At 35.9% G+C, this 57,671-nt stretch carries 42 protein-coding genes and 1 pseudogene (1 of these 43 running past the window's edge); 12 read left to right on the top strand and 31 right to left on the bottom strand.

Going from position 1 to position 57,671, the window contains the following annotated elements:
* On the top strand, window positions 1-332 hold the final stretch of the coding sequence (locus tag H514_RS0107110) for a fructose bisphosphate aldolase (RefSeq protein WP_027446340.1). The gene continues 559 nt to the left of window position 1, outside the view; the window shows 332 of its 891 coding nt (coding positions 560-891); the start codon falls outside the window, past its left edge; it ends in the stop codon at window positions 330-332.
* A 62-nt stretch (window positions 333-394) separates the two neighbouring features.
* Here the strand turns inward: H514_RS0107110 and H514_RS0107105 are convergent, their stop codons facing one another.
* Entirely contained in the window at window positions 395-1,489 is a 1,095-nt protein-coding gene (locus tag H514_RS0107105; protein WP_027446339.1) for a hypothetical protein, read from the bottom strand.
* Window positions 1,490-1,842: 353 nt separating this feature from the next.
* Complete coding sequence (locus H514_RS25290; protein WP_267879770.1) at window positions 1,843-1,974, bottom strand: hypothetical protein; 132 nt, start codon at window positions 1,972-1,974, stop codon at window positions 1,843-1,845.
* A gap of 515 nt (window positions 1,975-2,489) precedes the next feature.
* Here H514_RS25290 and H514_RS25175 point away from each other — a divergent pair.
* A pseudogene (locus tag H514_RS25175) lies at window positions 2,490-2,645 on the top strand (fructose bisphosphate aldolase); the annotation flags it as partial.
* A 715-nt stretch (window positions 2,646-3,360) separates the two neighbouring features.
* Here the strand turns inward: H514_RS25175 and H514_RS22680 are convergent.
* Window positions 3,361-3,639, bottom strand: a complete 279-nt coding sequence (locus H514_RS22680; RefSeq protein WP_154657347.1) for an NUDIX domain-containing protein — start codon at window positions 3,637-3,639, stop codon at window positions 3,361-3,363.
* Between the two features lie 332 nt (window positions 3,640-3,971).
* Here H514_RS22680 and H514_RS22675 point away from each other — a divergent pair, with 332 nt between their 5' ends.
* Entirely contained in the window at window positions 3,972-4,691 is a 720-nt protein-coding gene (locus tag H514_RS22675; protein WP_051255064.1) for a general stress protein, read from the top strand.
* 92 nt (window positions 4,692-4,783) lie between these two features.
* Here the strand turns inward: H514_RS22675 and H514_RS0107075 are convergent, their stop codons facing one another.
* From H514_RS0107075 to H514_RS0107060, 4 genes are all read right to left on the bottom strand, one after another.
* Window positions 4,784-6,919, bottom strand: a complete 2,136-nt coding sequence (locus H514_RS0107075) for a type IA DNA topoisomerase (protein WP_027446336.1) — start codon at window positions 6,917-6,919, stop codon at window positions 4,784-4,786.
* Window positions 6,920-7,159: 240 nt separating this feature from the next.
* Window positions 7,160-8,347: a serine-tRNA(Ala) deacylase AlaX gene (locus tag H514_RS0107070; RefSeq protein WP_027446335.1), complete on the bottom strand. Its 1,188-nt coding sequence runs from the start codon at window positions 8,345-8,347 to the stop codon at window positions 7,160-7,162.
* 152 nt (window positions 8,348-8,499) lie between these two features.
* Window positions 8,500-9,987, bottom strand: a complete 1,488-nt coding sequence (gene rlmD, locus H514_RS0107065; RefSeq protein WP_027446334.1) for a 23S rRNA (uracil(1939)-C(5))-methyltransferase RlmD — start codon at window positions 9,985-9,987, stop codon at window positions 8,500-8,502.
* A 97-nt stretch (window positions 9,988-10,084) separates the two neighbouring features.
* Window positions 10,085-10,858, bottom strand: coding sequence for an SDR family NAD(P)-dependent oxidoreductase (locus tag H514_RS0107060; protein ID WP_027446333.1), 774 nt, complete (start codon window positions 10,856-10,858; stop codon window positions 10,085-10,087).
* A gap of 145 nt (window positions 10,859-11,003) precedes the next feature.
* Here H514_RS0107060 and H514_RS0107050 point away from each other — a divergent pair, with 145 nt between their 5' ends.
* The gene (locus tag H514_RS0107050) at window positions 11,004-12,419 is read left to right on the top strand and encodes a hypothetical protein (RefSeq protein WP_027446332.1); all 1,416 of its coding nucleotides are present in this window, start codon (window positions 11,004-11,006) and stop codon (window positions 12,417-12,419) included.
* 66 nt (window positions 12,420-12,485) lie between these two features.
* On the opposite strand, the gene betA is transcribed toward H514_RS0107050, so the two are convergent.
* Window positions 12,486-14,168, bottom strand: a complete 1,683-nt coding sequence (gene betA, locus H514_RS0107045) for a choline dehydrogenase (RefSeq protein WP_027446331.1) — start codon at window positions 14,166-14,168, stop codon at window positions 12,486-12,488.
* 171 nt (window positions 14,169-14,339) lie between these two features.
* A complete protein-coding gene (betB, locus tag H514_RS0107040; RefSeq protein WP_027446330.1) occupies window positions 14,340-15,812 on the bottom strand; it encodes a betaine-aldehyde dehydrogenase in 1,473 nt (490 codons plus the stop codon).
* A gap of 284 nt (window positions 15,813-16,096) precedes the next feature.
* Between betB and cudC the strand changes: the two genes are divergently transcribed.
* Both cudC and H514_RS0107030 read left to right on the top strand, forming a co-directional pair.
* Window positions 16,097-16,648: a choline uptake/conversion transcriptional regulator CudC gene (cudC, locus tag H514_RS0107035; RefSeq protein ID WP_027446329.1), complete on the top strand. Its 552-nt coding sequence runs from the start codon at window positions 16,097-16,099 to the stop codon at window positions 16,646-16,648.
* 179 nt (window positions 16,649-16,827) lie between these two features.
* Window positions 16,828-17,700 (top strand): glycine betaine ABC transporter substrate-binding protein, encoded by an 873-nt coding sequence (locus tag H514_RS0107030; protein WP_027446328.1) that lies wholly within the window; start codon window positions 16,828-16,830, stop codon window positions 17,698-17,700.
* 541 nt (window positions 17,701-18,241) lie between these two features.
* Here H514_RS0107030 and H514_RS0107025 read toward each other — a convergent pair.
* Both H514_RS0107025 and H514_RS0107020 read right to left on the bottom strand, forming a co-directional pair.
* The gene (locus H514_RS0107025) at window positions 18,242-18,757 is read right to left on the bottom strand and encodes a pyridoxamine 5'-phosphate oxidase family protein (RefSeq protein WP_027446327.1); all 516 of its coding nucleotides are present in this window, start codon (window positions 18,755-18,757) and stop codon (window positions 18,242-18,244) included.
* 357 nt (window positions 18,758-19,114) lie between these two features.
* Entirely contained in the window at window positions 19,115-19,966 is an 852-nt protein-coding gene (locus H514_RS0107020) for a DegV family protein (RefSeq protein WP_027446326.1), read from the bottom strand.
* 306 nt (window positions 19,967-20,272) lie between these two features.
* On the opposite strand from H514_RS0107020, the gene H514_RS0107015 reads away from it, so the two are divergent.
* Window positions 20,273-21,136 (top strand): hypothetical protein, encoded by an 864-nt coding sequence (locus H514_RS0107015; protein ID WP_027446325.1) that lies wholly within the window; start codon window positions 20,273-20,275, stop codon window positions 21,134-21,136.
* A 56-nt stretch (window positions 21,137-21,192) separates the two neighbouring features.
* Window positions 21,193-22,320, top strand: a complete 1,128-nt coding sequence (locus H514_RS0107010) for a toxic anion resistance protein (protein WP_027446324.1) — start codon at window positions 21,193-21,195, stop codon at window positions 22,318-22,320.
* A 37-nt stretch (window positions 22,321-22,357) separates the two neighbouring features.
* Here the strand turns inward: H514_RS0107010 and H514_RS0107005 are convergent, their stop codons facing one another.
* From H514_RS0107005 to H514_RS0106990, 4 genes are all read right to left on the bottom strand, one after another.
* Window positions 22,358-24,289: a fructose-bisphosphatase class III gene (locus tag H514_RS0107005; protein ID WP_027446323.1), complete on the bottom strand. Its 1,932-nt coding sequence runs from the start codon at window positions 24,287-24,289 to the stop codon at window positions 22,358-22,360.
* 218 nt (window positions 24,290-24,507) lie between these two features.
* Window positions 24,508-25,230, bottom strand: a complete 723-nt coding sequence (locus tag H514_RS0107000) for an amino acid ABC transporter ATP-binding protein (RefSeq protein WP_154657349.1) — start codon at window positions 25,228-25,230, stop codon at window positions 24,508-24,510.
* A gap of 30 nt (window positions 25,231-25,260) precedes the next feature.
* Window positions 25,261-25,914, bottom strand: coding sequence for an amino acid ABC transporter permease (locus H514_RS0106995; RefSeq protein ID WP_036842019.1), 654 nt, complete (start codon window positions 25,912-25,914; stop codon window positions 25,261-25,263).
* Window positions 25,915-25,994: 80 nt separating this feature from the next.
* A complete protein-coding gene (locus H514_RS0106990) occupies window positions 25,995-26,786 on the bottom strand; it encodes a transporter substrate-binding domain-containing protein (protein WP_027446320.1) in 792 nt (263 codons plus the stop codon).
* A gap of 435 nt (window positions 26,787-27,221) precedes the next feature.
* Here H514_RS0106990 and H514_RS0106985 point away from each other — a divergent pair, with 435 nt between their 5' ends.
* A complete protein-coding gene (locus H514_RS0106985) occupies window positions 27,222-28,631 on the top strand; it encodes an NADP-dependent glyceraldehyde-3-phosphate dehydrogenase (protein ID WP_027446319.1) in 1,410 nt (469 codons plus the stop codon).
* Window positions 28,632-29,101: 470 nt separating this feature from the next.
* Here H514_RS0106985 and H514_RS0106980 read toward each other — a convergent pair whose 3' ends face one another.
* Window positions 29,102-29,965, bottom strand: coding sequence for a VOC family protein (locus H514_RS0106980; protein ID WP_231566563.1), 864 nt, complete (start codon window positions 29,963-29,965; stop codon window positions 29,102-29,104).
* Window positions 29,966-30,088: 123 nt separating this feature from the next.
* Complete coding sequence (locus H514_RS0106975) at window positions 30,089-30,496, bottom strand: DoxX family protein (protein WP_027446317.1); 408 nt, start codon at window positions 30,494-30,496, stop codon at window positions 30,089-30,091.
* A gap of 320 nt (window positions 30,497-30,816) precedes the next feature.
* Between H514_RS0106975 and H514_RS0106970 the strand changes: the two genes are divergently transcribed.
* Window positions 30,817-31,362 (top strand): helix-turn-helix domain-containing protein, encoded by a 546-nt coding sequence (locus H514_RS0106970; protein WP_027446316.1) that lies wholly within the window; start codon window positions 30,817-30,819, stop codon window positions 31,360-31,362.
* Window positions 31,363-32,220: 858 nt separating this feature from the next.
* Here the strand turns inward: H514_RS0106970 and H514_RS0106965 are convergent.
* From H514_RS0106965 to H514_RS0106905, 13 genes are all read right to left on the bottom strand, one after another.
* Complete coding sequence (locus H514_RS0106965; RefSeq protein ID WP_027446315.1) at window positions 32,221-33,837, bottom strand: AAA family ATPase; 1,617 nt, start codon at window positions 33,835-33,837, stop codon at window positions 32,221-32,223.
* Complete coding sequence (locus H514_RS0106960; RefSeq protein WP_027446314.1) at window positions 33,837-34,865, bottom strand: hypothetical protein; 1,029 nt, start codon at window positions 34,863-34,865, stop codon at window positions 33,837-33,839. Before H514_RS0106960 ends, H514_RS0106965 begins: the two co-directional genes overlap by 1 nt.
* Window positions 34,866-34,980: 115 nt before the next feature.
* A complete protein-coding gene (locus H514_RS0106955) occupies window positions 34,981-37,446 on the bottom strand; it encodes a UvrD-helicase domain-containing protein (protein ID WP_027446313.1) in 2,466 nt (821 codons plus the stop codon).
* Window positions 37,447-37,961: 515 nt separating this feature from the next.
* Window positions 37,962-41,300, bottom strand: a complete 3,339-nt coding sequence (locus H514_RS0106950) for a DEAD/DEAH box helicase family protein (protein ID WP_027446312.1) — start codon at window positions 41,298-41,300, stop codon at window positions 37,962-37,964.
* Between the two features lie 16 nt (window positions 41,301-41,316).
* Window positions 41,317-42,522 (bottom strand): restriction endonuclease subunit S, encoded by a 1,206-nt coding sequence (locus H514_RS22670; protein ID WP_051255062.1) that lies wholly within the window; start codon window positions 42,520-42,522, stop codon window positions 41,317-41,319.
* Window positions 42,522-43,991 (bottom strand): type I restriction-modification system subunit M, encoded by a 1,470-nt coding sequence (locus H514_RS0106940; RefSeq protein ID WP_027446311.1) that lies wholly within the window; start codon window positions 43,989-43,991, stop codon window positions 42,522-42,524. Before H514_RS0106940 ends, H514_RS22670 begins: the two co-directional genes overlap by 1 nt.
* Before the next feature lie 234 nt (window positions 43,992-44,225).
* Window positions 44,226-46,412 (bottom strand): Z1 domain-containing protein, encoded by a 2,187-nt coding sequence (locus H514_RS0106935; RefSeq protein WP_027446310.1) that lies wholly within the window; start codon window positions 46,410-46,412, stop codon window positions 44,226-44,228.
* Window positions 46,413-46,477: 65 nt separating this feature from the next.
* Window positions 46,478-46,663 carry a hypothetical protein gene (locus H514_RS22665; protein ID WP_231566564.1) on the bottom strand — a complete coding sequence of 62 codons (186 nt, stop codon included), beginning with the start codon at window positions 46,661-46,663 and terminating at the stop codon, window positions 46,478-46,480.
* A gap of 99 nt (window positions 46,664-46,762) precedes the next feature.
* Window positions 46,763-48,643, bottom strand: a complete 1,881-nt coding sequence (locus H514_RS0106925) for an N-6 DNA methylase (protein ID WP_027446309.1) — start codon at window positions 48,641-48,643, stop codon at window positions 46,763-46,765.
* Window positions 48,644-49,169: 526 nt separating this feature from the next.
* The gene (locus H514_RS0106920) at window positions 49,170-50,345 is read right to left on the bottom strand and encodes a tyrosine-type recombinase/integrase (protein ID WP_027446308.1); all 1,176 of its coding nucleotides are present in this window, start codon (window positions 50,343-50,345) and stop codon (window positions 49,170-49,172) included.
* A 387-nt stretch (window positions 50,346-50,732) separates the two neighbouring features.
* Window positions 50,733-51,644, bottom strand: coding sequence for a tyrosine-type recombinase/integrase (locus H514_RS0106915; RefSeq protein ID WP_027446307.1), 912 nt, complete (start codon window positions 51,642-51,644; stop codon window positions 50,733-50,735).
* On the bottom strand, window positions 51,625-52,785 hold the full coding sequence (locus H514_RS23955; RefSeq protein WP_027446306.1) for a tyrosine-type recombinase/integrase: 1,161 nt from the start codon (window positions 52,783-52,785) through the stop codon (window positions 51,625-51,627). Before H514_RS23955 ends, H514_RS0106915 begins: the two co-directional genes overlap by 20 nt.
* Window positions 52,761-54,335 carry a tyrosine-type recombinase/integrase gene (locus H514_RS0106905; RefSeq protein ID WP_027446305.1) on the bottom strand — a complete coding sequence of 525 codons (1,575 nt, stop codon included), beginning with the start codon at window positions 54,333-54,335 and terminating at the stop codon, window positions 52,761-52,763. The genes H514_RS23955 and H514_RS0106905 overlap by 25 nt, the downstream gene beginning before the upstream one ends.
* A 656-nt stretch (window positions 54,336-54,991) precedes the next feature.
* Between H514_RS0106905 and H514_RS0106900 the strand changes: the two genes are divergently transcribed.
* The gene (locus tag H514_RS0106900; protein ID WP_027446304.1) at window positions 54,992-55,225 is read left to right on the top strand and encodes a helix-turn-helix domain-containing protein; all 234 of its coding nucleotides are present in this window, start codon (window positions 54,992-54,994) and stop codon (window positions 55,223-55,225) included.
* Window positions 55,226-55,491: 266 nt separating this feature from the next.
* On the top strand, window positions 55,492-56,706 hold the full coding sequence (locus tag H514_RS0106895) for a tyrosine-type recombinase/integrase (protein WP_027446303.1): 1,215 nt from the start codon (window positions 55,492-55,494) through the stop codon (window positions 56,704-56,706).
* 224 nt (window positions 56,707-56,930) lie between these two features.
* Here the strand turns inward: H514_RS0106895 and H514_RS0106890 are convergent, their stop codons facing one another.
* Entirely contained in the window at window positions 56,931-57,224 is a 294-nt protein-coding gene (locus H514_RS0106890; RefSeq protein WP_027446302.1) for a barstar family protein, read from the bottom strand.
* Window positions 57,225-57,671 lie beyond the last annotated feature (447 nt).

Genomic DNA, 57,671 nt, shown 5'->3' with positions numbered 1-57,671 from the left:
AATCAGAAGAAATTCTTAAAAACGAAATTCTAAAACACTTAAACAACCTATCAAAAGATGAAAACGTGATGCTAAAGCTTACCATCCCAACGAAAGCAAACGCCTATAAGGAATTAATTGAACATCCACGTGTCGTACGTGTTGTAGCACTTTCTGGTGGTTATTCTCGCGAGGAAGCCAATGAAAAGCTAAAAGAAAATGAAGGCTTAATTGCAAGCTTCTCCCGTGCGTTAATTGCTGACTTAAGTGCTAATCAATCAGATGAAGAATTCAATAACTCCATGAAGCATGCTGTCGATAAGATTTATGATGCTTCGGTGAATAAAAAATAGGTATAACAAAGCCACTCTAGAGTTTCATACTCTGAGTGGCTTTTTAAAATTAGAATGGATAATCATTTTGATGAAGAGGGAAATTTAAAATTTTGTCGTTTCATCTCTTCAAAAATTTCTCTAGAATATACGTTGGATTGGTGTTCCGCAATGACTTGGTTAATATACATATTTCTGTTTGCTTCATATGCCTCTAGATTAAAAACACTTTCGAACTCTTTCAACTTACCGAATAGCTCCAATGTTAATAAAGTTCTTAAGCATTTTGGGCATCGACCACAATTATTATTATCATTAACACAAACATTTAAATACTTATATGCAGGTCTAAAGTTTCCAACCATTTTTGTTTTTTCAACTCTGGTTTTGTTTGCGCATGAAGAAAATAAGCTGAGACTCTCGGTCGATAACATGCTCAAATTAAAAATATCATAGGATCCCATAGAATTTTTTCTTAATTTAAAGTCTTTGATAGGATATGCACTAGCATAATAATAACATTTAAATAATTTTTGTAGCACGAGGACTGCCGACATACTTCTTATAGTATGAGTGGAGGCATAAATACTGTTTAATATCTCACTAATATTACTATCTACAGTTATAAATTTATATCCAAACTCTTCTGAATAAGCTCTAGCATTTTTAGCCCTTTCTGCAAAAAGAGCCCTTGCTCCTTCTCCACCGACATCTCCATTTGAACCAACATTGAAAAAAGTAAAATGGGTCACTTCATAATTTTTTGGACAATCATCTTCTAGATGGTCGATGAGCGTTGCAAAAGAATCAATTCCACAAGAAAGCCCCATCCCTACTGCCCCCTCATTTCGCACTAGGTCAGATGTCAGCTCCTCACAATACACTCTTATTTTTTTATATCCATGAACCTCTGCTATTAATTCTGCTAGATACTTATTTATGGTATAAAATAATCTTTCAGAAAGCGGAGCATGAACTTCAATATCTTCCCCTTTTTTTATCGCATAGAATAGTAACCCTACTAAAAATGCATCTGCTCTTTCTATTGTTAAATAATCACTATACTTCTCTTCAACTTCATACCATAAAACATTCTTACTTCCATTATACTCATAAATGGCTTGGGCTCTAACTCCCGTAGATGACCTTTTTAACTCAGGTTTATATATTTTAATCATTAATACTATTCACCCTCTGTATAGAGTTTTATACAAGAGCTATATTATTCAATGAAAAGATAAATTGTTACATTTAAGTTCTTAATATGTTGACAGGTTATAGACTTCTAGATTGAGGAGCTCAAACGATTCCACGGTCTATCACGAGCTTGGGGATATGGCCTCTTAAGCATGGACAATCAGGCGAAATTAACCGCCATAGCGGTTAATTTCAAGAGGGTAGCAGCCCTCCTAGATTCCTTCTTTTTTGATACCAAACCCAAACTTAAAGGTATTTATAACAATTTGAACTTTCTTTTTCATAACGGCTTTAGCTTCTTTGTGATCTTCAATCTCTTGGTAATCAGGGTTTTTTAAATCGTATTCGCTTCGACATGGGTGGCATCGATACTGAAACCAGTTCCCTTGATAACACCTAATTCTACACACTGTTTGGTGGTTTCAATCATCATTTCATCTAGGTTTTTAAGCCTGTGGAATGTCATCTGCTGCTACACCTGAAGGGGTTCTGAATTTGCAGCCACTCCATTAGGCATGGACGGTTACAAATCGGATGGCACTGTTACTCTACACGCTACAATTTTAGCTCTGGAATACGTCCCAATAGAAGCTTTTGAAAACATTAAAACGTTGAAACGTTTCAACACTTATAGTCGGTTTCCTTGTTTCTGTTAATGTAGAAACAGGAGAGGTAACTCAGGCATATTTAACATTGGAACAAGGGCTTGTTCCCTGTTCGGTAACGGATATTATTTAATTGGAATTGCTCTTCCACTTCAGCCACAACCAATCTTAATTGTTAAATAATCAATGTTAATTATTTTCATTGGCTTTATAATATACATCGAGTAGTTCTTCTACAGGAATATCATTTATTTTCATCCCTGTTAAATCACTATCTCGTATGGGTCGAAAAATATTGTCAGCTGACACAATTCTTAAGAAAAGTCATAAATAAAGAATAGTGTTAAGATAAGGATAGAAAGGGGAGTATAACATTGCCAATGAAAAGCTAAAAGAAAATGAAGGCTTAATTGCAAGCTTCTCCCGTGCGTTAATTGCTGACTTAAGTGCAAATCAATCAGATGAAGAATTCAATAACTCCATGAAGCATGCTGTCGATAAGATTTATGATGCTTCTGTGAATAAGAGATAATATGAAAGAGCCACTCTATAATCTTTAGGATTTTGAGTGGCTTTTAATTTTAGGATGATTTTTGTATAAAATCTTGCATATGTTGAGGTCATTTTTTTACTGCTTATTCAAGTGGGAGAAACTCTTTTGTGTTACCGTTTTTATTTATGAACTTAAAATTAAAATCAGGATTTCATTAAACCCTCCTAATTTATCGTCTTGTTAAACTACTCCACTTCCTACTTAATAACAATTCTTCACATTCTAGCAGTTGAGATAATTTTAATAATAGATCCCTTCAAATCAATTGTAGAATTTCATCCATACAAAATTTTGTAACATAGAAAAGAATTTTTAAATAAAATGTAATCCAATAATTTCTATATATCCTATATAATTAAAAAAAATCGAATTCTGCATATTCTTTAAGAGTTAGGAGTTGACACCCCATGTACGTAATTTCAAGAAAAGTAAGGGGAACTGAAGAAACCCTAAAAGACTCAAATAGCAATTCGAATAAAATCTTCCATAACTTCTCTAGCGCAGAAATTCTTGTTAAAAAACTTAACCTACATACCCATTCAGATAAAAAATGGTGTGTAAAGAAAATTAAAAATAAAATTGAACAGTAGTTTAAAATAACAACGTATCATGTGACTGATAACTAATTAAAATGCCCTTATCAGGAAAGCTTGAATTCAAGATAATAAAATTATTTTGCTACCCCATTTAAAGATTAAGCTAAATGTTTGATAAAATAATCTTTTGTATCTTGGTGAGTTAGTACCTTAATAACATTCTCTTTTTCTATGAATTTCAGCTCACATATTTCATCATCTTTTGGATTAAGCGTATGACTATTACCTAGAAACTCTACAAGAAATATTGTTGTTTCCTTTTTCTTGTAGCCAATTTTCTCTTTAATTTCATTTGGAAATTCGAAACAAATTTTTTCGTCAAATACCTTTACTATACTAAATTCATTTGAACCCGTTTCTTCTTTTAATTCGCGCATTAGAGTATCGTTTAAATACTCTTCTTTTTAACTCCCCCTTTTATGAAGTCCCACTCCCCATTTGTAACAAGCTTGAAAATTATTCGTTTATCTCGAATTCAAGTATTCATCATACTGGTCCTATAGTGAATAAAGTAATTTTAAAAAATGAATAAAATAAACCTTTATTCATCGAGATCTAGTTCAGTATTGAAGAAACTTCTCTTTTTGAAGTTTTCACTTATCCTCTCTCTTTAGTACTCCCCCTAATATATTAAACAGAATGATAGAGTTATCAGCCTCAATATCGGGTATGGAATACTGATGGAAATTTTATTAAAGGAGGATAAACGATGGATCAAAGAATAATTGGTGGTGTATTTTCGAAAGTAGGACATGCAGAGAAGGCCATATCAGATTTACTACACCATGGCTACGGATCTGACGAAATCTCTGTTTTTGCGAAGGATAAAAACAAGGTAAATGTACTAGAAGAAGAAATGGATACATCCGTAAAATCCAATAAAGCTAGTCGAGGGTCAAGCGCTGGAAAAGGAGCTGGATTAGGAGCAATCTCCGGTGGTGCATTAGGTGGAATCGGCGGTCTGATAACAGGTTTAGGACTCCTTGCCATCCCGGGTATTGGACAAATTGCTGCAGCTGGCCCAATAGCCGCTTCTCTTACTGGTGCTGGAGTAGGTGCAGGTGGTGGCGGTATTGTAGGTGCGCTTGTCGGAGCAGGTATGCCTAAAAAAGACGCCCAACAGTATGAGGATCATCTTAAAAATGGAAAAATCATTGTCATTGTAGAAGCAACAGAGAAAATGCAAGATAAAGTATATCGCACGTTCCTTTCCAATCACACAGAAAACAAATCCATGTATCCTCACCATTATCAAAATCACGATCACACAACTCATCATGATTCTGTAGAACATCATAAATATGATGAAAGTACAAATTCAGTAGAAAATGAAACCCATTCAACTCATTCTCATACAGATCACCCTCATCATGAAGAGGAAACTCGTTCAAGAGCTGCTGAGAGACATCACTCTTCAAAATCACATTAATACAATTTAAGAAAAATAAAGAAGCTTCTCATCTGAACCTAGGTGAGAAGCTTCTTAGTTTTATGATCAAAGAGGAGAGGGATCTATCTTCTTCAAGCTTTCTGTTTAAAATCAAATTTAATCTTGTAATCTTGATCCAACATTAAGGCTGTGCTAAATGTTTTCTTTCCTTTAAATCCTTTTAAAACCTTCGTTCGCTTCTTCTCGCACAACGTTTTAATCATGTTATTCGTTAACGTTTTTCCGGCTAATTTCTTTGGAAAGGTCACTTTACACCCTTCTTTGTAAGCAGAGCACCCGTAAAATTTGTATCGATCTGTAATGGAGCCTGTCGAACATGCCGGACATTTGGCAATCGGTTCATTCCACTTCTTTTTCTCCCCTGTGCTTCGAATGTTAACTTGTTCAATGGAATCAGGGGTTTCTTGCATTAGCTTTTCAATAAACTGGCTCGTCTGTTTGATGAACACTTGTTTCGATCCTTCACCGCTTCCGATCTTCTTCAAATACGATTCCCATTTTGCGGTCATAGAAGGGCTTGAGAGCAACGTGCCTTCAATCGCTTCACAAAGCATAATCCCTTTATCCGTGATCGAGACATTGTTTCGTTTTACTTCAATATACTTCTGCGCCTTGATGGTTTCAATGATACTTGATCGTGTGGCCTCTGTTCCCAGGCCTTCAACTTCTTTTAAAATCTCCACATCTTCCACATCATCCATGAGCTTTCCGCAGGTTTTCATCATATTGATCAACTGACCTTCTGTGTACGGCTTCGGAGGCTGTGTCATACTCTCCTTAATATGAAGACGAGCGCCCACCTGCTCCCCATTTTGAACATTCGGAAGATCTGCCTCTTCCTTCTGTTTTGATTTAGACGGCTTTGGAAATAGCTCTTTCCAGCCCTGTTTCACATCTCTTTTGCCCGTAGACTTAAAAGGTAAGTCCTGAACATGAGTGAAAATCGTAGTCTCTTCATAGACATAGTCCGAGTGGAACATTGCTAGAGTCGTAGCCAGAATTTCATTATAAATATTACTTTCCTCTCGGCTTAGTCCACTCAGCTTCTTTTGCGTAGGAACTGATTTGGTTGGAATGATCGCATAGTGTTCCTGAACTTTCGAGCTGTTCACATATCGTTTATTTGGCTCTAAGGACGTAGGTGTGAAGGAGACGTTCAAAGCTTCCTGATATTTGTTCAGGTTATTCACGACATAAGCAAACTCATTTTCAGTTATGAAGTTACAGTCAGTCCTTGGATACGTAACGAGACGCTTTTCATAGAGTTTTTGCAAGGTCTTAAGGACTTGTGAAGGTGTGTACTTCCAACGTCGATTCGCCACACTTTGAAGGGTGGAAAGGGAATGGAGCTTCGGTGACTTTTGATGTTTCGTTTTTTTGTCTACCTTTTGGACAATACCTTTGTAGTCTTCCTTTTCTTTAAGCCTATGCTTGTCCATGAGCGCCTGTACCTTTGCCTTATCCTTTTCTTTGATCTCAGCTAGGCCTTTGTATGACCCAGATTCCGGTTGAAAAAGCCCCTCGATCTGATAAAAAGGCTCAGGCTTAAAGTTTTCAATCTCTTTATGCCTTTGATAGATTAAATAAACCGTTGGAGACTGCACGCGCCCGATCGATAAGTAGCTTTCGAACCCTTTTTTCTTCAAATGTAATGTGAACAAGCGGCTGGCATTGATCCCAACCATCCAATCACTGATTTGACGGGCTTTCGCTTCATCAAATAAACGCAAGTCCTTAGAGTTATCTTGTAAACTATTAAATCCTTTACGTACTTCATCCTTCTCAAGAGAATTGATCCATAAACGTTTAATAGGTTTCCCCTTTACGCCTGTTAATCGGAGAATACTATAAAAAATATTGGAACCTTCACGATCGACATCGGCGGCATTCACGATTACATCCGCTTGTTGGAACAATTTCTTAACCGCCTGAAACTGCTCCCATTTTCCTTTAGAGACTTTCTCTAGAAAACGCTCAGGAACAATCGGCAGTTGATCTAGCTTCCACCTCTTCCACTCCGGCTTATAATCATGGGGTTCTTTGAGTTCAACCAGATGGCCGACTCCCCACGTGATCGTCGCACCGTTTGGAAATGTATCATCGGGCTTTAATTGAATGTACGTTTTCGATTTTTCCTGAATCGTAAAAGCCTCTGCATAAGCTTTTGCCTGAGAGGGTTTTTCTGCTAAGATGACCATTTTCGTCATGGTCTCCACTCCCTTCTTATGAAACACAAGAGTACTATGAGGTATGATGGAAAGATATAAAATGAGGAATTAAAGAAAGTCAGTGGAGAAATCTCTCCCCACCACTCTAGACGAAGGTATTATAAAAAGAACATACGTTTGGTTAAAGTATAACATAAAATTAATAGGATATTCCAGTAGGTTAGATGGTGCCTGACCCCCACTCAATTAACGCTTTATCACAATGGGGGTCAGGCACTTTTATGATAACTGTTCTCTCACTCGATTAGCGAAATCCGTTCCGTCTATTAACTTTTTGCCTCCACCTTGGACAAAATTTGGCTTTCCGCCTCCCTTTCCTTCAATAAGAGGCATGGTTTGTTTGGCGACTTCATTCATATTTTGATCGATTTCTTCTCCATGAGACAGGACGAACTGGAGCTGGTCTTCTTGTTCACTCACAAGGATGAGATAAGCATCAGGCGCTTCTTCAATTATCACTTTTCCTAGAGATTGGAGTGTTTTGATTGATCGGTCCTCGAACACACGTTGAATCACTTTATCCCCATGTGACTCCGCGACAATATCACGTGCTTCGTATTGAAGAAGTTGTTCTTCAAGTTCAGTGATTTTCTTATCTTTTTCTTTACTTGCTTTGATCAACTGATCGATTTCTTCTACCATTTGATCTTCCGGTCTTGGAATAAGCTGTTTCAAATCAGTTAATACTTGGTGTTTCTCTTCGAACTGAGATAAAAGTCGATAACCGCAAACAAATTCCAAACGTACCTGTTTCTTGCTTTTGGTCCAGCCCAGAAACTTCGCTGCCATGACTTCACCAGTTGATCTAGGGTGTGTTCCACCGCATCCGTTGTAATCAATCTCTGGAATAATGACAAGGCGAACATCACCTTCGACGGCAAGAGGTTTACGAAGCGAGTACTCCTTCGCCTCTTCCGCAGACATCCACTTCGTTTCAACTGGATAATTTTTATGGATGATGTCATTTACCTGAGCCTCAGCTTGTTGCAAAAGGTCATCAGATAAGCCTTCCGTATCTAAATCAATCGTTACCGTATCTTTTCCTAAATGGAAGCTCGTTGTTGGTATGTCGAACTGATCATCAAAAATGGCTGAGATGATGTGCTGTCCACAATGTTGCTGCATATGATCGATACGTCTTTCTTCATCAAGGATTCCATGCACTTCTTGCGTATCAGCTGACATTATTCCATTTGTGTAATGACGTACCTCGCCATCCACTTCTTCCACATCAATCACTTCAAATCCATTCAATGTTCCCTTATCGAATGGTTGCCCACCACCAGTAGGGTAAAACGCTGTCTCTTCTAGCACCACATAAGGACCACGCTTGTCCTCATCTATTGTTAAAATCTTAGAATCGAATTCCACCTTATATGGGTCTTCATAGAATAGCTTTCTTGTCATTGTCAGTTCCTCCTACGTTTTCCTAATGGTATCTTACCATGCTTCTTATGGGGGAAAGTCAAGTAAAAAAGTGCCTGACCCCCACTGCGTTAATGCTTTAAAAGAGTGGGGGTCAGGCACCGCTATAAGGCACCGCTATATGCTCCTGCTTCTTATTTCCGTACTAATTTTACAACGCTTTCTACATGATTCGTCTGAGGAAACATATCCACTGGCTGAATCTCTTCAACCTTGTACCCATTCTTATCCAAGTACTTTAAATCACGCGCTTGCGTCTCTGGATTACACGACACATACACAACCCGCTTCGGCTTCAGCTTCGCCACACTGGACAAGAAGGCTTCGTCGCTTCCGCTTCTTGGTGGATCCAAAATCACCACATCAGCCTTTTCGCCGCGTCCTGCCATTTGCACCATGAACTCACCTGCATCGCCCTGATAAAAACGAGCATTCTTCACACCGTTCCGCTTTGAGTTACGAATCGCGTCTTTAACCGCATCGTTATTCAGCTCCACACCAATAACCTTTCCAGCTTTTTGGCTGGCAACAAGACCGATCGTACCGGTTCCGCAGTATGCATCAATTACGGTTTCCTCTCCAGTTAGATCCGCCATTTCAATCGCTTTTGAATAGAGCTTTTCCGTCTGGACAGGATTAATTTGGTAGAAGGATTTCGCAGAGATCTCGAACTCCATTCCGCAAAGGGTGTCTGTTATGGTTCCCTTGCCGAATAGAACCTTTTCTTCATTGCCTAACACCATGCTGTCGCTTCGGGTGTTTACGTTATGCAAGAGAGTCGAAATTTCTGGATGGGCCTTTCTTAGGGCCTTAACAAAATTATTCTTCCCTTTAAATACAGATGACGCTGCAACCAACACCACCATAATCTCACCACTAAACTTGCCCACCTTGATTAACACATGTCGAAGGAAGCCACGCCCAGTATCTTCATTGTACGGCTGCATTTTAAAGGATTTCATCAAGCCTTGAATGGTTTTGGCGATCTCATCCGCTTTCGGATCATGAATTAGACACTTATCAATCGGTATAATTTCATGAGAGTTCTGTGCATACAGTCCTCCAATGATTTGACGGTCTTTATTCATCCCGTATGTTAGGTTGTTCTTATTTCGATAATCATACGGATGATCCATTGTAAAAATAGGTTCGGGCTTTCCGAATGGCTTCATGAGAGAAGCTACGGTTTCCTCCTTAAATCGAGCTTGCGCCTGATCGCTCATATGCTGAATCTGACATCCACCGCACTCGTAGTAATACGGACATGGAGGCGTGACACGATCTTTAGATGGCGTAATGACCTTCTTTAGATCTCCATTCACATACTGCCCTTTTTTGGAGACGATGATCTCTGCCGTTTCACCAGGAAGAAGATCCGCTACCTCCAACCGCTTCCCGTCCCACTGGGCAATTCCTTTACCCTCACTAGTTAGGCCGGAGCAAGTCACTTTTGCAGTTGCGATTTTCTGGCCACGCTGGGGTGCATTCACTTTCTTATGCTTCCTATTATGCTTGGCATCTGCTTGATTCCCACGCTTATTGTGTTGTTTCTTATTCTGTTTCCCAGATCTATTGTGCTTGTTTACGGAATTTTTATATCCTTTGTTTTTTTGGTTATTCATAAGAAACTTCCTATCTTTTGTTCTGCTTTGACACTCAATTATATACTACGCAGGAAGTAGAGTAAAACTAGCTAAAGGAAACATGAGGCCGGTTTTGTTAAAAATCAATATTCCCAAGAGTTAACCCACCATCAACGGTAATGGACTGTCCCGTTACAAAGTTGGATTCTTGAATAGCTAACCAAAAAGCGGCTTCTGCTATATCTTCAGGTTTTCCCATACGTTGAACGGGATGACGATTGGCTAACTGATTTCTTGCATGTTCAGGATCACTTTGTGCATTCATGTAGCTTTCTGTCATTTCTGTTTCTATGTATCCCGGACATATGCAGTTACATAAAACTCCATCTCGAGCAAAATCTAAAGCAATAGACTTTGTTAGGGAAAGGACTCCACCTTTTGAGGTGCAATAAGCGCCTAAATTGGGTTCAGCCCAATATCCATCAATTGATGCTGTGTTAATAATTTTCCCTCCACCTTGATGTCGCATATGAGGAATTGCATACTTACTGCATAAAAAGACACTCTTCAAGTTTACATTCATCACTTTGTCCCAATCTTCTGGTGATGTATGTTCGATGTTCTGTTCATGTTGGACCCCTGCATTATTCACCAAAATATCTAGGCGTCCCGTTTGTTGAACGGTTTGATCAACCAATTTCTTTACCTCATCTGGTTTAGAAACATCTGCTTGAATAAAAGAGATTTGCCCTTGTGTCTCTTTCACAACTTTTTCTCCAGCTTGCTTGTTCCGCCCAACGATAAATACACTGGCTCCTTCGTAAGCAAATTTAGTAGCAATTGCTTTGCCAATCCCTTTTGTTCCTCCTGTAACAATTGCTATTTTATTTTTTAGCTTTAACTCATTCATCCTTATTCCTCCATTTATTTGAATCTTTTTTTGGTTTTATCGAAAAATAAAATAGCCTTTATCGTGCATGATTTGAGCTACTTTATATTCCTGTATGATACGATGTGTAAAGTTAACACTTTGAATCAGGAGTGGAGCATCCATAATGGTACAAATGTCCAAAAGAGGTTACACCTTATTTATTAGTTTATATGTGATCATGCATTTCATTGTTTATTTCATTGGCGGTGATGTGCTTTCGACCGTTCTTTCCTTGTTCGGTTTAGCAGCCTTTTTACTCGGTTATTTTTTCTTACCGATAAAGCAGGCAAGTATATCGCTTTTACTTCTCGTGATAGCCTTGATGGTTCACCTTTCAGCAGGTACCTCACTTGTGGAAGGGATCATATCTGGATTTTCTGTGATGAGTGGACTGATTGCTATCTTACTCATTGTTCCTACAATTAGTTGGGTATTTGCAGAGAAGCCATACATAGAATCCGTCATTAACTTCGCTCAAAACTTGCTGAATACGAGTCGCAAGTTTTATTTTGGAATGATGATTATAACGCAAATTATTTCTTACTTTCTATTATTCGGTTCAATCCCTATGGTATATGGAATGATCAACGAATTTTTAAATAATCAAAAAGGAGAAGTATGGGAAAATTATAAAGGAACAGCCTTACTCCGTGCGTTCTCCTTAACAACGATGTGGGTGGTTAGCATACCGAGCTTCATTTTTGCCGTTCATGCGCTTAATGCATCGTTAGCTTTATCCATCTTACAAGGACTTGTCATATCCTTTGCCGGTATCTTGTTATCTGTTCTCTTCTCTTATTTTCAAGAACGTCATTACGGGGTGGACCTTACGGCAGGCATCCAAGAGGAACTAGCTAGAATTAAAGAAGAAAAGAAACAAGATAGTGAAGGGAATCGCGATGCCCTAGAATTTGGCTTTCTATTTGTGACATTGTTCGGTTCCATTTTTCTTCTCAATGCGATTTGGGAAGCGGAATTATTGCTTATCATTCCCATTGTCATTGTAGCGTGGGTCATCCTCTACTTTATAGTCCGAAGAAGAACCAGTGCGATCACGGAGAATGGTAAGGCTTATTTAGCAAAAAGTCTCCCAAGCAAAGCCCAACAGTTCTCGATTCTATTGGCAGCTGGATTTTTAATCAATGCGGTCAATCAGTCAGGCTATGGTAAATATATTATTGACGGGCTCTTTTATGTGACAGAAGCCATACCGTTCTTAAACTTCTTATGGGTCCTTCCTTTTGTCGTGATCCTTTTAGGTTTCATTGGACTTGGCCCGTTGACGGTAATCGTACTCGTCTCAGGGATCTTACAAGGAGTAGATCTGCCCTATCCACCAGAAATCGTCGTACTGGGTATTACATCAGGGAGTGTGATCTCAATCATGTTATCCCCTCTGATTTTACCATCGATCATTTTAAGTTCGGTGAACCGACTTAGCATAATCAAGAATGGTTTACTATTTAACTACAAATACGCCATCGCCTTTTATGTCATGGTGCAGATATACCTTCAACTATTTGTTTTCTTTTTTCTATAAAAAAAGATGGCGAGCATTTGCTCGCCATCTCTTCAGGTTTTGCAAGAGGCCTTCTTCAAGAAAGTGTTATTTGGTTACTGTTCCTGCATCGGGCGCATGTACACCATGACGATAGAAATCGGCATGAATTGGATCAAGTGGTTTCTCTCCACGGATTAAGTCTGCTGCCTTCTCCGCTAACATCAACACAGGTGCATGAATATTTCCGTTCGTAACGTAAGGCATAGCAGATGCATCGACCACTCGTAGATTTTCAGTCCCATGAACTTTCATGGTTTCTGGATCCACGACAGCCATAGGGTCTGAATCAGGCCCCATCTTGGCCGTGCATGAAGGGTGAAGTGCAGTCTCAGCATCTTCTTTTACCCACTCTAAGATTTCCTCGTCTGTTTGAACGGTAGGGCCAGGAGAAATTTCCCCTGCATTATATTTTTTCATAGCAGGCTGGGACATAATTTCACGAGTAATTCTTACCGCTTCTATCCATTCGCGTCTGTCCTGTTCAGTAGAAAGGTAGTTGTAAACCATGCTCGGGTGCTCTTTCGGATCTGTTGAGCGAATTTTTAAGGATCCTCGGGCGTCAGAGTACATTGGTCCGATGTGTACTTGGAATCCGTGGTCTGTAGGCGCTTTTTGCCCGTCGTAACGTACCGCTACCGGAAGGAAGTGGAACATTAAGTTCGGATAATCAACATCCTCGTTCGAACGGACGAAACCGCCACCTTCGAAATGGTTGGTCGATGCCGGTCCTGTACGTTTAAGCATCCACTCCAAGCCAATCCAAGGCATGCGCGCTTTACTTAAGTTAGGCTGTTCAGATACAGGCTCTGGACAAGCGTGTTGGATATAGACTTCAAGGTGATCCTGAAGGTTTTCTCCTACACCCGGAAGATTGACAACTGGTTTAATGCCAAGTGAGAGAAGGTGTTCTGCTTCCCCCACACCTGACAGTTGAAGAAGCTGTGGCGTGTTAATCGCACCGCCTGCAAGGATAACTTCACCCGCTTCAACTTGATGCGTCTTTCCGTTTCGATAATAAGTAAACCCTTTGGCTTTAGTTCCATCGAAGTCGATATGTTTAACGAAAGCACGCGTCCTCACCGTTAGGTTCTCACGGTCCATAACCGGATGAATATAAGCGCGTGAAGCAGACATACGTTGTCCTTTGTACACATGCTTATCAAACGGCCCGAACCCTTCCTGACGAAAACCATTCACATCAGGAGTCCGTGAATAACCAGCCTGTACAGCTGAGTCAAAGAATGATTGGAATAAAGGATTTTTGGCTGGACCGCGTTCCAATTTGACAGGCCCATCATGACCGCGAAGCTCATCATCTGGTGATGCTAATGCATTCTCTAAGCGTTTGAAATATGGAAGACAGTGCGCAAAATCCCACGATTCCATACCTTTGTCCGCTCCCCAGCGTTCATAGTCCATCGGGTTTCCACGTTGATAAATCATACCGTTGATCGAACTAGAGCCTCCGAGTACCTTTCCTCGAGCATGCTTGATACGTCGACCGTTCATATATGGCTCAGGGTCAGATTCGTATTTCCAATCGTAAAGGCTTTTACCCGCAGGAAACGGCAAAGCTGCCGGCATTTGGATTAATAAATCCCAAGAATAATCACTGCGTCCCGCCTCCAAAACAAGAACACTCTTTTTCCCATCTTCACTTAGTCGATTGGCGAGTACAGAACCCGCACTACCGCCACCAACAATCACAATGTCATAGAATTCACTCATCTTATGTTCCTCCTTGAATCTTGCATTTAAAAAAGGGATTCAAACAATTGAAAAGCATTGTCCTAAAACCCTTCTTTATTTATCAAATCTAGTTAATAGGTTGTGTTAGTCTTATAACCTTTTTCTTAAGCCCATTTGATTCTTTTAAAAAATAAATAATAGATTATCAGCTTAGAACCAGTTAAGAGGTTCAGGTTTAAAGTTTTGGAATATATGCTTGGTTTGCGTATATTCTTCCATACCAAGCTTACCTAGTTCTCGTCCAATACCAGACTGTTTAAATCCTCCCCATGGAGCGTGTGGGAAATAAAGGTTAAATTCATTGATCCAAACAGTCCCCATGCGCATTTTTCCTGCACAGCGTTCAGCTTTGGCACTATCGTTTGTCCAAACGCCGCCAGCAAGTCCGTAGATCGAGTCATTCGCAAGTTTAACCGCTTCTGTTTCTTCATTGAATTTCTCAACCGTGATAATTGGACCAAATGCTTCATCTTGAACAATGTCCATGTCTGTTGTGCAGTCTGTGAAGATCGTAGGCAAATAGAAAAATCCATTTTGTAATTCAGGATCTTCCGGGCGGCTACCGCCAACAGCTAATGTAGCCCCTTCTTTAATTCCTGTTTCTACATACTTTTCTACTTTTGCTAGGTGTTCAGCTGAAATAAGAGGACCCATTTGAGTATCTTCATCAAATCCGCTTCCCAGCTTGAATTTCTTCACTCTCTCCACAAGCGCATTAACGAACTCGTCATGAATGCTTTCTTCTACAATCAGTCTTGTACCAGCGGAACAAATTTGTCCGGCATGGAAGAAGACTCCATTTAATGCTTGATCGACAGCTATATCAAAATCAGCATCTGCAAAAATGATATTCGGGTTCTTCCCGCCTAGCTCAAGGGCCAGATTTTTCACGTTTGAGCTTGCAGATTCCATGATTTTCTTCCCTGTAACAATTCCGCCTGTAAATGAAATAAGGTCTACATCGTCATGAGTAGAAAGCTCTGAACCAACTGTACCGCCTGCACCAAGAACTAGGTTAGCAACACCAGCAGGTACTCCTGCTTCTTCGATTAATTCAAATACCTTTATATGCGTAAGCGGTGTAATTTCACTTGGCTTCATAATTAACGTATTTCCAGTGGCAAGCGCTGGAGCTAGTTTCCAAGACGCTTGAAGTAAAGGATAGTTCCAAGGTGTAATTTGACCACAAACACCAACTGGTTCGTGAACAACTTTACTGCTAGAGTTTGGCACTGGCGAATCGATTATTTCACCGCCATCTTTATCTGCAAGTTCAGCATAATAACGAAATACTCCAGCAATATCATCCATGTCTCCACGGCTCTCTTCAACTGTCTTGCCAGTATCCAATGATTCTAAATAAGCAAGTTCTTCTTTATCTCTCTCAATCAATTCAGCAATCTTTCTTACAATAGCCCCTCGCTCAGTCGCAGGGGTATAAGCCCAGTCTCCGTGATCAAATGCTTCTCTTGCTGCAGCGATTGCTGCTTTTGCATCTGATTCATCCCCTTCAGGAACCGTAGCAATAACTTCCTGATTAAATGGATTAATAATATCACGTGTATTCCCTGAGTTTGCGTCTACCCAATTACCATTGATGTATTGTTTTAATTTTAGATCCATGTCAATCAACTCCATTTTTCGAATTGAATTAAATTTATTAAGTATTTATTTAACTTTCTTAACGCTAACACGTCTTTTAAAAGCTGTCAAAAATATTTTGTATAAAAAGAACAAAGTAAATTAAAAAAATATAAATGGTTATAATAGTAGGAAGATTGCGGATTTTGGTAGATGAATTCACAATCTTACATTTGACATTTCAAATGAACGCGTTAACATGAGTTAGGTAAAGAAAATTTTATAAATATTTAACGAACTTTATTTTGTATATAAAGGAGGACAATATGAGTGAATCTATTGAACAACCCCAATCCAAAATAGACGAAGCCAAAAATAAAGTCATTGGCTCTATTGCTGAAACTATGGATTTATATGGGGTTACCCCTGCTGCTGCAAATTTATATGCGACCATGTACTTTAAGGATCAAATGACACTCGATGAAATGCGTGAGGAACTCGGGATGAGTAAACCGAGTATGAGTACCAGTGTACGTAGGCTCCAAGAGATCAAAATGGTAAAAAAAACATTTACCCCCGGTTTTAGAAAGCACACTTATGCAGCTGAGAAAGACTTCTTCCGTTCATTCATGGGGTTTTATTGTCAGATGTGGGAACGCGAAGCGAAAATGAACTTGGACGCTATTGAAGAAGCACAAGAAGATTTCATAGATGTCATAAAAGATTCCAATAGTACACCAGATATCGTTGCAACAGCAAAGAAACACTATGACCAGTTAGAAGAATCTAAAACGTACTATCACTGGTTAAATGACTTAGCTGAAAGTATAAGAAGCGGTAAGATATATGAATTTTTACCGACAGATCAACAAGATTAAGTTGAGAGATCCTATTAGGTAGTCTATGGTAGAGAACCTATAGACTACCTATTCATAAAACAATGTCCCACTCTTACATAGAAAGAGATGGTTTCATTTTGCACTAACGTTAAATAAATTCTTAATATATTTAATATTGGTGCATGAGAATGAATATAAAAAAAGGAGAGTTTATTACAATGAACATGGGGAAAAAAGGACTTAGTTTTATTTTGGCAACCCTAATGGTTGCTGTACTCACTGCATGTGGAAGCACTAGTGGGGAATCAGAGGAAAAAGATCCAGCATTAACAATTGGTCAGATTAATTGGGCTGAAAATATTGCAGTCACAAATATGTGGAAAGTCATTTTAGAAGATAAAGGTTATGACGTAGAGTTAAACAATTTGAACATGGGTACAACAATGGAAGCGTTAGAAAATGGCGAATTAGATGCCAGCTTAGAAGTTTGGCTACCAGTCCAGGATGCTAACTACTTAAAAGAATATAAAGATACGGTTAATTTCTCAGAGGCTACTTGGTATGATAAAGCAAAAGTAGGACTTGTTGTTCCATCCTATGTAGAAGAAGTAAATAGCGTAGAGGATTTAAATGAACATAAAGAACTGTTCGAAGGCGAAATTATTGGGTTTGACCCTGGCGCAGGTACAATGGAAGTAACGCAACAATTAATTAAAGACTATAATCTTGATTATGAATTGCTATCAAGCTCTGAACCTGCAATGTTAGCTGAAATTGGTAAAGCAGTAGAAAAGAAAGAACCAATCGTAGCACCACTTTGGAGCCCACACTGGGTATTCTCTAAATATGACTTAAAATTTCTTAAAGATCCGAAAAACACATTCGGTGGTGTAGAAAAAATTCACCACGCAACAAGACAAAAGTTTGCAGAGGATTTTCCAAAAGTAAGTCAATGGTTTAAAAATTGGAAGATGAATGACCAACAAATTGGTGAGCTTATTAGCTATGTAGAGGATAGCGAAGAGCCTATTGACGGAGCAAAGAAGTGGGTTGAAGAGAACCAAGAACTGATTAATGAATGGGTAAAATAAAAACCTAGAAGTAAGAGATAAAGAAGTTAGCCTCATATTTATTATGGAGGCTAGCTTCTTTTGTTTATTTGAAAAGTGAAGCCATTTCTAATATATAACTATAGATGAATCGCAAATCCTTCTTTTTAAAATGAGTTGGATCTTGTCACAATTTTACTAACCAACACGCTTAGAAAGGACCAAAAAATCCCCGCCTAAACCCTCGGCGAAAACCACGTACATATCCTGGTCCAACTCCAGTTCTGAATCCACGTCTAAAACCGCGACGATATACTTGTATTGGACGAACAGAACGAGGTCTAAAAAGTGGCATCATTATCCCCCCTTCCTTACATGTAATAACTTATGTAGTTAAAAAGTGAGTTGTATAGGTTAGGGACTAGTTTTATAATGATTATCTTACTTTAATCTTTTTAAGGGCTATTTAAAAGATTAAAGTAATAAAAAAGGCTTCTCAGCAAATGAGAAGCCTTTTTTATTCAATGTTAGCAGTTCATTCAATAGATCATCTAGATGTGCTCTAAATATCCCCAACCGAAAGTTATCTCGTATGTTCATCAAAGTTGACAGTTTCTTTTAACTCATTGTCTTCGTCAATCGTATGACTACTGGTCATCTTTTTCACAAATTCCTTAACGGTTTTGACACTCATGCCAGACTCCCAGTATTCCGCAATTTCAGGAGTCACTTTGACCAATATAACATTCGGGTCATCGGCGGATATATTCAACACTTTTTCGGTAATTTTATTCCAGAATTCTTTTTGTTTATTTTCATCTTGAACAAATTCAGCAGTGCCACTGATCGATACATAGGATTTACCTGCGTATGCTAGGTTGACTGCAGAGTTATGGTTGATATCTCTATATTTCTCTGTATCTTTTTCTGTAATGAACCAGATCTCTTCTCTATCCATTTCTACTTCCTGTGTTTGCATCGGGCGGGACATTAGCTTACCTTCAGGGGATACCGTAGTCAGCATCGCTACCTTCTCATCTTTAATCAAGTCCTTAATTTTCTTGATGGCTTCCTGGTTTTCTGATGTTTGGTTAGACATTAATGTTTCCCCTCCTTTTGTTCTTAAGAAGTTTGTTTTCTTCTTTCTAAAAGAATTCCTATATCTCATCTTTTTCTTCCTTTTCCCTGATAAACACAACATCACACTATTTGTAACCCTTTTCACCAAACGAATTTGATGTGATTTAAGTGACCTTGAGAGAAATCGAGTTGGTTCCTAGATAGAGCTACGGGGACAGGTTCCTTGGTCAAATATATAAAAAGCTTCTCCCTAGGTCGAAGCCTAGGGAGAAGCTTTTTTAATGTTAGCAATTAAGAGGATACTTTCATCTTTTTTCTACACCTTAGTTTTCATATGATTTCAATCGATAGGTTTTGGCATATAGTCTCCCCCGTACTATTGCTCTAAACCTGCTACCCCGAAGCCCCCGGCTCCAGAATGAGTCGAAATCATACCGCCCGCTTGGATCCATCTTATATTGTGGAACCCGTTTTCTTTGCCAACCTCATTCATCCGCTGCTTGATCTTTTCATCAAGCCCTTTTGAGTAGATAAAATAAAGCTGCTTTCTATCGATGTTGAATTCATTTAAGTAATCAATCAAGAGTTTTTCAGTAGCTCCACTCATTTTCCCGCGGTACTTTTTTGTAGACATAAGTTTTCCATCCTTCAACTCTATGCATGGCTTTATTTTCAACATCGTTCCAATCAGAGAAGCCATATTGCTTACTCGTCCTCCAGCTTTAAGAAACTCAAGGCTGCCTGGGATGAAAGCCAGCCTTGATTTAGGAACGATTGCCTCTATTTTTTCAACTAAATGTTCCGGTTCAATGCCAGGTTCTTTTTTTAAAACTTTAGCAGCATACAATACAACCGCAGCTAATCCTCCAGTAACGTTCAAAGCATCAATGAGAAAAATGTCTTCAAATTCTTCCGCAGCAATGACAGCATTTTGAAAAGAGGAAGACGCTTTTGATGTATAACCAATATGTACAATGATGCAATCTGGGAAATTCTCTCTTATATTTGCAAAGAACTCTTGATACTCATGAGCATTTGTGGAGGTAGTAGAGGGTATTTTCTTCGTACGTCCGTAATAATCATAAATATCCTGGACTGGCAGATAACCGTCTAAATAATCTTTTCCATCCATAATAATGTGCATGGGAACTACTTGAATATCGTACTTTTCAGCTAAATCACCAGGTAAGTCCGCACCGCTTTCAGTCGATAAGATGATTCTCCGCATTCTATTTCCCCCTTGGTTATATTAAAGTCGGCGTTCACTCTTCCTACATTATGTTTTAATTATACATGAGAGAACCTTATCAGCAATGTGATAACTTTTATTTACCACTTTTATTGCACATTTTTGGGATTTGATTTCGAAAACGTAGAGATTCTTACATCTAACCTTCAATCCCCTAAGGAAACTAAATAATCCTATTCTGAAGGAGAATACATAGGGATTTCTTATTATCAAACTCCGATTTGTGATATTCTTGAAGTATATTGGAACATTTTGTCGCGGAAAAGGTAAAGGAGCTGAGGAAGCATGGAAAACTTCTATTCTTCTACGCTTGAGCATTTGGAAAAAACATTCATGCCGCATACCTCCGAATATCAGCGCTACATCGATTTTCACACGATGAGAGAAATGAAGCAGGTTATTAAAAGGAAACGCCCTGTTTATTACGATTTGCATATACAAGAATTGGTAGAGATGAACATGAGATATATTTTGGATGGATGTTGGAACGGTGTCTTTTTTACCGCAGTTATCCCAACTTCCGATACGTTCAAGGCGACCATCGAGGTGTACGGGAAGCCAGCACAAACTCTGCTTGGCCGGTTTGAAATGGGAAAAGATAAGGCATTTTCCCCTACATTTGTGAAAGAAGAATTCATGAGAAGAATAGGGTTCAGAGACAGATTGCGTGATTTTTCGAAGGCTTTGTTTACGTATCTGGATTCCTACGTGGAGCGCAAGGAAAGTGTCGGGGAGAACACCACTTCGGACCCCGCCGGAGAAGTGGTCCTAGAAGGCTGGGACTTCCCCTTCCTCCAGAACCATCCTGATCTCCAAAAAGAGTGGGCGTTTTTAAAGAAACGGACAGCGAAACAATTCAGACGTATGGAAGAGCTCGATATCGAAGATCAACACGCCCTTGAGACGATGATGGACAAAGACGTTCCGAACTTCATCGAATCGTTTCAGCAATTGTCGGATGTCACGAAGGAAGACCGGAAAGATGAACTGTTGCACACGATGCACGTTTTGCGTACGTTCATTGAAACACTTGAGCGAAAAGAAGAAGAAAGTCATGAGCAGAATTTTGCCAGAAGCAAGGGGATCATTTCATCCAAGTATTACAAGGAAGACGAGAATTTCTTTTCACAGAAATCAAAAGATGTATAGCAACTGGACGCTTTGTTTTTCCAGAAACCAACTAATGGCATATAGGAGGTATGGACATGAGTGAAAATTCTCTCCATAGAGACAAAGAGGCTGAAATGAATGATCAGGACCTGAGAGAAGCGATGACTCTTATTGAAAAAGAAGATATCGACCGCTTGAACGAAGAGGCCAAAGCTTACGCGGAAAGGTTCGAATCCTCCAAGGACGACTCCCTTTCAGAAGTGATGAGAGAACTCGAAGATCTCGGAGAAATGGAACAGCGCGTTGCAGGTGAGACGATGGAAACGTTGAAGCGCCCGGTCAACGATCTTATGAGCAAAAGCAATAACGACATTCCAGAAACATTGAATGAACTCGAGGCAATCGTGTCGGACCTTGATCCGAAGCGCACAGAAGGCAATGGCGTGCAGCGATTCTTCTATAAATTAAGCAAGAAGAAGCCAATTGAACGCTACATGAAGAAGTATGAAACGGTAGACTCAAAGATTGATACAGTTGTTCGTAGTCTGCTGGCGGGAAAAGATCGTCTTGAAGAAGATAGTGTAGAATTACAACTTATCAAAGAAAACGCCCAGAAGCGTATTTATGACTTGGACAAGCAAATCTATCTTGGGAAGAAGCTGTTTGAGCTTTTAAAAGAAAAAGAAGCTACGGGCGAATACGATCAGGCGCTACTAACAGAAGGAAAAGAGAAGATCATTACACGTACGAGAAACATGACGCAGATGAAAAGTGTGTTGCATCAAAGTATTTCTTCTGTGGATATTATCAAGAAAAACAATGAAAAGCTGAAGGAATCGATTCGTAATGCGGTTACGCTGACGAAAAATATTATTACTGTCTCAGCTTCGATCCAGCTAGCTTTAAATAATCAGCGGAAAGTGATCGACACGGTTAACGGTGTCAATAAAGCAACCGAGGAAATGCTACTCTCCAACTCTAGGAATCTAAAAGAGAATGCGGAAGAAACAACTCAGATGATGGAGAATCCGGCTATCAGTATGGAAGCTCTTCAGGAGTCTTTTGATAACGTATTCGAAGCACTTAAAACGACAGAGCACTCGTCCGATCGGATCATTGCGTCGAGTGAACAATTCATTGAAGAGATGGATGCTTTGAACGAAAACGTTCGGAAGAAATTATCACAGACTAGTAGTCATACACAAAGAGCGCTTCAGGAATGAAGCGCTCTTTTTTTCTAGCTAATAAACATTGAGAAAATTAATTCATATAACGATGTTCCAAAAGACTTTTTAAAATCGAGATTTCCTGTAATAATTCCTCGCCTACATTTGTTTCTTGTACCTTTTTTCGCTCTAGTTCTTCATCTACCAATCTTCTTACAGATAATACATCAGTACCATTTTCCAAGACATCCTCTTTTGACGTGAATTGTTTATGAGCGACAATCTGCATGCCATATGAATTGAAAAGGAGGGTGTAACCGGCGATACCTGTTGTGGACTGATAAGCCTTGGAGAAACCACCGTCTATCACAATCATTTTCCCATTTGCCTTTACAGGATTTTCACCTTCAATTTCCTTTACGGGAGTATGCCCATTAATAATATGGCCTTGGTCAGGGTTTAAACCAAAATCTTTTAAAATGGTACGACAAGTTTCTTCCTTTTCACGTAAATGGTAATAAGGATTTTTGATCTCTTTATGCGTATGTTTATCCTTAATAAAATACCTTTCAAAGGTAGTCATTTCTTTTTTTCCAAAGAGTGAGGAATATTTTCCGGCCCACAAATACCATATGATATCTGTTGCTAGATCATCTGTTTTTTCAGGATGTGCAAAAGCATGTCTTACGTACCATTCAAAAACATCCAATAATTCTCGACCTGCATAGGTTTTATCCCCTATTTTCATTTCTGCCATATTACCCTCATCATCTAATGGGATGCATCCATGAATCAGTAAATTGCCATTATACTTCAGATACAAACTCCCTTTTTTCATTAGGAAATTCATATGTCTTGCCAACTTTTCTGAATGCTGGACAGAAAATAACAGTTTATCTATTACCTGTTCCTCTTCCTCCAACAATGCTGCGGGCTGTTTTGGATCAACTGTTGCAAAACACGTATTGTCTAGGGAATACATGTTACCACGGATCGTTATATCGTTGCGATCATAATCAACCTTCTCAAGTAAAAGCCTTCCTTCCATATGAAAATCTGAACGTCTTTTAATGATCGGGCTTTCAAGTTTAAACTGAATCATCGCAATGGCTTGATGGATTTTTGTGATTTGTATTTGTTCATAATCAGACATTTCTTCACCAGCTTGTAGTTTAGGCCTAAAAGCTGGATTATCTTCGTAATATTTTTCCGCCAGATTAAGAAGTGGTCTAAGGTTGATGCCGTACGCATCCTCGATAATATCCAGGTTGGCGTAGCGAGCACAAATTCGAATAATATTAGCAAGGCACACTTTTGACCCAGCAAAAGCGCCAATCCATAATACATCGTGGTTTCCCCATTGAATATCAACTGAATGATAGTTGATTAGTGTATCCATTATTTTATCTGGTTCAGGACCGCGGTCATATATATCACCTACTACATGAAGGTGGTCAACAACCAGTCTTTGTATGGTATATGAAAGACCAATGATGAGCTTCTCGGCTTGTCCAAGAGAGATAATTTGTTGGACAATTTTTGTATAATATTCTTCTTTATTTAAATGATCACCCGTTTTATACAATAACTCTTCAATAATAAAAACAAACTGTTTTGGTAATGCATTATGTAATTTCGTCCGTGTGTACTTTGATGAAACGTAGGGGATGAGTTTAATCATATGGTCGATTATTTCGGTGTACCACTGATTTAACTCTTGTTCATTATTCATACTAACCTTGATTAACTTTACCTTTTCTTCCGGATAATACACTAATGTGGAAAATTCATTGATTTCTTGATCAGTTAATTCATCCTTAAAAATATCTCTTATTTTTTCTTTTACTTTTCCTGCACCATTCCTTAACACATGTTGAAAAGCTTGATATTCTCCGTGCAAGTCACTAACAAAATGCTCTGTCCCTTTTGGAAGGTGTAAAATAGCTTCTCGGTTAGCAATCTCTGTAACGATTTGTTCCTCATTATCATACCTTTGAGCTAATAAATCTAATAGTTTCGAATCCAACTTACTCAATCCCCCTAATCCTGTTTGAGTATCAATCACCAAAAATTCCGTTACTACTTTTATTATAAGTCAGGACCCATACTTAGAATAGATTCAATAGTTATAGTTTCAATTTCCTCCTTTGAATAACCTCTAATATTAATGGATCTATGCCAGGTTACTCCCGGCACTTAACGCAAAAGAGGCCGCTACCCTTTAGTAATAGCGACCTCTTCCTTTTATAATATGGAACTTAAAAACGCTTGCGTGCGCTCTTCCCTAGGATTTTCAAATATATCATTCGGTGCTCCGCTTTCTACGATTTTGCCATCATGCATGTACACGACTCGGTCCGCTACTTCACGTGCAAACCCCATCTCATGTGTAACCACAACCATCGTCATTCCCTCATGAGCGAGGTCCTTCATCGTTTGGAGAACCTCCCCAACAAGTTCAGGATCCAGAGCAGAAGTTGGTTCATCAAACAGCATGATTTCTGGTTTCATGGCCAATGATCGTGCAATGGCAACACGTTGCTTTTGTCCACCAGAAAGTTTAGAAGGATAAACATCGGTTTTATCCCCTAATCCAACTTTCTCGAGAAGTTCATTTCCTTCATTAATAGCTTCTGATTTTGCAACCTTCTTCACCTGTGTCGGTGCTTCAATAACATTTTCAAGCACCGTTTTGTGAGGAAATAGGTTGAAATGCTGAAAGACCATACCAATCTTTTGACGAACTTGGTTGAGGTTTTCTTTCTTCGGATTTACTTCGTCTCCCCACAAGAAGATTTCTCCACTGTTCTTCATTTCTAAAAAATTGAGACATCGTAGCAATGTACTTTTTCCAGAACCACTGGCTCCAATCAATACAACCACTTCTTTTTCCTGTACTTCAAAATCAATATCTTTAAGTACATGTAAGTCTCCAAAATATTTATTTAGTTTGTTTACTTCTATCATATTGTTACCCACGTCCATCACCCTCCTGGATTAATCACTTGCCGCCATTTTCTTTTCAACTACATTCATAAGCAACGTAACAATAAATACGAGAATGAGGTACCAAATCGCACCTACAAGTAACCAAGTCATATAATCAAATGTGTTAGCACCCTTTGTGGTTGATACTCCAAATAACTCGGCTACTCCAATAAAGGCAGCAAGAGATGAATCCTTCAATCCGATAATAAATTGGTTTCCTAGTGGAGGCATTGCACGACGAAGAGCTTGAGGTAGGATAATACGTCGCATAGTAGTAGCCCGATTCATACCAAGCGAGCGCCCTGCTTCTGATTGCCCTTTTCCAATGGATTGGATAGAGCCACGGAAGATCTCAGCAATATAGGCACCATTGTGGAAGGCGAGTCCTAATGCAGCTGACCAAAAAGCATTAATCATCCAAATTTCAGTTAACCCATAGTAGAAGATAAAGATTTGAACAATTAAAGGCGTTCCGCGAACTAAATAAATATATGCGTTTGCAATCCATTCTAAAGGCTTGATATTTGAGATCTTAAGAAAAGCAAAAAATAATCCAATAAAAACTGCAATAAAAATCGAAATGACTGTTAATGCAAGCGTCCATTGTGCTGCTTTTAAAAATACATCACTACTATTTAGCAAGGTTTCAAAAAAGTCTATCATGCCCTTCAACTCCATTCATGTCAAAAAGAGTACGCGTTCAGCGCACTCTTTTTGACTTCATATATACACTCATTAAGCTATTACTCTGGTTTTGTTGTTATATCAGAACCAAAGTACTTTTCACTTAACTTCTTAAGCGTGCCATTCTCACGAAGCGTCTCTAGTGCTGCATTAATATCTTCAAGTAACTTTTCGTTTTCTTTTGAAACCGCAACAGCTTGTTCACTGCGATCAATCATCTTCTTCCCTTTAATATCAAGACCGTTTTTAATAGCTTCTTTACCAGTTAAGAAATCTGTGATTACAGCGTCATGGCGTCCCTTAGAAAGAGATTGCAAGGCGACAACATCACTGTCATATGTTACAACATTGTCTGATACTTCTTCAGCATAAGTACTATACGTAGAACCTTTTGATACAGCGATCTCTTTACCTTCTAAGTCCTCAAGACTTTCGAAGTCACTACCTGGACGGGTAAACACCTGAGCTCCTGAATAGTAGTAAGGAGTCGAGAAATCTACTTTCTTCAAACGCTTTTCGTTAATTGTATGACTCGCAACTGCAGCATCCACACGTCCTGATTTAACACCTTCAACAATGGAAGCAAACTTTAGTTTTTGCTGATTTGGTTCCAGGCCAAGTTCTTCTGCAATGGCATTACCGACCTCAATATCATATCCAGACATTTCACCGCTCGCATCTGTTTTACTGAATGGAGGGTACTCTCCAGAAGATGCAAATGTTAATTTTCCGTCTTCAACTAATGTATAATCTGAACTGCTAGCATCACCGTTAGAGGTATCATCAGATCCACATGCGGCCATCATGACCAATAAAATACTCGAAACGATCATAAGTAATAATTTTTTCATCACACTAATTCCTCCCCTGAATTCAATTGTTTATTTCTGTATAAGCGAGATACTCTTTATTATACTTATTTTCAAAGTTTTCCCAAAATTTAAAATTATCCAATGTCCTCTGAAAAACTTTAAAAGATTATCCTCAAAAGAAGATAGTACGTAATTCCTTATAAATTCGTGTAAATCCTTAAAAATAATAAATAATATTCGAAGATTGCCTATACAAAGGACTCACACAAGATTGTCACGAACGCTATTCGACACAATTCGGGTGGTGACAGGCACTTACACAGGGTCACAATATTTCCCACTTGCATCAAAATGAAAGAATAATAGATTATATTAAACTATATATAAATTGTAAGCGATTAATTGGCTGATGTTACCGTTTCCACCGGGTTTGAAATTATTCAGATTATAAATAATAATCTGAATAATTAATATATTTGGAGGGTTGCGGTTATCAGTATTACAATCAAAAATGAAAAGAAAATTTATTCAGTTACTGGAAACGAAGTTCTTGGCTCTCTTCCCTTGATGTCACAAGAGGAAATACACGATAAAATAAATCACGCTAGTGAAGCCCAACAGAGTTGGTCGGAAACCGAGGTATATAAGCGGGCAGATATTTTACACGAATGGGCAGAGCAATTAGTAGAAAGAAAAGATCACATCGGTGAGGTTATTTCTAAAGAAGTAGGTAAAAACCTCGCTTCGGCTGTCAAAGAAGTTGTACGGACAGCAGATCTAATCCGTTACACTGCTGAGGAAGGTTGCCGCATCCACAGTGAAATGTTGAAAGGGGATTCTTCCAGAGGCGGATCATCAAGCAAACTGGCCATGGTGGAGCAGGAACCACTCGGTGTTGTCCTCGCAATATCTCCATTCAACTATCCGGTTAACTTAGCAGCTTCCAAAATTGCTCCCGCACTCATCTCTGGAAACGTCGTTGTTTTCAAACCAGCTTCACAAGGTGCATTGAGTGGTCAGCTGATGATCGAAGCTCTGCTAGAAACAAATCTACCTTCTGATACAATTCAATTTGTGTCCGGAAAAGGTTCAGAGATTGGTGATTTTCTCGTTACACACCCGAACATTGATATGATTACATTTACGGGGAGTACAGAAACAGGACAGGACATATCCCAAAAGGCAAAAATGATTCCCGTTGTATTAGAACTCGGGGGTAAAGATCCTGCGATTGTTCTAGAGGATGCTGAACTTGACCTAGCAGCTGAACACATCGTTAGTGGTACTTACTCTTATTCAGGTCAACGTTGCACAGCAATTAAGCGTGTTCTAGTAGCTGACACTATTGCTAATGATCTAACAGAGAAAATTAAGCGGAAGGTTGAAGATCTCTCGGTCGGATCCCCTGAGGAAAATGCAACAGTGACTCCTTTGATCAATAACGATGCAGCTGACTTTGTGCAACATTTGATCGATGATGCCTTAGAAAAGGGTGCAGAGCTCATTACAGGAAATAGACGTGAAGATAATTTGGTTTATCCAACGTTACTAGATCATGTAAATTCAGATATGGATGTGGCATGGGATGAACCTTTTGGGCCAGTCCTACCGATCATTCGTATTAAAGAAAAGGAAGACTTCGTATCGCTTTCCAACCAATCCGAATACGGTCTGCAAGCAAGTATTTTTACAAAAGATGTTCAGAAGGCGAGAGAAATCGCTACAAAACTGGACGTAGGTTCAGTACAAATGAACGCAAAAACAGAACGCGGCCCTGACCATTTCCCATTCATTGGAGCTAAAAACTCCGGACTCGGCTCACAAGGAATACGCCGCAGTATTGAATCAATGACACGCGACAAATTATTCGTTTTGAATCTCTAACATCAACACTCAATGGTTCCTGGTAAGTCTATCAATGTAATGCTTATCGGGGACCTTTTTCATTATTATTAGATTAGTTATTTAAAACAGTGATGTTCCTATCAAAAATGAAGCCTATTCAATAATTAAAGGTCTTCATAGTCTTGGAAGATGATGTACTAAAAAAGAGGCTTCTCATAAGTTTGTTCGACTAATGAGAAGCCTCTAATAATATTTCACAATGTTAGCACTTTATTAGTACAATTATAAATTAAATTTTAATTAAGTCCTAAGTTAAATCCGACATAAAGATAACCAATTAATTATTCTTAGTAATTCTTAGTAAATTTCCTACAGAATAGTATGGTTGTACTGCCTAATAAAGAATAAGCTCAAACAGTGCCTTCATCCAAAAAAGATGAGGAACTGTTTGATTTCACTTCATCGCTATTCTAAATATTTGATCCCTGAAAGTGTTAAATGGGATTCTATCAATCTTTTAATAATATTTTTATATTATTACCGGAAGGATCTTTAACAGATATTTGATAATTGTCTTCCCGATAATTGTAACCTAACTGTTCGAGATTCAATTTTGCACTTTTATACTCTTCTTCAGTAAAATGAAGGGTAAAATACTTTAATCCTAATGCATTTTCCGGAGGTGCAGGCAACCCTTTTCCTGCCCAAATGTTCATCCCAATGTGATGGTGGTATGCATCTTTGGATACAAAAAGCATATGAGTGTCTTTAGCAACAATATCAAGCCCAAGTGCTTCCACATAAAATTTCTCTGATTCCTCAATGTCTGACACTTGTAAATGCATATGTCCTATTCTTGTTCCGTTAGGTAAACCATTCCACTTACCTTGTTTTGCTTCTGATAATAAATTGTCAACATCTAGTAAGGCTGTTCCTCCAACATAACCTCCGTTTTCGTTTCTTATCCACTTATTGGAGTCTCTGTCTACGTATATTTCTATACCATTATTATCTGGATCAGCTAGGTAAATCGCTTCGCTATATTGATGGTCGGATGCCCCCTGAATTGGATAACCATCTTCCACTAAATGTAATAATGATAAAGCTAAATCTTGTCTAGTAGGAACGACAATTGCGAAATGAAATAAACCGGTCGTTCTACTCGGTCTCTTAACAAAAGACTCCTCTTCTTTTAATAAAAGTTGTGGTACCACACCATCTGCTGTAAGTTTTGCTGTTTTTTCATCTCTCTCTAATACCTTAAACCCTATCATTTCTTGGTAGAACTTCAAAGAATGTTCTAGGTTAGAAACTTGTAACTGCACATATCCAACTCGAGGTTCTAAGACCCCTGTATAGGCATCCATACTCATGACTTCGTTGAGACCCTCCTTTTTAAGAAAGAAAAATAATGAAAACGTTAATATAACAACAATTATAATCACTAAAACTGTCTTTATACTTTTGCTCTTGTAATCCAATAAGTCCTAGCCCTTCTATGATTGACTTGTTAATTCATTCTTACTTTTGAATAAATATTTATCAACAGAGTATAACTTACTTCCATTAAGTAATAAATACGCAGAGATTACTAGTAATGCAAGGTCATAGGCGTAACCTCCAATAAAACCTGCTGCTAATTGAACTTTAATAATTGCACCTACTAGTAATAAGACAAATATTCCTCCAAAGATGCGAGTTCCTAGTCCAATTATCAATGCAATACCACCAACAACTTCAATACTTGCTACTATATAGGCCAAAAATCCAGGTAAGCCAATACTATCGAACCATCCAGCAGTATTAGCGATGCCACCTTGAAATTTTTGAGTACCATGTCCTATAAAAATAATTCCTAAAACAACTCGTAATAACAATACACCAATACCTTCTTTGTTTATCATTTTTTATTCCTCCTATTGAAATAAGTTTATTTTTATCTGAACGAATAACTAGCCTATCCCTTACTAAATGTACCTCCCTCCCTTTTAAACCTTACTTAACATTCATACTAAGGTTAAGTTACAAACGTTTGTTTTATCTAATAGGGAAAAAGTATTCATATTAAGAAACAAACTGCTAAAAAAAGAGAATCAGCATGTTTTGTTTCCTAATACGAATAACTGTTACATATAAATTAACAACATGACTTATGGACTGTCAATACTTTTTTTGCTAATATATATATAAGTTTCTTAACAGAAAACACACAGAGGTGATGAGGTTGGATATAGGGACAAAAATTCGTGCAATAAGAAACAGGAAAAATATTACAATTACACAAATGTGCGAAGCTACAGGACTTTCTAAAGGATTCATAAGCAATGTCGAAAACAATAATACATCACCGTCAATTAACACACTAAATACAATTGCGGAGTTTCTGAAGGTACCTTTACCTTACTTATTATTAGAAAAAAAACAGCACATGCGTGTCGTTCGAAAAGATGATAGAAGAACCTCATCGTACAAAAATTTAAAAATTGAGCATCTAACCTCAAAAGGTCCGTTACAATTGAGGATCGTTGAATCGCCACCCGGGGTTGCCATTGGAGAAGATGAATCTCATGCACACGAAGGGGAAGAATGCCATTTAGTGCTAGAAGGAAAAGTTTTAGCTGAACAAGGAGAAGACTCTATCATTGCAGAAGAAGGCGATTCCTTTTGCTGGAATGCAAGTGTTCCACATACTGTGAAAAATATTGGAGATACAAAATCAGTTATCCTAATCGCCATTTATTCAGATACAAACTTAGATGACTTGCTATAAGGCATTACGGCGAGGCATATATACAAAAGTTGGATAGGTTTAGCAAAGATAAGATTAGCTTTACCTATCTTTTTTTACTACAAGTATCAAAATTACAAATCTCTCTGCTGCCTTTATACCTTCATATAACTAACTACTTGGTCATTTCCCACTATACTTTCTTCATGTGTTAGTGGGCAATTCCTTATTCGAACCAAAAGTTATTCCATAATCTGTTCCTTTTAGAGAAAAGTGATCTAATTGAAAATAATCACTGTAATCAAGCCCTTCCATAACAACAATCAAAAGAGGCTTCTCAAAAGTTTAATCAACTAATGAGAAGCCTTTATTTTTTTACACTATGTTAGCATTTTGTTAGCAAATTACTTCAAAACCCTTATATATCAAGGGGTAGAGCGGTCATCACATCATGCCGCCCCTATGGTGAGAGTGTGTAATATCTTTAACGGTGTATGCGTACAGTGCGGTAAATCAACGTTTTGAATATTGTTGGCTGTAACATCTTTAACAGGAATTTATCGTTTTTTACTGGATTGCGTTAGCAAAATGTTAGCATTTTAGCTCCTTGAAAAGTGGAATTTGTTCTATCTACACACACAACTTGGGTTGTTTGGTGATTGCAAAATTAAAGATGTAGTAATATTTACCTTTTTCGTTATTGCTTACTAATAATTAATCGTGGTGATTAAAAGTCAAAAACAGGACATGTATGATTTGGATTCGTTAAGGCTATGTAATAAATTTATGTAAAACCTCTAGAACTTCTTCACAATTCCTCGAAATATTTATTATTCAGTCACCATTAAAAAGAAAAAGTTGTGGTTAATATAATCAACAATCCCGTGTACCCCATTATCCTCATCTAAAATTTATAGAAAAACCACCAAGAAGTTTTTTGAACTCATCTACATACCTAGATTGAAGAATTTTACTTGGAGAATGATTAGAATAATCAATATGGTTAATAAAGTCAAACTCTTTTTTGTCATACTTTCCAATTTCTTCACTTTTCAAGGTGGTTGTTAATATTATTTGAGTATCCAATTTTTTAAATAAATCTAAAATAACTTTTTCTTTTTTAGTCGATAAATCTTCTGCACGGAATGAATCAACAACAATTGGATAATCATGTTTTAGTATTTTGGCTAGAGAATAAACTTTAACTAAATGATAAATAGTTTGTTCACTGCCAGAATAAGTTTCTGTTTTTTTAGTAAAGATATTATCGAACTCTATATTACCTAAAGGATCAACTGAATTATAACTTTCATTCATTGTGCTTAGAATCGAATAATAGAGGTTGTTTTGTTCTTCTTTAACACCTTCTATGTCATTTGAAGCTTCTTTCTTTTGATTTTCTAATTTTTTTAAATCATCTTCGATAGAGTTTAATTTGTTTTCAGCGTCTGAAACACTAAGCACATCATCTTTATATGCAACTAATGATTCTAATGATATTTCCTCAACAGATAATAGTTCTTTAAGTTTAGATTGTTCCTTATTAATTAATAAAGTTATACGTTCAACTTCTTCTTGATAATCCTGAATTTTATTATTAAGAGACTCCAGAATTTGCTTTCGTATTTCTGGTGTTGATATATCAAAAGAATACTTTTGCTTAGTGGTAGCTTTGTAACCAATATGGTTGGATCCACATTCTAAACATACCAATTCACCGGATTCTAAATTTCTATTTAAAGAATTTAACTCTTTAATCGTTATTTCGCATTTAAATTTTCTATTTATATTTTTATTACGGTCTTTATTTAATTCTGTTAATTTCCCCTTAACTTTTTCAATTTTTTTTAGACTATCTTTAAAATTTATTCTGTCATTAGTGCTGCTTAAATATGCTATAGGTTTCTTCTGAGATTTCAAAATTTTTGATTGTTTCAATAGAAGCTTCTTCTCATCTTTTAAATTCGAAATTTTCTGTCTAATGTTTTTAATATTATCGATATCCACAATATCATTCTTTATTCCAGCTAGTGAATAAAGCATATTTTTGAAATCTTCTTTATTGTACAATCCTTTATTTGCGATATTAGAAGTATCTTTTTTGTCTTGTCCTACAAAAAATACTTGTAAGTAAAGTTCTGGATCAACTATTCGTTTGAAATCATTTTTAGTTATAATTGGCAATGAACTTATATTTTTATGCCAATACCGCTTCAATTCGGAAACATTTTCAAAAATTATCAAAGATTCATTAAATTGAATAAAAAATAAATCCTTGTTTCTACATATTTTATATATAATATCGTTATGAAGAAATTCAACTATATAATAATAATTAGTATAATTAAATGTTGATGGGAATACAGGATTATTGCCTAGTGCGTACATCATACCTTGAATTAATATTGTCTTCCCTCGGTTGTTATCATCACTAGAAATAATATTCATTTTATCCGAAAATCTGTTTTCAATAAATGCTTCATGTTCATTACCTATAGCAACTTTTTTTATTAGCATTATTCAATACCGTCCTTAATTAAAGAAATAAAATACTTTAATGAAATAACCTCAAAATCGTAACACTGATCGACTTTATCATGATTTAACTTTTCATAAAGCATATTTACATTATCATCAGGATTATGAACTATTGTTGAATAAATATTTTCAAATAAGCTCCAAAAACTATCTGCATTATTTTTATTAAACAAAGCTTTAGACAATGCCAATTGGCTTTCTAGGATCACATCTTTTTTCCTTTCATCTGGTACACTATTTAAAATAATATAAAAGGATAAAGGAACTCCTTTATCAAAAAGATTTCTGTTAATAATTCGAGAAATAGTTAATAATCTAATCTCTCCAGTAGTCAGATGCCGAAAATGGTTTAACGCTTCATGAGTTGTTTCAATGGTAATACTCTCCACGACACTGGCATATTTTTTACTTGCTTGTTTATCTCTAATCTCATTAAAAATAGTATTTAATATTTCTTCATTAGGAATTAACTTTGTATGGGTCTTAATAATAGATTTTACATATTCATGGGGCTTTTTATCATCAACAACAAATTGAACTTTACACAAAAATTCATCTAGCTCTTTATCGTTAATGTTTTTATTATCTATATAACTTTTATCATAGCACTCTTCTAATAATCCTTGTTTCATTTTTTTATATGCGCTTGGTGTAATATTTTTGATATCAAAAATATTTTTACTTTGATCGGTCCTGACAGTAGTTGACACCCCTCCTAAAAATAATACAAAACAATCGAATTCAAAATCACTTGTATGATTTTTAAATAAAGTAACTAGTTCTTTTCCTAGTGCTTTAGGTGAAGAATTCTTTGCCCCTTTAGATTGAATGTCCCACATTTTTCTGCCAGTTCTATTCATTCCTGTTAAATCGTTAAAAAAGTCCACAACATAATAATAGACTTCAGAACTATCAACCCTAAAGTTCATCAAGTATAACAGTGCCTTCGTCTCATATTCAGCACCAGCCGGTCTAAGTTTCTCAGAAGACTTGATCGTATATGGCATAGATAAAATCCTCTCAACAAGTATATTATTTCTATTAAGACATATATAAAAGTTTATAGGTTAATTTGGAAAAATAAGTAATGTTTAATTGGTTGAATAAGAGAATAGATAGAAATTAACCTTTTTTATTTTTTAAGTACTTCTTTTTATAGTACTCAACCTCTTGCTCAAGCCTAGCCACTTTCTTTTTCAACTCATATATTTCTTCTGCTTGATTATTAAAAATAGTATTCAATTCGCTTTCTACTTTTGTTATTAGGCTCTTCTTATTAGTTTCCAAACTTTGATCAATTTCATCTTTTATCTTTTGATTATTCTTTAATTCTTCTCTAATGTTTTTTGCCTTTGAAGGCTGTTGAATTTCCATTAAAGGTAAAGTTAGTTCATTTCTATATAGTACATGTACTTGATGTAGTGCTCTTGTTACTGCTACGTATAATAGTTTTCGTGAATAATATGAGTCTTCATACACGTCCCTTGAAGCATTTGCAATAATTACTGAATCATACTCAAAACCTTTTGTAAGATATACTGGACTAATAATAATACCTCCAGTTATCTCTTTGGAAGATTCACCAACTAACTCTACATTTTTGATTTTGTGTTTTAGTCCACTGTAGAGGGCAAACGCCTCTTCCCAATCTTTTGTGATGATAGCTATGCTCTCAAAAGATTGCTCATCTAGGTCATTACATAAACTTATTATTTGATCTAATTGGTTATTCATCGAATTAAATTTGTGGTGTCTTGGTTTAGGACCTTCACGACCAATTGGATTGGATAGTGTATATCTATCTTGACTATATGGTTTTAATATTTGATTCGCATAATTTACAATCTCTAGTGTTGAGCGATATATTGTGCTTAATTCAATATATTCATATTCATCCTTGGCATCACCTTGTAATGAAGCAAATGCTGTATCCCAATTATCTATTCCTCTTGGAGAAAATATGCCTTGTCCCAAGTCTCCGAGTAGTGTCATTCTAGAATTTTTAACTACTTGCTGAATCATAAAAATATGGAAAGGACTATAATCTTGAATCTCATCTACTAAAACATAATCATAGCCTTCCTGAGTAGGTTGACTTTGATTCTTCCTTTTATGTAGAATACCAATTCCCTCAAAATATTTTTGTTGAATAAACAGTAAAGCAGGTAAATCGTCATACGTTACTAATTTTTTTGATTTATTGATTTTGTTATTCTCAACAATAAGTTCAGCTTTTTCCTCTACCATAATCGCCTTCATTACTTCTATGTTTGTGCAAAAATCAAAATATATTTCAAATACACTTGGGATTTTCCACGACTTATCCAATTTCAAAATTTCTTTATCAATTAACCTTTCGTATCCTCTGTCGTCAAATCCCCAGTCTTTTTTTCCTTGTTTTGATTTAGATTCCTGTTTAATAGTTTTTAATACTCGTTCTTTAGCTACTTTAAAAGAGGAGTTTTCTATATAATCCTTTGCTAATTTATGAATTCTCTCTAAAGTAAAAGTAAAATTCACATCATCAAACTCAATGTTTATACCTTCTTTTGGTAGATACTTTTCAAGGAAATCACTTGTTTCTAAGAAATCATTAAGCTTATTTTTATATTCAATGCTACCTTTTTCCTTTATAGATAGATATTCAGAATCATCCTCCATATTTTGCTTAAAATAATGGAAATAATCTTTCATATTGAATTTATTTTTCTTAAAAGGCAACCTGTTTATGCAATATTCTTCAAAAGTTGATTGGTTTACCTTATTGATATCCGGAGATATATCTTTAATGTAGTTTAAGTACATGTTATTAGGGGCCATTATTAATATCTTATCTGGATTTATATTTTTATGCTCGTATAGTAAATAAGAAATTCGGTGGAGTGCTATGACTGTTTTTCCACTCCCGGCAGATCCTTGAATGAATATCGGTACTGATATATTCTTCCTCATAACTAAATCTTGCTCGGCTTGTATTGTCTCCCAAATTTCTGACAACTTTTCTTTTGCATTATCATTCAGCCTTTTTTCTAATACAGGATCAAAATAACCTTTTTCCTCATCCCACTTTAAGTCATGGAAATTTATAAACTCACCATTTTCACTTTCTATTTGTCTTTTTAAATTTACAGTGACTTCCCCTAATTTATCATGGCTTAAATCACCAATTTTTGATTGATTGTATATAGCTCCAAAAGCTGAAAGAATATGGTACACTCGAATATCATTATCATCTGCCATACCATTTCTTCCTATATATACAGTTTCTTTATCCCCTTCTTCATTCAAAATATCCAGCCTACCAAAATAAGGCTTTTTTGTTTGCTCCTCTAAAATTGGTTTTTTCACTTCCCTATCTTTTGTTCTAAGAGCTCTATTAGTAGATATTGTGATTCCTGCTTGGTAATCTGTATTTTTTTTAGCTTCTATGTTTTCTAAGTCCTTCTGGGCAATTTCTTTTGTATCTTCAAAATATTTAGTTTCAAATTCAGAAGAACGTGGGAATTGACTATAATTAATGTGTGCACTTTTAGTACATAAACCTGGCTTAAAAGGGAATAAACCTTTCGTCTTACCTTCTTTACTCAACCTTATCACCACCTAGTTATTCTCTTAACTCAATGACAAAATTAACGTTTCCTTTATTCCAAAATTCGACAAACCATCACGACTTCCTTCCCAATTTATGATTTTTTATATGAGAAATTTGATTACTACATTAAAAAATGACTCCGGCTAAATGTCGGAGTCATCTCTTATAAACTTAGTTCTACTTTATGAAGCTTTCATTTGTCTTAGTTACAATATCTACTTATTTTAGTTCTATTATGTAATTCCTAATTAAATCAGTAAGCACACTTCCACAAAACTTCGAAATTTATTGTATTCTTATGAATGAAGAATATTATTACTAATTATCCGCTAGTATTACCAATGCCCATAATTCTCTAATATGATTTTAAATGTTGGAAAGTATTATTCTTTCTGTAGAATTCGAATTACTAGAGATAGAGCCCAAGGTTTGTGGTTAGTCACCATTGGTAAAATTAAAGGCACCTAAAATAATATTAAGTGCCTTCAATTGAACTAGTGCCAAATATAATTCATGCTCCAGAAATCTCTTCAGAATTTCTATTTATCTCATCGATAATCCCAATAATCCTATGGGCATCATCCATATTATCTTTAAACAATTCAACTATGCTTCCTACTGACTTAAACGGATCCTGTTGTAAAACTTTTTTATCCATTACCCCATTTCTTACAACATAGTCCACAATAAGCTTAACAAATCTACTTTGTTGAATATTGAGATTTTCAGTAGATAAAAACTCGGAAAATGCATCATTGGCAGCTTGTGGGTCTAATCCAACTACTTGCCTCACAAGTTTTGTTACAGGGGTATCCCCAAAGTCCTTTTTATAGTCTTCTTTTGTACCCAATTCATTCCAAAGAATATCTTCTAAGGACTTTAAATCTTGATCCGTTAACTGCTTGTTATTTCTTAACTTATGAATCGCTAACTGATCTCTGTGTTGCTGAAGATAATGGTGAACTTTTTTCTTATAATTTTGCAAATCGTTCGCATGGAAGATTGGACCGCTCTCTTTCACTTCAAGTACTTGGTCTTTGAAGTTGGTAAAGTACATTTTCTGCTTTTCTTTTTCAATAAACTTGATAAGATCACGCAATGCTTCACGTACACTTTCAAGTTCAAAGATGTCGGCACTCTCCCAAAACTCTTCTGTTAGAACCTTATTTATAATAGGCTGTTGTTCAACCACTTGAGGAATTGTTCCTAACTTAGATAATGCTTCTGCAGTTGTAACAACGCTACGAATAGGCTTAGTAGCATTTTTTGTTTGTAATTTAGCTAACTCAATTGTGTACAATACTAGGTCAAAGCGTTTGGCAAATTCGTCATCATTAAATGGAACAATAATAGGTGATATATGTTCTTTTATTTCATTTACGTTCATTACGGTTAAAGAGTTCAAGTTATCTTTATTTTTATATTTATGAACATGTTGTAGATGTTGGCGAACCCGGAAATTTTCATCATCTAATGCATTAATATCTGCAAAGACATCATTAATAATTTCGTTACGATGTGATATATAATCTTCTGTTTGATATTCCATCCCCTGAAGCTCTTTGATAATTTCAAGCTTTGAATTAAATAGCTTTTCCGTCAAACTTTCAGTCGCTTTCGCTTCCATACCTTTGGGGTTCTCTCTAAAAAATTCAAAATTACCGCAATAATCAAAAATTAGAAAGTGTGTTTTATCCTGTCCTACACCCAACAGATCTGGGCATAACCGTGTTCCTCGACCAATCATTTGCCAGAACTTTGATTTTGAGCGGACTTTCTTAAAGAACACTAAGTTTACAACTTCGGGAATATCTACACCAGTATCAAGCATATCAACTGACACAGCTATCTGTGGCATCTTTTCCTGTGTAGAAAAATCTTCAATTAATGATTGGTAATAGTTCACACTATAGTCGATGACTTTGGCAAATTCCCCACCATATTCAGGGAATAGTGCATCAAATCTTTCAACTATCTTCAGCGCATGTTGATGATTTTTAGCAAAGACAATAGTTTTGCCAAGTTTGTCTCCACCTTCAACATGAATTCCCTTTTCCATTAAATTTTTAAGAACGGTATCAATAGTGTCAGCATTAAATAACCACTCATTTAAGGCTCCGCTATCAATATCCTCTCCTACTTCATCCTCAAACGTTTCTTCATATAATTCTTTCTCTTCATCTGATAAATCATCATAACGAATACCTTCTTCGAGGAATTTCATTTTTGTTTCAATTGTTCTGTAATCCACCAGATATTCATCTTCAACAGCTTTCTCTAACTCGTAAGCATATGTTGGCGCACCACTTTCAAGGTTAAATACATCATACGTATTTTTATCAATTTCATCCTTTGGAGTTGCAGTCAATCCTAGAAGCATGCCATCAAAGTAATTAAAGATTGAACGGTATTTTTTATAGATACTTCTATGGGACTCATCTACAATAATTAAGTCAAAATGACCTATAGTAAATAACTTCTTGCCATCTTTCCGTTTTACCTCATCAATGGCATTCATCATCGTTGGATAAGTTGAGAAGACCATCCGACTTTCATCGGGATTCTCTTTGTTATCTAAGAGATTACATAACGATAAGCTTGGCAAAAGGTTATTAAAATTTTTCTTCGCCTGAAGTAGAAGGGTCTTACGATCTGCTAGAAACAAAACGTTCTTAACCCAGTTATGTCGAGAAAGAACATCCACAATAGAAATTGCTGTTCTTGTTTTCCCGCTACCTGTTGCCATAACTAAAAGCATCTTTCGCTGATTTTGTTCTAACGCGTCACAAACTGCTAATATTGATTCCTTTTGATAATAACGATTCGTAATGTCATCGTTAATTTCAATATTTTTTAGTTCACGCTTCATTGTGAGACGATCAATTACTAATTTTAAGTCGGAGTTACTATAGAAACCAAATACTCTCCGTGGTGGATATGGTTGATGCCAAATATAAGTCTCAAAGCCATTCGTATAAAAAATAACAGGACGTTGCCCATACATTTGTTCAATGCAGTCAGCGTAAAGTTTAGCTTGTTGCTTACCGGCACCAGGATCTTTCGACGTTCTTTTAGCTTCTACCACACCTATTGGTTTACCATTTTCCCCAAGCAATACATAATCAACAAAACCAACGCCTTGATCATTCGGCATTCCTGTTACCTCGTATTCCCTCATAACGTTCTTACCGAATTCCCAGCCTGCTAACTTCAAATCAAGATCAATATACTTCTGTCTTGTTTCAAATTCAGTAATCTCATCGACTTGGAAATCATATTGGTTTTTATTTGATTCACGCTTATTAGTATTTATCTTACGGATCTCTTCGTTTTCCTTCATCATTTCTTCTAAGCGTTTATCTTTAGAGCTTAATTGATCATATAAATCTTGCAATTCTTTTGGTCGAACACGTTTCTCTTCCCCATGTTGTAATAAAGACTCATCAAATTCTTTTGCTGTATATTCATCCGAATAACAGTAATCAATCCAAGCAATAAACTGGTGTAGGTTGTGTAGAGATAAAGTTGCTTCATCACGATCAATATTTGCATTGGTATGGACTGAAACATTACCTAGCTTAACGATATACTTTAACAAAGGTAGTAAGTCTTCATCAATAATAGATAAAAAATTAGGATCGTGAATCAAACTCGATAAATTCTCTTGATAAGGAACTTTTAATTCACTGTCAGAACTGTAAAGCCACTTCACAGCAAGCTCAAGAGCGCGACGTGTTAATATTGCACACGTCGCTGGACTCACAATTAATGCTTTTTCTGCTTCTGAGCAAGCATTAGTAAAACTAAGATATTGAGTTTTTTCTTTAAGAAAACCAAAGTTTGTTGTCAAATATATACCTCCTCATTTATAGATTAGAAACCTTTGCTTGAGCAAATAATTCTCCTTTGAAGGCGCTTTGTAATAGTGATAGATATTGTTCTTCTAATTTATCTAATCCTTTTAATAATAGCTCTCTTTTTTTCATTATTTTCAAATTAATGTCAGCAAATTCATCTTGCAAATCCTTCGGAGGAATATATATAGAAATGCTTTTCAACTCTTTTGCATTTATATTGGCCATGCCGACAATATTTTTTGCCATAGAATTTAAAACAACTTTTCCATACTTGGAATTGAGATATGCTGATATAAACTCTTCATTAGCTTTCTCATTACAGATCAACTTAATTAAATAACCTGCAAAAGCCATAGGTTCATCTTCACGATAAACTGCTGTTTTTCCAACCAACTCTTTGCTATTAGTTCTATTAAACAGTAACTCACCTTTGTTAACTAAAAACTTCTCTTTGTCTTTGTCATTTAAATCAATATATTTGAGACTGCTGAAATCCCAACCACCATTATAAGTAATATTATTCATTCTCAATATAGAATAACTACCGTTTTGTTCATCTGCTTTTTTACTTGTTCCGTATTGAGTTTTTATAGAAAGATCCTCAATAGTTCCAACAGGCCAGTTTTTAGGGTTTATTTTGGGATCTCCAAACATCTCTAAAAACAATGATTGTGTCATCTCATCTAATGCTAAAATTTGGTCTCTACGTTTGTTGATTAACTCTTTTGCCAAATCTAATACATTCACAATTTGCTTTTGTGACTCTAAAGGTGGCAGTGGTATTGACAACTTCGCAATTTCGTTAGTGCTTATATTCGGTTGTGCTGCCCCCCCTGCTTTATACAATATCTTTTCCTGAAGTTTACTCATGAAATAGTAAAGATATTTTGGAACAATTAAATTCGATATTGGTCTAATTCTACCTACTCGCTGATTAAGTAGAGCCTTTTCTTTATAATTAAAAATTCCGTATTTCCCTGTAGTAGCTCCAGATAAAGCTATTAAGATATCCCCATCTTCTACAATATAATCGCTGTATTTATGAATTTCTGCTTCATCGAAAAAACTAGAATTTTCATCAAAATGAATTAAATTTTTGGTGATATTTGCAATTTTCAATACAGGTACACCATTATTTACAAACTCACTACTTTTAAAAGCATAGCCCCCTTTTACTGAGCAAACATCTCCTAACTTAACTGATTTGATACTCATTATTTCACATCCAAGCTAATTAAATTTTTTAATTCGCCTATATTCTCCAATATTTCTTGTTCGTATTTCTCTACTTTATTTAGTAGTTGCTTAGGCTCCTCATACTCTACTTCCTCATATTCAATCTCTTTATATTTGTTAATAGATAAGTCATAGTCATTTTCACGTAGCTCATCAACTGTCACAAAGAAAGATTGTTCAGTACGCTTTCTTTCAGTCTCAAATTGTAAATTATTAAATCGATTAATGATATCTGGAATATCATTCTCTTTTATTGGAATTCTTTTATCATCAAGAGAAAGACCGTCTGCTTTCATGTCATAAAACCATACTTTATCAGTTCCACCTGAACCTGTTTTTGTGAAAATCATAATTGCAGTTGATACTCCAGCATATGGTTTAAATACTCCGCTAGGCATTTTTATAATTGCTTCAAGTTTATGTGTATCAATAATTTCTTTTCGTATTTTTTTATGAGCTTTTGAACCTCCGAATAATATTCCGTCTGGTACAATAACAGCTGCACGACCACCAGATTTTAATATACGGATGAAAAGAGATAAAAATAGTATTTCTGTTTTCTTTGTTTTTGTAAGTTTTAATAATTCATTTGAAACCCCTTCTTCATCTAGAGAACCTTTAAATGGAGGGTTTGCAAATACTAGCGTATATTGCTCTTTATCTTGATTCACTTCTGCAAGTGAATCTCGGTAATCAATATTAGGATTATCAATACCATGAAGCATCATGTTCATTGCACCGATACGTAACATTGTTCTATCCATATCATTCCCGTAAAACATCGTATTGTTAAAATGCTCTTTTAACCCTTGAACTAAGAACAAATCACTATGGTTTTTACGTAAGTACTCAGCAGCAGATACAAGAAAACCTGCTGATCCCATTGCTGGATCAATAATTTCATCCTCGGGTGTTGGTTTCATGAGTTCTACCATCATATCTATAATATGACGTGGTGTACGGAACTGCCCATTTGTCCCAGAAGTTGCTACTTTTGATAGCAAGTACTCATATAAATCCCCTTTTGTATCTCTGTCTTTCATAGGGATGTTATCAATGCCATCAACAATTTTAGAAAGCATATTGGCAGTTGGTATCATAAACATTGCATCATTCATATATTTCGAATATGCTGATTCTTCTTTGCCATGCAAAGTCTTGATAAAAGGAAACACTTCTTCAGATACAACTTCATACATTTCTTCAGATGAACCAAGTTGCTTAAAATGATTCCAGCGCAAATGTTGCTTGTCTTTAGGAAATAAGCCTTGATGTTCCATACCAAGAAACTCCGCTTCCTGCTCTTTCGTTATCTCTTGTTCATCTAATCCTCTAATAAATAATAAATACGTAAATTGTTCGATTACAGTTAGTGGGTTTGTTATACCACCGGTCCAGAATGTTTCCCATATTTTATCGACTTTACTTTTTATTTCACCTGTTATCATCCAGATACCTCCTTAATTCTTCCATCCAGTTATTATATCACTATGTCAAACCACATATAATAGTTGGCAGTAAAAGTTCATTAACAACTCTTACCACCAACCTTTTCTTTTTTTAAAAAACACTTAATCACTTTCTAATACACTCATTAAAACAGAAATCAGGAACTTTTACTTCTTTCAAAACCCCACTTTATCCTGTGGAATTTTAGAAGCAGTTGATATTTCCATAGATTATTACTTAATAGTATCTTTAGCATAAATCGTAGATTCAATGTTTAACTGAGCTAACATTACTGGCCACCAAAAAGGTGTGTCTCTCCATCCTTTATCTGCATCACCCTTTTGTTTTAGTAACATAACAGCAGGGCGATCAACTGCAACTTTTTTGGCAACTTTCAATTCAGATTTATTTCCTTTAGATGAATCAGGAGAATTCTCAAACTTACCCTGAGAATCGATTCTACTCATCTCTCTTTCTTCTCGTACTATAATCCAAACAAGCTTTTCTTCTTCATCTAATGTTAAATAGTCCAAAATAGAAAAATACTCATCTAAATCCCACTCATATCCATCTTCCATAACAAGTGTTTCATGGATTTTTGAAAGAATGTTCTTCACTTCACCTAAAGGTGCTAAAAACGCATCACCTTCAATTACCTGTGGTGAATATTGTTTTATTTCATTAACCATTTCAGAGATCTTTTCTACTTTTTTTCTAATATGCGTCTTATATCCAGTTTGAAATCCGAAAGGCAATAATCGCTTATGAGGCTTCAGAGTTATAAGGTTTGAAAGCAATATCTTATTCGGACTACAAGGAACAATTTTATTTGATGTATCTTTCTGAATGAAAACTATCCCTTGATCATGTCCCTTTTCAAAAGCTTCTCTTAATTCGGTATCAAATTCATGAATTCTCTCCATAATATTATAAATCTTTCTAGTAGTGTAAAACCTAGTAACAGCTATATCTTCAATGGTCCTTGCTCCATACATTCGTGAATGTTGAAGCACAGTATCTTGTTGAAAAGATTTTGGGTTTCTACCATAAAAGAATCCTGTTAAATTACCTATAGTTATTCCTCTATCGAGAATTTGGCCTCCGATAAAAATGTTCATTGGTGTCCGAAGTTGCAGTTGTCCAGTAGAATCTAATAACTCTTCCACATCTTTATCAGAATTAACTGTCGACACAACTACCATTTCTTGAATTAATGCTTCATTAACCTCTTCTAAAACTTCATTAAATGAGGGTTCTGGCATGTTGACTAATCTTACAGATTTCATTAAATGGTTATAAGAACCTTTAACCCATTCAACAAACAAATTATTATTCTCTTTAACTAAGTCAGCTAAGTCCTCTAATATTAAGTTGATAAGCTCTTGTTGCCAATCATGTGCCTGTTTTCCCCTCTCAGTATGAACAACCATAGAATATTTCTCTTCATCATCATTTTGATACCTTTGTTGCCACCTTCTTATACAACTACCTACAATAAAGTTGATAACAGCCTGATTTAAGTTATATAAATTCTTTTGAGCTAACAGGTTTTCTTTTCGAACACGCCGTAAATCCATTTTTTTCATAACTTCTAGATCATTTTCAGATATCTCCTGATATAAAAAGTATGCTGGTGAATCTTCATTTTTTGACTCATCAAAGTACATTTCGCCACCTACATACTTATCATGAATTGGTACTAATTCAGTAAACGCAGGTCGAACAGGTTCAAATTTGAGAAAATCATTTATTTCTCTTTCATCTGGCTGAAGGTAAAGTGAATAAGGAGTTGCTGTGACCTGTAAGAAAGAGCTTTGATTTAAATTTGCTCTTATATTATCTACCTTTGTTGCTATAACTTTCATATCAATAACATTCTTCTCAGAATTATTCTCATAGGATACGCTAGCAAAATCTGCTTCATCATCAATAAATAATATATTCTTATCCTTTAGTTCTGGATAGGTATCAAACAACGCATCACTGATCCTATCCATATTTCTAGTTTCTTTTTTGACAACAATGGCAAGCTTTTTATTTAGTTCCCACTTACTTAAATTCGAAGGTAGAGTCATAATATCGTAAACTCGCATCTTATCACGAGTAATCATTCCATCAAACTCCTGATTTAACCTAGCTATTGTCTGTTTAACCAATGCTTTCGTGCCTTTGGTTAGAATAATAACAACATCATAATCATTATCATAAGCCAACCCCATTATTCCAAGGAAAGTTCTGGTTTTACCGGATTGAATTTTCCCTAGTAACATTCCAGGTTTATTGGCTGATGTTTGTTGTTTCACCAGATTGTTTACTGTGTTTTCCATACACTTTAAGTAATCTTGCCCATAATTGTTTTTGCTATCTAAAAAGGTGTAAAAACTTCCTTTAGTTTCAAGTGATAATTGAGCTGTTCTCATTGTTTATTTCCTCCCCACTTATTATCATTGTCATATGTCGTAAAATACATTTACATTACAGACCTTTATGCAATAATGCTGATTTCTTCCTTTAACCTCTGAAGATAAAAGTTTTCAACCTCTGTTCTTTTACCAGTAAGGTAATCTTCCTGATTCACCTCATTAACCTGACAAATCCCATTACTTTTAACACCAGACATTTCAGAAGCTAAATCCATTACCATAATTGGGGTGTATGTGGCTTCTGTCACAGAAACCTCGCTACACTTACTTCATTCTTTTGTCCTACATGACCATAACGTAACACAACCTTCCAATATTTCGATTCCATGATTTATCATCCTCCATCACTAGATAATTTCAAATGAATCTCGAATTCCCATATAATCATATAACTGTAGTTGTAATTGCTTCTTCTCTTCCTCTAACTGCTGTAGCCTCTCTTGGATACTACTTTTCATGTCGTGAAATCCCTCAACAATTTCCATTTGTGCTTCTATTTCTGGTACTGGTATTTTTATATCCTCAAGATCTTTAGGATTTATCGTTAAGATGTTCGTACCTATCTGCTTACTTGTAAGCATGTATTGACCGACTGGACTTTCTAAATACTCTTTGAGAAAATATGGATCTAGTTGATTGTTGCACCTAATCCCCAAGAAATTATGAGACAAAATGATATTCTCATCGACATGTGGTACAACAGCTATCTTTATACTTGTTCCTCGGTTCGAAATAATGAGATCTCCACGTTGTACGAGATACATTTCCACTTTTGATTTACGTTTTAAAGTAACTTGCGTTAGTTCCTCGAGATTAATGTCGCCATCTTTCACATCTGAAAGTTTTATGATTTTATATTCTCCAACCCCTTCTTCTACTGATTTAGAAGAAACATTTAAGCCCCTGTATATGGACTCCGTTAAATTGGATAGAGATTTGTTATTAGGTTGATTATTAATTTTGTCTTGTGAAACTTTTACCTTTCCAAACGTATCGACTTCAATTTCACCATCTTCCAAGTAACGTTTACACAACAGATCTGCATCCTCAATCATATTTGTCTTAACAAATTTACTGAAACCTTTTATTTGGGTTCCTTTTTCATACGCATTAACAATCTTTTTAATATTTTCATGATTCAAAAGTTTTCTTCGTCTATTTAATTGTTTAAATTCTTCTTCTGCATTAATAAATAATATTTTGCCTTGACGTTCAATAGGCTTATTTTTATTTAAGACAAGTAAATTCGTCTGAATGCCGGTTTCAGCATAAATATTCTCTGGCAATGCGATTACCGTTTCAACAACATCAGCCGTAATCATGTTCTGACGAATTGTTCCTTCAACCCCCTGTCTAAACAATGTGCCATTAGTTACAACAAAAACTGCCTTTCCCTTTTGATTTAATGATGCCAATCCATGCATAATAAAAGCCATATCAGCACTTCTTCTTGGTGGCTTGCCATAAATAAAACGATTAAGCGTATCATCTATCAAATTTTCATAATCAGTTATGTTCATCGAAAATGGAAAATCCATCATAACTCGATCAAATTTTTCTATATTCTTCCCCTCAACAAATGCTGGTTTAAGGAGTGTATCTCCTAACCGAAGGTCAGCATTTTCTACACAATGAAAAAGTAAATTGAACTTCGCCAACGCCCAATTGTTATAATTCACTTCTTGCCCGAACAGTTGGATGTTCCCATTAGTTTCTCTTGCATACTTTTGTGCTTCTACAGTCGTCGCACCTACACCCGCAGCACCATCATAAAAAGTGCCTGATTGTGGTTGTAATAATGCAATCCCTAACTGATTGACACTTTCTGGTGAATAATGCGCACCACCTTTTTTACCTTCGTTTTCATAAAGATAGTTAAACAATTTTTCCATTAAGTCAGCCCAAACGTTATTAGCAAACTTCATATTATTCACTTGAAGTAAGAAGTTAAATAACACTTTCTGACTTAACTCTTTTGACGGAAAGATATCATATATACCCTTTAATTCCGGATATTCGTTTTCAACAATATTAAATGCATGTATTAAACTTCCCACCAGGTTATCTTCATGTTTTAATACGTTACTAACCGTAGCTTCTTCAGGAATCTTTTGATTGTTTTTAAGAAACTGCAGACTATAAATTGGAATAGCTACATTTTTCATTTTTTCTAGTGGTAAATCTCCACGCAATATATCCAATTGATTAAATAACACATTATCCTCCATAAGGTTAACATCTCCCTTGCATTAAGTTAGTTATTCGATTACTAAGATTTGTTAAATTAAATATATACCATTATAAATACCAGGTCAATACTTTTTGATAATTAAATTACTAACTTAATTTCACTGTGTTGTTTATGATTTATTATTGGTTTAAATTTAAGATCAATTCTAAATTAAAAATAGAATCTTTATTTGAATAGGTGAGCTTTATTAGTAGTTTGAATTTCACAACACCGTGTCATATAATGGTTAGCCAATTCACTATCAATCTCGTGATATAGTGTGTCAGTGATTACTTCAAAATCCACACCACATGTTAAATCTTCTGCATCAATTTAAAAACAAATTCTTGTTTTGATTTATTCATAGTAATTCCTCCCCGTAAATTGTGTTCATATACTATAAGTAAAAGACACTCTTTGAAAACACACACAAACTAAAAAACGACAAGTACCAAACCATTCAGAAGCTAAGAGAAATTAAAGAAGCTCAAACCATCAAGTCTGAGCTTCTTTTAAGTTCACTATTACAAGTCATTAGGTAGTTTCTTATCAAAATCATCTTCTTTGTCATTGCCTCTAAAGAGTTTAATTGATTTCATTGAATCGGGAAATTGTTGTGGCAAAAAGTGAAAAAGTGTATCGACACTCTTGTAACCCATTTGCTTTCTTACAAGGTATAGAGGGACCCCAGCCTTAACAAGCAAACTAGCGTGCGTTCTTCTTAAGTCATGGAAGGTAATTTTTTGAATGCCCGCTTGCTCAACTAAACGATTAAACCTAGCACGAACGGCAGATGGGCTTTGAACCCCACCGTCTTTTTTCGGGAAAACAAGATCAAATTCATTGTCATATCGGTCGCCAAGTTCTTTCTTCATTAATTGCTGTTCTTCTTTGTGTTTTTGTAGCATTGGTAACAAATATGAGAGTATTACTACCTTTCGGGAACCGCTTTTCATTCCCATTATGGTATGTGTGCCATGCCCTTCATTTGCAACATTCTTCTTAACAATTATCGTCTGTTTATCTAAATCAATATCACTCCATGATAACGCCAATAGCTCTGCTAACCGTAAGCCTGTATATATTTCAAGTTCATACATAATACCTTCGCCTGCTAAGTGAGCCACTTCAAGGAGCTTTTTCACTTCTGATTCACTCAAAACTTTAGTAATACCATTCGGAGTTTTTACTTTCTTCATGAAGCGCACAGGATTCTTATCAAGATAACCTCTTTGCACAGCTGAGCGAAACAAGGTAGATAATATGCCATGAATGTTTTTAATTGTACTTTTCGAATATCCTTCACGGTCTTTTTCCGCAAACAGTTCTGCTATTTCTTGTTCAGTAATTTCATGAAGATACTTACCACTAAAGTATGGAACAATATGTTTGTTTAATAATGCTTGTTTCACTCTGAAAGTCTGGTTTGAAATCATATGAGCTTGTTCCCCATAAAACGAGTCTTCTAGGAATTCATTAAAACGGACCTTTTTTGCCTGTTGCTCTTTTTGTTCTGTACCCAATAGAATACTAATTTCACTTTTATCGCTACCAAGTTCTTCAAGAAACTGATCAGCTTCTTCATTTGTTGGAAATGATTTTTGCTTCATATAGCTTTTTCCAGTCTGTGGGTCAATCTTCACATCGTAAATCACTGCATACCTTGTCTTCTTTTCATTTTCAAATACTTTCTTAGGCATCCTTTTACCTCCAGTTTTTAAGTATGTAAGGTTTCTATTAACAAACATTGATTCACATACTTACTTGTTTTTGATTTTTATATTTAATGTAACTCTTAATTCAAGTTTTGCTTTACTCTCAAACGCGTATTTTGACATGTATGAAGCATCTATTGTTTTCCATGAATCACCCCTTTCAATTGTTACACCAGTTGAAAAATAACAAATAAAAAAGGGCAGACGGATAGTGAGGTCACTAATCCATCGCCCTAGTTCTTCTAGAAACAATGCATTTCTTTGCTTAATTAATTTTGATCTATCTTAACTATATTTGAGCTTTTACTTGATTTCAACTAAAGGCGATAAATTATTTTCAAGATTTATCTGAAGCAATTTACATCACTCCTGTTAAGTAAGTCTGTTCTTGATAGGTAAGTAACTAAGTGTAGTCCATTCTTTCTTATGCCTCATTTGCCTTTGGATTATGTGAATGGGGTAACCCTCAAGATACATTAAATAACACATAGTTGCTCGTAAATCATGAGAAGTGACATTTCGTTTAATGTTCGCTTTTTCTGCTATTTTTTTGATTAATCCATTCAACTTTTGATTTGTTAGTGGCTTGCTATCCATGAAAAATAGCTCTTTATCCCTCTCTTGTCCAAGCCATTCTAAAAAGTATGGGTGTTCAACGTAAGCCTTCATATACTTTAACAAGGATGGTAACATGTGAACTGAACCAGCAAAGGTTTTCTGTCCTTTATTGATTACGATCGTTCCTATATCAAAATTAACTTGCGAGAGCTTTAAATTACATAGCTCTCTTGATCGTAGCCCACAAGTTAAGCATGTAAGAATTAATACAGCATACTGAAGAAAAAATGGATCAAGCAATGCGGCTGCTTGTAATAGACTATCACTTTCATCAGGGCTTAGTGCCCGATTTTTTAAGGTCTGTTTATGAAAAGAAGTTGGATATCTTCCAAAAGGATTTTCCTCAATCATCTCCATACTTTCAAGAAAGTTGAAAAAACTTTTTACTGCACTGAAGTGCGAGCGCAGGGATTGTTCTGTTTTATTGTCTTTAAGGAATTCAACATAACTTTCAACAAAATCAAGGTCTAACGGTTCGTAGCCATCATCCTCTTCCGAATAATAAAATTTATCAAAGTTTAACTCTGCACCACTGTAACCAAACTCCCTAATAAAGTTTCCAAGTTCTTTTAGGGGTATTTTCATCCGCTCTTTAGAACTGTCTTTTAAATTCGCTAGTCTATACCATTTATCATAATAGACCGAATCAAGAACTAAATTTTCCATATAAGGCCTCCTTATTAGTCATAAACTCTAATTCTACATTTGCATACCTATGCTTTTTCAACTCTTCTTTGAGTTGATGTGAAAATAGTCGTAGATACGTTTGAGTTGTATCAACAGAATCATGTCCTAGTAGTTTTTGGATCTTATAAATATCAATGCCGGATTCCAACGCGTACAGAGCAAATGTATGTCGCATAATATGTGGTGAAAGCGTGTCGTCCTCAGAAAATATATTAGCTTGGACACCCTTCATTTTTAAGCTCTTCATCATTTCTCGAACTGTACTTGTTGCAATAGCTCTGCTATTGGTGTTGGAAGAGAATATGAATATACTTTCATACTTCGCTTTCGAAAGTTCCTTTTTTTTGTTGCCATGTCGAAATTCAATATAATGAGTAAGTACTTCAAATGATACTGGTGTCATATAAAATTTCTCTTTAGTCTCTTTCCCTTTTGGAATGACCATGATAGCTTGGTCCTCCCAACAAACATCTTCAATTCGAAGGTTCACCAAACCGTTTACCCTTATCCCTGATCCAATCAACACCCACAAAATCGTATAATTCCTTATAGCAGATGTCGTCTCTTTAACAGTTTCGAAAAGGAACTCTACCTGCTTGGGAGTTAGCGCCTTTGGAACATCATTCTCTGCATTTTTCCCCGAAACTTTAAGCGTATTTCTCAGAAGGTTATTAATCTGCTTTTTATCAAAGATATCTAGTGCAACCGATTTAAGAAAAACTCGCAGAAAAGTTATCTTTTTATCTCTAGTGCCACCATTTTTATATTGATTAATATATTCACTAAGAAAGTCCGGCTTAAATATCTCGGTAATGAGTGTTCTTGACTTTTTTGGTAAATTTTCTTTGCAAAAATTTTTAAAAGTCTTTAATTCACTTTTATATCCCTTTCTGGTCACTTCTCTTTTATGCATATAGTATGAAGTAGAAGAGTTGTAAAAAATATCTTCGGCTTCATCTAATGTAGGAATTGCTTTTGGTTTTGGTGCCTCCATCTCTTTGTTTGCTAATCCCATTTCTTTTAACTGTTTTTCTACAAGTTTTGTGCCAAACTTTCCGATTAAATCATTTAATTGTTCGTTTAACTCAACGTTCTTTAATTTCTGTCTTGGAGCAGCCATGTTTTAGTACCCCCAATCTTCACCTGATCAAGGGCTTCTCTAAGTTCATTTGAATAAAAATGAATATACTTTGAAGTGGTTACTAATGAATCATGTCTAGCTAAAGTCTTAATGTCGATTAAACTAACATTGTTCCGGGCAAGGTTTGTGATATAACAGTGTCTTAACATATGAGGTCCGCCATCTATATTCCAGTTTGCTAAAGTCTTAAATAGAGTAAAATTCTCCACAAACCTACTACGGAAGGTACCCTCTTTTTCATTCGGTCTTCTAAAAATAGGCCCCTTTTTTTCAAAAAATTCCATACTCTTCAAAAGATCGTAAATTTCGTCTGGTATTGGTAAGATATGAGTGTTTTTTCCTTTGGAATGAACAACAAGTGTCCTCAAGGAAAGGTTTATATCCTCCCAATTTATCCGGTGAAGTTCACACATTCTAAAACCAAGCAATAGCATTAAAGCATAGGATAATCGATCTTTATCAGGATCATCAGAGTAGATTGTAATAGCGTTAAAAAGTGCTTCTAATTCTTGATCTTTAGGTAACTTTCTATAAAAATAATCACTCGCTTTAATGTTTGGTAGATGCTCTCCTATGTTTTCTTTTATAAGCTCTAATTCATATAAGCGCTTATAGTACGTTTTTATATCCTTAAAGCGGCGATTACTCGTATAAATCGTTGTGTTTCCTACCTTACTTTCTCTAATTAAGTAGTTTTTGTATTCTATTAGATGCTCTCTAGTTACAAGCCAGACAGGAATACTATTTATCGTGTATCCTTCAAATTCCCTGTAACTTAACAGCCATTTAAAGTGATGCTTAACTTGCTGATTCATCTTATCAACTCTTGATTTAGATGCATTACGTCTCTGGAGATCCTTTAGGTATAGATTCGTTATCGCATGTTCTAGTTTATTTTTAGTTTTTGCCTTGTGATTGATTTCAATAGTGTTAGCTGGATCTATAAAGGTATAAAGGTGCTCATATTTCCTAGCGAAGAATCCACTTGTTACCATGCTCTTCATGATTTCACTATCTGCTAGTTGCTTCTCGGTTAAGTCATTAGGATCTTTGTTGTACTTAACGGAGAGCTTTTCTTCAAATTCAATGATTGAATTTATTAACCTGTATAATGCAGCAGGCTTAATCTTCCTATATCCCTTTAAAAAGTCACGCAAAATTCTTGAAGATATATTGGATAAATATCTCGTTAATAAAAACTCTGTTACCCCTTTTTCACCAAGATTTTTAGACTTTTCAACCTTCCGATTATTAATAACCCCATCTAATTGGATATTCACATTGTTAAGAATGGAAATCAGCTCCTCAACTACATTAGCTTTTCCATCATTCTTAACAACGCTTTCCACTTTTATACATTTTTTTGTTAAAAGTTTTTTTACTTTGTCAATTTGTTGTTTTTTTCTTCCGAAACCAGCAACTTCAAGGGAATTATTTCCATCTTCACTAATCCTAAAGAGCTTTTTTGTGTTTAATTGTAGAACTTCCTTTAACAATTTATCGTCTGTGCTGGTTGGAACCTTTTGCATTTTCCCCCTCCTTTTTACAAAAAGAAAAGCACCTCTATTTGCAGGTACCATATAAGGTATCTGTCAAATAGAGGTGCTCCCTCTTTTTATATAAGATATTTAATTTTGTATTTTTGGATACAGGAGATACTTTAGTTCCCCTTTGATTTTATTATACACAAATTAACATTTAGAAGGCAACAGATTCATAGATTAATTTTTGTTTCTAGTATTTATTTGGTTTTAACCATAAAACAAGAAGAAGATTCAACATCCATATATCTTGTTATTTTAATTTCATTTCAATATTTAGTTATGCTTATCCCAATAAATGCAGTGGCTTTTACGGGAGAAGAAATAACCCCATCTAAATCGACCAGATTACAGGGTGGGTTATTTCTTTTTTATGGATATAGAATTGAGACAATATACTTTCCGCTCAAAAATAATTCTTGACAAACAGAAGTTCGACATTTTATAGTATGTAACATAAGTTATTCAAAAATTTTCAAACAAAATATAATATAAATCAAATGGGATAAACCCCACAGATTGGATCAGGAAGAACCTGCCAATCCAAGGAATAAGATTGAAATCTATGATCTTATTATCTTGGGCGCAGTATGTCTTTCTACCACATCTGTGGGGTTTTTTCTGTTGATTACAGGAGGGAACTTATGAACAGAACAGAAGAATTCACAACATGGGAATCATTGCCAGAAACATTGCAAGCAAAGCACATTGCCGCATACTTAGGGATATCTAGAAGAAGGGTATATGAGTTATTTCAAATCCATGTTGAGCACGGTGGTATTCCAAACTTTGAAATTGGAATTTCTAAAAGAGTTGAAAAAGCTGATTTAAAGCAGTGGATTAAACAACAGAAAGAGAAGAAAACAGAACAAAGATAGGCTAGGGTTAGTAACAACTAGAAAGGTCGGACAACTAACCAGCCACTATTTGTTATTTTCGCTACCTTAACTTTTCATAAAATTGATTCACCAAAATTCAATATTAAGTTTTCCTAAAGAAAGGGAGTTATAGAAGTGAAAGATACTGATTCAAGAAGAAAAAAGATTTATGCCATATTATTCATTATTTCCCATATAGGCATGCGTCCGAGTGAGGTTAAATCCCTTCAAAAATCGAATTAAAGTGAAAAGAAAGGTTGTTTATGATGAAAGGATCTTTCTATAGAAGAGATTGTGTATGTGGAAAGGAATCTAGTCGATGTACTTGCGGGGCTAAATATGCTTTTACCATTGATATTGGTACAGATCCAATGACTGGTAAGAGAAGGCAAAGACAAAGAAGTGGTTTTAGCACCCTTGCAGCAGCAGAAGCTGCCGCTAGGGAACTCCTTTATGAAGTAAAAAATGAAACATATATTGATGAAAGTAATAAATTGTTCAAGGACTTCGCACCAGAATGGCTATCTTTATATTGCGAAGAACGGGAAGTTAAGCCAGGCACTATACGTGTTAGACAACATGAAATTGAAAAGTTAATGCCCTACTTTGCTTATTTGAGACTTAAAAATATCAAATCAGACCAATATGAAGATGCAATAAAAGACCTTAAAAAACATTATGCTCCGAATACTGTAGATGGTATCCATCGCACCGGAAGAATGATTTTCAAGAAAGCTATTCAAAAGGAGTTAATAAAAAAAGACCCCACTCAGTTTGTTGTTTTACAAAAGAAAAAGAAGACCATCGAACAATTAAAGGAACAGGATATCCCAAAATACATGGAAAAAGAAGAACTCGCTTTATTCTTAAAAACAGCTGCTAAACAGGGGTTAGAGATGGACTTTCCTATTTTCCTCACACTTTCTTACACTGGGATGCGTGTAGGGGAACTGGTCGCACTGCAATGGGACGATATTGACTTTGACAAACATACAATTCGAATTATTAAAACATACTACAACCCAAATAATAACACGGTTCAATTTACTTTAGGCACACCTAAAACAGTTACATCTGCACGAACGATTGCCGTTGAAGAGGATGTAATAAGTGCACTTGAAATCCTGAAATGTTCACAGGAAAAGGCCAAAAAGCGTTTAGGAGATGCGTATGCCGATCAAAACTTTGTCTTTGCCAAACTAGAAAGACACCCTGGTTACCCTATCTTTACTAAAACAGTTGAAGACCGAATGGAGCGGTTACTAAAATTATCAGGATTAAGTGACACCCTAACTCCGCATTCTTTGCGCCACACTCACACATCATTACTGGCAGAAGCAGAGGTTGTAATAGAGGATATTATGGAACGCTTGGGACACTCTGATGACGATACTACCAGACTTATATATCGTCATGTGACAAAGGAAATGAAGAAAAAGGCTTCTAACAAGTTTGGAAAACTCATGAGAAGCATAAGTTAAGCATGTTTAGCAGGATTCCATGAGTCTTGTCTCACTTAGTATATATTTTGTTTTGCCGTAACTAATATATATCAATATTCTAGAGATTGTTTACATTTCCCCCCTTTCATCATTAGGGGGGGATTTGACGGTCTGTCCATTTACTGTTTATTCTAGATTTGCGCCCTTTAACGGAACACTTGAATTCGAGATATTCTTAATAGTATATTTCATCTTAGTAGCATTTAGTGAAATAAGAATAACCTTTTCTCTTCGGGAAATTCTTCGTTAAATTCAGTAAGACATTCTAATAATATATTGGCATCAGAAGGGAATTTATCCTCAAGATTAGACCATCCAATAAACTGTAACTTCATTGGTAGATCAATAAGTCCAGTTATTGCATCCCAAAAAGCATCCCAGTTCTCACCATAGAAATCAGGAAATTCAAGGGCTTTTTTTAATAATATATGTAACTCTTGTACTGTATTAATAGTAGATACATCAATTGTAATCATATCATTTTTTTCTATACTCAAATGAAACACCTCAATTAAAAAATTACCACTCTTCTTCAATTGTTTTCAATTTAAAGTAAGTGCACTATAGATTATTCCAGGAAAGCGCCCTCGTATATTATTATTAGTCAGATTTGTTCTGGCTTTTAATCCTCATTACCTTTTTAGGAAGGTATAATGAGGTTAAATCAGATAGAGGTTGTCGCTCTGCGCCCTTGAAGCATTGTCTTCGTGCTTAAGACTGACACCTCTTTCTTTATAGAACTATTCGTATGAGCTGGATGGTACCTAGTTGCCGTATATCGAACGAGGTTGAGTATCTATAAAGTTAAGAGGATTCCTTACATCTGATTAATCTTATATGGGTGGTATATCTATGATTTATCTTGGTATTGATATTGGAAAGCGTCATCATGAGGCCGGACTGATCAATGATAAAGGAGATTCAATCGGCAAAACAATACGCTT

Origin of the sequence: Pontibacillus marinus BH030004 = DSM 16465 (assembly GCF_000425225.1) — a bacterium.
In the GTDB taxonomy this organism is placed as follows: Bacteria; Bacillota; Bacilli; order Bacillales; family BH030062; genus Pontibacillus; species Pontibacillus marinus.
Note: the sequence above shows the minus strand (reverse complement) of the source record. Positions and strands in the feature narration are given on the sequence as shown.

What these genes read in the sequence shown, in the direction of transcription:
- H514_RS0107105 (WP_027446339.1), bottom strand. Translation starts at nt 1,489, where the DNA reads ATGATTAAAATATATAAACCTGAGTTAAAAAGGTCATCTACGGGAGTT.
- H514_RS25290 (WP_267879770.1), bottom strand. Translation starts at nt 1,974, where the DNA reads ATGACATTCCACAGGCTTAAAAACCTAGATGAAATGATGATTGAAACC.
- H514_RS22680 (WP_154657347.1), bottom strand. Translation starts at nt 3,639, where the DNA reads ATGCGCGAATTAAAAGAAGAAACGGGTTCAAATGAATTTAGTATAGTA.
- H514_RS22675 (WP_051255064.1), top strand. Translation starts at nt 3,972, where the DNA reads ATGGATCAAAGAATAATTGGTGGTGTATTTTCGAAAGTAGGACATGCA.
- H514_RS0107075 (WP_027446336.1), bottom strand. Translation starts at nt 6,919, where the DNA reads ATGACGAAAATGGTCATCTTAGCAGAAAAACCCTCTCAGGCAAAAGCT.
- H514_RS0107070 (WP_027446335.1), bottom strand. Translation starts at nt 8,347, where the DNA reads ATGACAAGAAAGCTATTCTATGAAGACCCATATAAGGTGGAATTCGAT.
- rlmD (WP_027446334.1), bottom strand. Translation starts at nt 9,987, where the DNA reads ATGAATAACCAAAAAAACAAAGGATATAAAAATTCCGTAAACAAGCAC.
- H514_RS0107060 (WP_027446333.1), bottom strand. Translation starts at nt 10,858, where the DNA reads ATGAATGAGTTAAAGCTAAAAAATAAAATAGCAATTGTTACAGGAGGA.
- H514_RS0107050 (WP_027446332.1), top strand. Translation starts at nt 11,004, where the DNA reads ATGGTACAAATGTCCAAAAGAGGTTACACCTTATTTATTAGTTTATAT.
- betA (WP_027446331.1), bottom strand. Translation starts at nt 14,168, where the DNA reads ATGAGTGAATTCTATGACATTGTGATTGTTGGTGGCGGTAGTGCGGGT.
- betB (WP_027446330.1), bottom strand. Translation starts at nt 15,812, where the DNA reads ATGGATCTAAAATTAAAACAATACATCAATGGTAATTGGGTAGACGCA.
- cudC (WP_027446329.1), top strand. Translation starts at nt 16,097, where the DNA reads ATGAGTGAATCTATTGAACAACCCCAATCCAAAATAGACGAAGCCAAA.
- H514_RS0107030 (WP_027446328.1), top strand. Translation starts at nt 16,828, where the DNA reads ATGAACATGGGGAAAAAAGGACTTAGTTTTATTTTGGCAACCCTAATG.
- H514_RS0107025 (WP_027446327.1), bottom strand. Translation starts at nt 18,757, where the DNA reads ATGTCTAACCAAACATCAGAAAACCAGGAAGCCATCAAGAAAATTAAG.
- H514_RS0107020 (WP_027446326.1), bottom strand. Translation starts at nt 19,966, where the DNA reads ATGCGGAGAATCATCTTATCGACTGAAAGCGGTGCGGACTTACCTGGT.
- H514_RS0107015 (WP_027446325.1), top strand. Translation starts at nt 20,273, where the DNA reads ATGGAAAACTTCTATTCTTCTACGCTTGAGCATTTGGAAAAAACATTC.
- H514_RS0107010 (WP_027446324.1), top strand. Translation starts at nt 21,193, where the DNA reads ATGAGTGAAAATTCTCTCCATAGAGACAAAGAGGCTGAAATGAATGAT.
- H514_RS0107000 (WP_154657349.1), bottom strand. Translation starts at nt 25,230, where the DNA reads ATGATAGAAGTAAACAAACTAAATAAATATTTTGGAGACTTACATGTA.
- H514_RS0106995 (WP_036842019.1), bottom strand. Translation starts at nt 25,914, where the DNA reads ATGATAGACTTTTTTGAAACCTTGCTAAATAGTAGTGATGTATTTTTA.
- H514_RS0106990 (WP_027446320.1), bottom strand. Translation starts at nt 26,786, where the DNA reads ATGAAAAAATTATTACTTATGATCGTTTCGAGTATTTTATTGGTCATG.
- H514_RS0106980 (WP_231566563.1), bottom strand. Translation starts at nt 29,965, where the DNA reads ATGAGTATGGATGCCTATACAGGGGTCTTAGAACCTCGAGTTGGATAT.
- H514_RS0106975 (WP_027446317.1), bottom strand. Translation starts at nt 30,496, where the DNA reads ATGATAAACAAAGAAGGTATTGGTGTATTGTTATTACGAGTTGTTTTA.
- H514_RS0106965 (WP_027446315.1), bottom strand. Translation starts at nt 33,837, where the DNA reads ATGCTAATAAAAAAAGTTGCTATAGGTAATGAACATGAAGCATTTATT.
- H514_RS0106960 (WP_027446314.1), bottom strand. Translation starts at nt 34,865, where the DNA reads ATGCCATATACGATCAAGTCTTCTGAGAAACTTAGACCGGCTGGTGCT.
- H514_RS22670 (WP_051255062.1), bottom strand. Translation starts at nt 42,522, where the DNA reads ATGAGTATCAAATCAGTTAAGTTAGGAGATGTTTGCTCAGTAAAAGGG.
- H514_RS0106940 (WP_027446311.1), bottom strand. Translation starts at nt 43,991, where the DNA reads ATGATAACAGGTGAAATAAAAAGTAAAGTCGATAAAATATGGGAAACA.
- H514_RS0106935 (WP_027446310.1), bottom strand. Translation starts at nt 46,412, where the DNA reads ATGAGAACAGCTCAATTATCACTTGAAACTAAAGGAAGTTTTTACACC.
- H514_RS0106925 (WP_027446309.1), bottom strand. Translation starts at nt 48,643, where the DNA reads ATGGAGGATAATGTGTTATTTAATCAATTGGATATATTGCGTGGAGAT.
- H514_RS0106920 (WP_027446308.1), bottom strand. Translation starts at nt 50,345, where the DNA reads ATGCCTAAGAAAGTATTTGAAAATGAAAAGAAGACAAGGTATGCAGTG.
- H514_RS0106915 (WP_027446307.1), bottom strand. Translation starts at nt 51,644, where the DNA reads ATGGAAAATTTAGTTCTTGATTCGGTCTATTATGATAAATGGTATAGA.
- H514_RS23955 (WP_027446306.1), bottom strand. Translation starts at nt 52,785, where the DNA reads ATGGCTGCTCCAAGACAGAAATTAAAGAACGTTGAGTTAAACGAACAA.
- H514_RS0106905 (WP_027446305.1), bottom strand. Translation starts at nt 54,335, where the DNA reads ATGCAAAAGGTTCCAACCAGCACAGACGATAAATTGTTAAAGGAAGTT.
- H514_RS0106900 (WP_027446304.1), top strand. Translation starts at nt 54,992, where the DNA reads ATGAACAGAACAGAAGAATTCACAACATGGGAATCATTGCCAGAAACA.
- H514_RS0106895 (WP_027446303.1), top strand. Translation starts at nt 55,492, where the DNA reads ATGAAAGGATCTTTCTATAGAAGAGATTGTGTATGTGGAAAGGAATCT.